At 28.4% G+C, this 57,671-nt stretch carries 41 protein-coding genes and 2 tRNA genes (1 of these 43 running past the window's edge); 25 read left to right on the forward strand and 18 right to left on the reverse strand.

The window, feature by feature from the left end; translation table 4 throughout:
- The 7 genes from T390_RS03635 to T390_RS0100365 form a co-directional block, all read right to left on the reverse strand.
- Nucleotides 1-184 (reverse strand): hypothetical protein (locus tag T390_RS03635; protein ID WP_036435908.1); only part of this gene is annotated, 184 nt, incomplete at its 3' end.
- A 162-nt stretch (nucleotides 185-346) separates the two neighbouring features.
- Complete coding sequence (locus T390_RS0100340) at nucleotides 347-1,666, reverse strand: ABC transporter ATP-binding protein (protein ID WP_027334574.1); 1,320 nt, start codon at nucleotides 1,664-1,666, stop codon at nucleotides 347-349.
- Entirely contained in the window at nucleotides 1,659-3,221 is a 1,563-nt protein-coding gene (locus tag T390_RS03640; protein WP_051590823.1) for an ABC transporter ATP-binding protein, read from the reverse strand. Before T390_RS03640 ends, T390_RS0100340 begins: the two co-directional genes overlap by 8 nt.
- 9 nt (nucleotides 3,222-3,230) lie before the next feature.
- The gene (locus T390_RS0100350) at nucleotides 3,231-4,247 is read right to left on the reverse strand and encodes an ABC transporter permease (RefSeq protein ID WP_027334575.1); all 1,017 of its coding nucleotides are present in this window, start codon (nucleotides 4,245-4,247) and stop codon (nucleotides 3,231-3,233) included.
- 3 nt (nucleotides 4,248-4,250) lie between these two features.
- Nucleotides 4,251-5,309, reverse strand: a complete 1,059-nt coding sequence (locus T390_RS0100355) for an ABC transporter permease (protein ID WP_235732212.1) — start codon at nucleotides 5,307-5,309, stop codon at nucleotides 4,251-4,253.
- A gap of 43 nt (nucleotides 5,310-5,352) precedes the next feature.
- The gene (locus tag T390_RS0100360; protein WP_027334577.1) at nucleotides 5,353-8,223 is read right to left on the reverse strand and encodes an ABC transporter substrate-binding protein; all 2,871 of its coding nucleotides are present in this window, start codon (nucleotides 8,221-8,223) and stop codon (nucleotides 5,353-5,355) included.
- Between the two features lie 11 nt (nucleotides 8,224-8,234).
- Nucleotides 8,235-18,221, reverse strand: coding sequence for a PDxFFG protein (locus tag T390_RS0100365; protein WP_027334578.1), 9,987 nt, complete (start codon nucleotides 18,219-18,221; stop codon nucleotides 8,235-8,237).
- Between the two features lie 210 nt (nucleotides 18,222-18,431).
- Here T390_RS0100365 and T390_RS0100370 point away from each other — a divergent pair, with 210 nt between their 5' ends.
- The 11 genes from T390_RS0100370 to T390_RS0100415 all read left to right on the forward strand — a co-directional run bounded on the left by T390_RS0100370 (nucleotide 18,432) and on the right by T390_RS0100415 (nucleotide 26,514).
- Nucleotides 18,432-19,664 (forward strand): class I tRNA ligase family protein, encoded by a 1,233-nt coding sequence (locus T390_RS0100370; protein ID WP_027334579.1) that lies wholly within the window; start codon nucleotides 18,432-18,434, stop codon nucleotides 19,662-19,664.
- A 44-nt stretch (nucleotides 19,665-19,708) separates the two neighbouring features.
- Nucleotides 19,709-20,407 (forward strand): 23S rRNA (guanosine(2251)-2'-O)-methyltransferase RlmB, encoded by a 699-nt coding sequence (rlmB, locus tag T390_RS0100375; protein ID WP_027334580.1) that lies wholly within the window; start codon nucleotides 19,709-19,711, stop codon nucleotides 20,405-20,407.
- Between the two features lie 19 nt (nucleotides 20,408-20,426).
- Nucleotides 20,427-20,978 (forward strand): hypothetical protein, encoded by a 552-nt coding sequence (locus T390_RS0100380; RefSeq protein WP_156930729.1) that lies wholly within the window; start codon nucleotides 20,427-20,429, stop codon nucleotides 20,976-20,978.
- A gap of 60 nt (nucleotides 20,979-21,038) precedes the next feature.
- On the forward strand, nucleotides 21,039-21,191 hold the full coding sequence (gene rpmG, locus T390_RS04020) for a 50S ribosomal protein L33 (RefSeq protein ID WP_084260943.1): 153 nt from the start codon (nucleotides 21,039-21,041) through the stop codon (nucleotides 21,189-21,191).
- Nucleotides 21,191-21,418 carry a preprotein translocase subunit SecE gene (gene secE / locus T390_RS0100385; protein WP_036435909.1) on the forward strand — a complete coding sequence of 76 codons (228 nt, stop codon included), beginning with the start codon at nucleotides 21,191-21,193 and terminating at the stop codon, nucleotides 21,416-21,418. The genes rpmG and secE overlap by 1 nt, the downstream gene beginning before the upstream one ends.
- 9 nt (nucleotides 21,419-21,427) lie before the next feature.
- Nucleotides 21,428-22,027, forward strand: a complete 600-nt coding sequence (gene nusG / locus T390_RS0100390; RefSeq protein WP_027334583.1) for a transcription termination/antitermination protein NusG — start codon at nucleotides 21,428-21,430, stop codon at nucleotides 22,025-22,027.
- A gap of 79 nt (nucleotides 22,028-22,106) precedes the next feature.
- On the forward strand, nucleotides 22,107-23,159 hold the full coding sequence (locus T390_RS0100395; RefSeq protein WP_027334584.1) for a YihY/virulence factor BrkB family protein: 1,053 nt from the start codon (nucleotides 22,107-22,109) through the stop codon (nucleotides 23,157-23,159).
- Between the two features lie 152 nt (nucleotides 23,160-23,311).
- Nucleotides 23,312-24,028, forward strand: a complete 717-nt coding sequence (gene pyrH, locus T390_RS0100400) for a UMP kinase (RefSeq protein WP_027334585.1) — start codon at nucleotides 23,312-23,314, stop codon at nucleotides 24,026-24,028.
- A complete protein-coding gene (frr, locus tag T390_RS0100405; protein WP_027334586.1) occupies nucleotides 24,028-24,579 on the forward strand; it encodes a ribosome recycling factor in 552 nt (183 codons plus the stop codon). Before pyrH ends, frr begins: the two co-directional genes overlap by 1 nt.
- A gap of 103 nt (nucleotides 24,580-24,682) precedes the next feature.
- Nucleotides 24,683-25,195 (forward strand): MAG0490 family ComEA-like DNA-binding protein, encoded by a 513-nt coding sequence (locus T390_RS0100410; RefSeq protein ID WP_027334587.1) that lies wholly within the window; start codon nucleotides 24,683-24,685, stop codon nucleotides 25,193-25,195.
- On the forward strand, nucleotides 25,120-26,514 hold the full coding sequence (locus tag T390_RS0100415) for an MAG0480 family ComEC-like protein (RefSeq protein ID WP_027334588.1): 1,395 nt from the start codon (nucleotides 25,120-25,122) through the stop codon (nucleotides 26,512-26,514). The genes T390_RS0100410 and T390_RS0100415 overlap by 76 nt, the downstream gene beginning before the upstream one ends.
- Before the next feature lie 2 nt (nucleotides 26,515-26,516).
- On the opposite strand, the gene T390_RS0100420 is transcribed toward T390_RS0100415, so the two are convergent.
- The 6 genes from T390_RS0100420 to mnmE all read right to left on the reverse strand — a co-directional run bounded on the left by T390_RS0100420 (nucleotide 26,517) and on the right by mnmE (nucleotide 30,668).
- Nucleotides 26,517-26,593: transfer RNA gene (locus T390_RS0100420), tRNA-Arg, on the reverse strand.
- 6 nt (nucleotides 26,594-26,599) lie between these two features.
- Nucleotides 26,600-26,675, reverse strand: a tRNA-Cys gene (locus T390_RS0100425).
- Between the two features lie 96 nt (nucleotides 26,676-26,771).
- Complete coding sequence (locus T390_RS0100430) at nucleotides 26,772-27,770, reverse strand: NAD(P)H-dependent glycerol-3-phosphate dehydrogenase (RefSeq protein WP_027334589.1); 999 nt, start codon at nucleotides 27,768-27,770, stop codon at nucleotides 26,772-26,774.
- Nucleotides 27,763-28,560, reverse strand: coding sequence for a 16S rRNA (adenine(1518)-N(6)/adenine(1519)-N(6))-dimethyltransferase RsmA (rsmA, locus tag T390_RS0100435; RefSeq protein WP_027334590.1), 798 nt, complete (start codon nucleotides 28,558-28,560; stop codon nucleotides 27,763-27,765). The genes T390_RS0100430 and rsmA overlap by 8 nt, the downstream gene beginning before the upstream one ends.
- Nucleotides 28,541-29,314, reverse strand: a complete 774-nt coding sequence (locus T390_RS0100440) for a TatD family hydrolase (RefSeq protein ID WP_027334591.1) — start codon at nucleotides 29,312-29,314, stop codon at nucleotides 28,541-28,543. Before T390_RS0100440 ends, rsmA begins: the two co-directional genes overlap by 20 nt.
- 10 nt (nucleotides 29,315-29,324) lie before the next feature.
- The gene (gene mnmE, locus T390_RS0100445) at nucleotides 29,325-30,668 is read right to left on the reverse strand and encodes a tRNA uridine-5-carboxymethylaminomethyl(34) synthesis GTPase MnmE (RefSeq protein ID WP_027334592.1); all 1,344 of its coding nucleotides are present in this window, start codon (nucleotides 30,666-30,668) and stop codon (nucleotides 29,325-29,327) included.
- A 249-nt stretch (nucleotides 30,669-30,917) separates the two neighbouring features.
- Between mnmE and T390_RS0100450 the strand changes: the two genes are divergently transcribed.
- Nucleotides 30,918-31,475, forward strand: coding sequence for a hypothetical protein (locus T390_RS0100450; RefSeq protein WP_051590825.1), 558 nt, complete (start codon nucleotides 30,918-30,920; stop codon nucleotides 31,473-31,475).
- Between the two features lie 7 nt (nucleotides 31,476-31,482).
- Here the strand turns inward: T390_RS0100450 and gap are convergent, their stop codons facing one another.
- Both gap and serS read right to left on the reverse strand, forming a co-directional pair.
- Entirely contained in the window at nucleotides 31,483-32,496 is a 1,014-nt protein-coding gene (gene gap / locus T390_RS0100455) for a type I glyceraldehyde-3-phosphate dehydrogenase (RefSeq protein ID WP_027334594.1), read from the reverse strand.
- Nucleotides 32,497-32,645: 149 nt separating this feature from the next.
- The gene (gene serS, locus T390_RS0100460; protein ID WP_027334595.1) at nucleotides 32,646-33,911 is read right to left on the reverse strand and encodes a serine--tRNA ligase; all 1,266 of its coding nucleotides are present in this window, start codon (nucleotides 33,909-33,911) and stop codon (nucleotides 32,646-32,648) included.
- Between the two features lie 199 nt (nucleotides 33,912-34,110).
- On the opposite strand from serS, the gene rpmH reads away from it, so the two are divergent.
- From rpmH to T390_RS0100495, 7 genes are all read left to right on the forward strand, one after another.
- Nucleotides 34,111-34,260 carry a 50S ribosomal protein L34 gene (rpmH, locus tag T390_RS0100465; RefSeq protein ID WP_027334596.1) on the forward strand — a complete coding sequence of 50 codons (150 nt, stop codon included), beginning with the start codon at nucleotides 34,111-34,113 and terminating at the stop codon, nucleotides 34,258-34,260.
- 26 nt (nucleotides 34,261-34,286) lie between these two features.
- Entirely contained in the window at nucleotides 34,287-34,607 is a 321-nt protein-coding gene (rnpA, locus tag T390_RS0100470) for a ribonuclease P protein component (protein ID WP_027334597.1), read from the forward strand.
- A 3-nt stretch (nucleotides 34,608-34,610) separates the two neighbouring features.
- Nucleotides 34,611-36,890, forward strand: a complete 2,280-nt coding sequence (gene yidC / locus T390_RS0100475; RefSeq protein ID WP_027334598.1) for a membrane protein insertase YidC — start codon at nucleotides 34,611-34,613, stop codon at nucleotides 36,888-36,890.
- Nucleotides 36,891-36,973: 83 nt separating this feature from the next.
- On the forward strand, nucleotides 36,974-37,954 hold the full coding sequence (locus T390_RS0100480) for a lipoate--protein ligase (RefSeq protein WP_027334599.1): 981 nt from the start codon (nucleotides 36,974-36,976) through the stop codon (nucleotides 37,952-37,954).
- 1 nt (nucleotide 37,955) lies between these two features.
- Nucleotides 37,956-38,759 carry an alpha/beta fold hydrolase gene (locus T390_RS03970; protein WP_051590826.1) on the forward strand — a complete coding sequence of 268 codons (804 nt, stop codon included), beginning with the start codon at nucleotides 37,956-37,958 and terminating at the stop codon, nucleotides 38,757-38,759.
- Between the two features lie 18 nt (nucleotides 38,760-38,777).
- A complete protein-coding gene (locus T390_RS03650) occupies nucleotides 38,778-39,551 on the forward strand; it encodes a PQ-loop domain-containing transporter (RefSeq protein WP_051590827.1) in 774 nt (257 codons plus the stop codon).
- Nucleotides 39,552-39,558: 7 nt separating this feature from the next.
- Nucleotides 39,559-40,539, forward strand: coding sequence for an aspartate--ammonia ligase (locus T390_RS0100495; RefSeq protein ID WP_027334600.1), 981 nt, complete (start codon nucleotides 39,559-39,561; stop codon nucleotides 40,537-40,539).
- 28 nt (nucleotides 40,540-40,567) lie between these two features.
- Here the strand turns inward: T390_RS0100495 and T390_RS0100500 are convergent, their stop codons facing one another.
- From T390_RS0100500 to dnaA, 3 genes are all read right to left on the reverse strand, one after another.
- Nucleotides 40,568-40,789 (reverse strand): RNA-binding S4 domain-containing protein, encoded by a 222-nt coding sequence (locus T390_RS0100500; protein WP_027334601.1) that lies wholly within the window; start codon nucleotides 40,787-40,789, stop codon nucleotides 40,568-40,570.
- 2 nt (nucleotides 40,790-40,791) lie between these two features.
- Nucleotides 40,792-41,901, reverse strand: a complete 1,110-nt coding sequence (gene dnaN, locus T390_RS0100505; protein ID WP_027334602.1) for a DNA polymerase III subunit beta — start codon at nucleotides 41,899-41,901, stop codon at nucleotides 40,792-40,794.
- Between the two features lie 140 nt (nucleotides 41,902-42,041).
- The gene (gene dnaA, locus T390_RS0100510; RefSeq protein ID WP_027334603.1) at nucleotides 42,042-43,430 is read right to left on the reverse strand and encodes a chromosomal replication initiator protein DnaA; all 1,389 of its coding nucleotides are present in this window, start codon (nucleotides 43,428-43,430) and stop codon (nucleotides 42,042-42,044) included.
- Between the two features lie 170 nt (nucleotides 43,431-43,600).
- Between dnaA and T390_RS0100515 the strand changes: the two genes are divergently transcribed.
- The 6 genes from T390_RS0100515 to T390_RS03655 all read left to right on the forward strand — a co-directional run.
- On the forward strand, nucleotides 43,601-45,727 hold the full coding sequence (locus T390_RS0100515; RefSeq protein ID WP_051590828.1) for an AAA family ATPase: 2,127 nt from the start codon (nucleotides 43,601-43,603) through the stop codon (nucleotides 45,725-45,727).
- Nucleotide 45,728: 1 nt separating this feature from the next.
- The gene (gene pth / locus T390_RS0100520) at nucleotides 45,729-46,286 is read left to right on the forward strand and encodes an aminoacyl-tRNA hydrolase (RefSeq protein ID WP_027334605.1); all 558 of its coding nucleotides are present in this window, start codon (nucleotides 45,729-45,731) and stop codon (nucleotides 46,284-46,286) included.
- Nucleotides 46,286-47,149, forward strand: coding sequence for a tRNA lysidine(34) synthetase TilS (gene tilS, locus T390_RS0100525; protein WP_027334606.1), 864 nt, complete (start codon nucleotides 46,286-46,288; stop codon nucleotides 47,147-47,149). The genes pth and tilS overlap by 1 nt, the downstream gene beginning before the upstream one ends.
- 56 nt (nucleotides 47,150-47,205) lie before the next feature.
- A complete protein-coding gene (gene ftsH / locus T390_RS0100530) occupies nucleotides 47,206-49,284 on the forward strand; it encodes an ATP-dependent zinc metalloprotease FtsH (protein ID WP_027334607.1) in 2,079 nt (692 codons plus the stop codon).
- 106 nt (nucleotides 49,285-49,390) lie between these two features.
- Nucleotides 49,391-57,415 carry an ABC transporter permease gene (locus T390_RS0100535; RefSeq protein WP_027334608.1) on the forward strand — a complete coding sequence of 2,675 codons (8,025 nt, stop codon included), beginning with the start codon at nucleotides 49,391-49,393 and terminating at the stop codon, nucleotides 57,413-57,415.
- A 1-nt stretch (nucleotide 57,416) separates the two neighbouring features.
- Nucleotides 57,417-57,671, forward strand: partial view of an ABC transporter ATP-binding protein gene (locus T390_RS03655; RefSeq protein WP_036435910.1) — the 5' end (the start) only. It continues 720 nt past the right edge of the window; 255 of the gene's 975 nt are visible here — the first part of the coding sequence; it begins with the start codon at nucleotides 57,417-57,419; its stop codon lies beyond the right edge, outside the window.

A 57,671-nucleotide genomic window follows, 5' to 3' on the forward strand; every position in this document is an offset into this window, starting at 1 on the left:
TTATATCTTTTATATTTGCTAAATCCGCATCCAATGATTTATTTGGATAGTCAGCGGGAAACTTATTATTTGCTCCTATATATAAATATAAACAAGCCACAATTACCCCAAAAGTCAAAACGACAAATATTAAGGAAATCATTAAGCCCAAATTTACTTTAGCAAGAATTTTACATTTATTCACAATAAACCTCCTTCTCTCATTTTATTTTTTTTTTTTTTTGTAAAGTTATTTCAAATATTTGAATAATAAATGGTAATTTTTCCATATATAAAAAACACATAGTCACAAGTAGCTAAATGTCTATGTGTTTTATTTTTTATTATAAGCCTGTTTTATAGGTTTTTAGATTTCTTCATTTTTCTTAAATTTCTGAACTTCTTCATCAGAAGCTAAGACAAAGTGCTTATTGCCTAAATCCTGTCATTTAGGTTGATTATCTAATGTATAACCATGTGATCTTGGATCATATTCACGTCCTAGTAGTGAACCTTTTTCATTTTCAATAGAAGGGACTGCATCTAGTAAGCTTTTAGTATATGGATGGAATGGATTATTTATAATTTCATCAGTAGGGCCTACTTCAAGCAATACCCCTTTATTAATAACTGCGATACGATCAGAAATATATTCTACCATTCTTAAATCGTGTGCGATAAATAATATAGTTAAGTGATATTTTTCTTTGAGAGCGTTAAAGATATTAATAACCTGTGCTTGAATAGAAACATCAAGAGCACTAATAGGTTCATCAGCAATTAGTAATTTAGGTTGTAAAATAACCGCACGACAAATTCCTAAACGTTGCTGCTGACCCCCTGAAAACTCAAGTGGGAATCTATCTAAAACAGATTCATCCAATCCAACCTGTTTAAGCATATCAATGATTAAAAGTTTTTTGCATTGTTTTTCAGTAAAACTATTAGATTCATCTCTTTCTTTTTGTCTTTTATCTAAAAAGTCTAATATACTTTCCATAAATTTAGGGTCTTTATCAACTAATTTATCAAGTTGGCTTCTAAAAGTTTTATACACAAATTCGTAGCCTTCATCAAGATTACTTTGATGATTTCTAAGAGCTTTTAATGGGCTTGTGTAAATAATTAAGTCTGAACTTTGTTTTGCTAGTCTTTCGTTTATTTCTAAAAAAGTAGCTTCATCATAAATTGTTAGGTAAATAAATCTTGAGTTTTTAATATTTGTTAAACCTTCGCCAACAACATCTTCAACGTTCTTAAATGGATTTAATGAGTTTGTTGGATCTTGGAAAATCATTTGAACTTTATTAACCATAAAGTCAATAAGCTTTTTATAATTTTTGCTTCATTTGAATACTTTGTCAAAATTTTTAGGAATAGTTCTACCTAAAATTTTAATATATCCAAAGCTATGAGGTGTTAAACCAATTATGGCTCTGCCTGTGGTTGATTTACCACTGCCAGATTCACCAACTAACCCCAAAACCTCTCCGTCATAGATGTTTAGGTTTAAATCTTTAATAGCTTTAAACTCTTTTACACCAGAACCATAAGTAATATCTAAATTTCTAATTTCAACCAAAATATCTTTATTAGGATATGCATTAAGCATTTCTTCAGTGCCGGACATAATTTCGCGAACTGCCACCTGGTTAAAATTACGCTTTTCAACATAATATTTACTCATGTTTATGCTCCTTCTTTGAATTGTTTGGCTGTTTTATAGAAGTATTAGTTTTTCTTTCTTCTAGAATTTTATTTCTTTCGTCCCATAAGTTTTGAGCTTTTATATTATGCTCATTTGCAAGTTTTTCGAACTTTTTAAATTCTTCTTCAGAAATCATCATGTTTTCCACAGAACCAACTTTAGATAAAAGTCTTTCATCATACTTACTTCATAAGTTTTGAATAATTTTAGGTGGTTCATAATGAGGCGAATTCGGATTCAATAAATTACTTTTTACAAAGTGAGTAGGTGATATTTGGTAAAAAGGAGGTTCCTCTTTAAAATCAACGCCGAGTGCATAATCATTACGGACAGTAAAGGCATCACCTTCAATATTATTTAAATTAGATGGAACAGCTCCGCGAATAACTTGTAATTTTTCTCCTTTATTAAAATCAGGCATTGACGTAATTAAACCTCAAGTATAAGGGTGTTGTGGATGTAAAAGGATTTCTTCTTTTGTTCCCGATTCAACTATTTGACCGGCATACATAATATTTATGAAGTCAGCAATGGAAGCTACAACACCTAAGTCGTGAGTAATAAAAGCAATCGCAATATTGAATTTTTCTTGCAGTTCTCTAATAATATCTAAAACAAGAGCTTGTACAGTTGGATCTAAAGCTGTAGTCGGCTCATCCATAACTAAAATTTTTGGTTTTAATGATACAATCGCTGCTATTGCTATACGTTGAATCATACCACCCGAAAGTTCGTGGGGATAAGCTTTCATAACTTGTTCAGGGTTATTAATCTTAGTTAATTGTAAATACTTGATAGCTTCTTTATAAGCTTCTTTTTTATTTTTAACAATTTTGTTAACTAACATACCTTCAATGATTTGATTTCCAACTTTCATTGTTGGATCTAAAATAGACATAGGGTTTTGGAAAACTGCTGAGACAATTCTACCTCTTAGTTTAGATTTTTCTCAGTTATAAGGTGTAAAGTTTTGAACTTCTAAGCCATATAATCTAATTTTTCCACTTTCAATTATGACATTCGATCCAGTTAGTCCATAAAGTAATGAAGTAATAACGGATTTTCCACTTCCAGATTCTCCAATTAAGGCGTGTACCTTACCTTCATAAATTTTTAGACTTGGACCACGTAAAACTAGATTCTTTTCTTTGGGGTTTGCTGGATTTTTAAAAGTTAAATAAATATCTTCAATTTCGGCTGCAATTTTAGTGTCTTGGCCAAAAACTACTTCGCTTTTGGTACCTGCAAATACATCTATTTCTTCTTCAGCTAACTTTTTATTTTTTCTAAATAAGTTTGTAAATTTTATTCATAGTGTTTTGATAAGTCTGCCTTTTTGGACTCAGTAGTCTTTGAAGTTTCTTCAAAATCCTTTTCCTTTTTCTGTTTTAATTTCCATCATATCTAAAGGAGCAGGATTATTTTTATATTCTAAAACACGCGGAAATTTTTTGCTATATCCTAATGTGTTTTTATCTACTTTTTTATCTTCTTGAATTTTTAATTCAACTGTTTTATAGTCTTTTTCTATCATTTTAGGCCTCTATCTTTGTCTTAATAAACTATCTTGAACAGCAGCTGACATAAGCTGAATTGAAGTAGTTACCAAGATTAACATAAACGATGGAATTAAAACATAACGTGGATAAACAGTAAAGATTTTTGAACCTTCTGAAATTAAATTACCAAGTGTAGCTACATTTGGAATAGATAAACCAATGAAAGCTAATGATGTTTCAGAAAGGATAATGCCGGGTATATGGAACACAATTTCAGTAATAAGTAATGGAATTAATACAGGTAAGTAGTTTGCTAAAACTTTATATGTTGGAGTACCTAGAATTTTTGAAGCACTAACTCACTCAAATGATTTAGCACGCAACACCTGAGAACGCATTTGGTTTGCTATACCAGCTCAAGAAGTGAAGGATAACGCAAATACCATAACTCAGAATGTAGGTTTTAAAATAATAGTAATAACAATAAGAATAATTATTGAAGGCACGTTTGAGATAATCTTAATAATAAAGGTCATTATCTTATCAAACACTCTAAAATGCCCCATCATAATCCCTATAATTAAACCAATAAACACTTGAATAAATGTAGCTACAAATGATAACGTAAGCGAATATCTTAACCCATATCATAATCTCGCTCAAACATCACGACCAAGAGCATCGGTTCCTAAAATATGTCCATTCGTAAAGAATGTTTCAAAACGTTCTGAGTCATTAACGGTTAAAGGATCAAATTTTGTCGTAAAAGGCATAATCATAGCCAAAATAATCAAAAGCATTAAGGTTACAAAACCAAACACTCCAGCAAATGATCTACTAAAACGGTAGAAGAATTCAACAAAAGTATTTTGTTTTTTGTGCATTCTTCCAGTTTCGCTAAACTCAAATAAATTACCAATGATCTGCCATTCTTTATGTTGCAAGGGTTGTAAAAATGGATTTGGAGCTAATTCTTTACCCATTTGATTAGTAGGGCTTTCATTTCTAAGTTTTGCTTTACGTGCTCAATTAGAGAATCAATCTTTGAATTTATTTGCCATTGATTAACCTCTCTTTCTAACCCTAGGGTCAATGATTTGATATAAAGCATCACGGCAAGTATATGAAAGTATTGTTAATAATGAGAATAATGTAACCATAAATAGAATAATGTTATAGTCCTTAGATGTAATAGCATTTAACAATAATCCACCCGAACCGGTAATAAAGAATATTTGCTCAATAAACATAGAACCAATGAAACTACCAAAAATAACAACCGGGAAGAATGTAGCTATTGGGAATAATGCAGGTTTAATTGCGTGAGTTCAAACAAAACGAGTTTTTGAAATACCTTTAAGGTAGCAGAATTTAGCGTGTTGAGAATTAAGTTCCCTATTTAGCTCAGTTCTAATATATTTAATATAAACAATAATAGAACCTAACGACAGGGCGAGACCTGGCAATATGTAAGATGACATATCAGCCTCATTAAATAAATAAGGTAATTTGACTTGTCTTCCTATTAATAAGAGCCATAAGGCAAATATTAATGATGGAATAGATGAGAAAATTGAAACTACTAATGTAGCGATATGGTCAGGCAATTTATCAGGATTCATACCAACATAAACACCTAAAGGAATACCAATTACTAAAGTAAGCATAACCGAGAAAATACCTATTAAGAAACTCTTATAGAATCTAACCCAAACGAAATCATTAATATGTTCTCCAGGGAACACAGATAATGAGGTTCCAAAGTCAAATTGAACTAAGTTTTTTAAGTAGATAAAATATCTAATAATTAATGGTTCATTAAGACCATATTTTTCTTCAGTAGCCTTTCTTGACGCTTCATCAAGCCCAGCAGTTAAACCTGTTCCACCAGGCACAGAATTAATTAGGAAGAATGTAATCGTAATAACAATAAATGCAATAATTAAAAACTCTGCCAGAATTCCTAAAGTTTTTAAGAAAACTCTTAATCAATGACTTTTAACGTTAAAAAGTTTTTCATTCCACTTGAGTTTTTTCTTATGTTTATTTTCAAAGTCAATGATTTGGTTATTATCAACTATTTTCAGTTTTGGATCTAGTTGAGTTAAATCATCAACAAACATATAACTCTGGTTTGTATCAAATTTTTGAATCATTTATTCCTTTCTATTCTTCTTTTACTTCTGTTGGAAGATTTGGTTTAGGTGGTCTTGCTGTGTCATAAGCAAACTGAAGTGAATAAGTATATAAACTATCTGTTCCATTAACTCTAGAAATTTCTCAATACGTATCAACTTCCATTAAAGGAACAACTGGGGCACCATCTCTAACTATCTTTTCTAAAGCTGCAATGATACCGAAAGCTTTTTGCTCAGTTCAACCTTCTGATAGTTCTTTTGGTGTAAATTGGTTAGTGAAAAATGATGTATATCTATCTGTAAATTGACTTGAAGTTTCTCCATTTTTTTGGAAAACTAATTCAAGCATTTTATCTCAGATTATTTTTTCAATTCTTAGTCTTTTTCTTGTAGTTTCAGCTAATCTATTATTTGAAGAATCATCAAGCAGAATTTGATTGTTTTCATCTAATTTATAGCCTAATTTTCCAAAATAATCACTGTAAACTCATGAACCTGATGGATTATTTCTAAAACCTGTTTCCTTCGCATTTTTAGTATCAATACCGTCAGGTCTGAAGAATACTTTTATATAACTATATGCATCTGTACCAAAGGCATCAAAGTTTTTATAAAGTAAGTCAAACTGTCCTTTAGTTCTAAAGTCTTCATAAACATTTTCGGGCAAGCTTTTAATTTCAATTTCAACAAAATCTCCAAATGCTTTACGCATAAAGTCTTGAAGTGCTATACCCGCATTTTGTTGTTCATCAGATGAGTTAGAAATATATCTTAATTTTACGTGTTTAACTGTAGGATGAGCTTTTTTGTAAAGCTCTAAATAACTTCTTGCAATATCTAAATGAAATGCTTTATCTGTTCTATCAACGTGCTCAAAGTTATAACTCTTTGATAAGTGGTCTAAGTGTCTATAGTTTTGAACTGGAATATCAATTTTATCATTTACCTTTGTAAACATGTAATCGTGGTCAAATGCTAACTCAATTGCATCTCCAAATGATGATGAACCTTGACCAAAGGCTGTCCAAGTAATAACAGGGTATGATGAGTTTCAACCTACAATATTAAGCATTTCATTTCTATTGATTGCATAATAAATTGCATTTCTTAGATTTTCATCATATATATAAAGACTTTCTTTATTTTGTATTTTTTCATATCTCTCTTTATCAAGATTAAACGCTAAAGCAATAGTACCAAAACCAGAAGATTTTTTCATATGTTTTCTAAATTTTAGATTAGTTCAGTATTGCAGTTGTTGAATTGCAGGTATTCTAGTAGTTGCAATGTATTGATCGCTATATAAAGCTGAATTAATATTTGGATCTGAACTGAAGAAAATCTTAATTTTATTTGACATTGTTTTATCTGATGAATAATAGTGAATATCTTTATTTAAGATTACATACCCCTGAGGCCCTAAAACAACATCACCTAAATTGAAGGCACCATTTGTTAAGAATTTGTCTTTGTTGAAGCCAAATTCGGCAATTCCACCATTTAATTCAACGAATTTTCTATTAATTGGAATTAGGTGACTTTGCAAGTCTTGTAATACGTTTGAAACCGAAGCAGGTTCACTACTTGAATATTCAACCCTAATTGAATATTCATCTAAAGCAAGCTGTCTTGTATACCTAAAAGTTTTAGCATCAAAAGTATTAACAAAATCATTATTAACTGTGTTTTCTTTATATAAGGCATTCACAGCTTTTGTGTACTCATCTTTATTATCATCAGAATATTGGATGTTTAATCTATTTTTTAGTTTTTCAGATCTTTTTAGTAAATTATTAAATTCTTTAGTGAATTTTTGTCTTCTGTCTGTAAATAAGTACTTTTTGATTTTAACAGGAACTCTTTGAGGAATATTTTCAAGTTCCTTTGGGGTATGTTTGCCATATAAATAATCATAATTTGGAAGCATAATTATAGTTTCATCTGCATTTATATCAAAATCAGGCGAGAAAGGAATACTTGATAATATTTCTTTATTTGAATAATTTCAATATAGACGACCTGAAAATAAGCCTAAATTACGAACAGCGTTTTCTAAATTAGCTAGTATTCCAGCTTCCTTAGTTTCCATTTCTTTGACTCATGAGTCTGTTTTATTAATGTTTTCAAATTTTCTACTCTTTTTAATTGCTTCAATTTGAGAAGGAAATAATTTGTATTCAGGATCAAAAAGATCGTACATTATTTTACCGTTAATATTTTTTAATTTTGGATATTGAAATGGATTTTTGTAAGCAATACCAAAAGTTTTAATGTAATCTTGCTGTGCGTCAACGACATTTTGAGCATGACTGAATTTTCTTTGCAATAAACTAGTTAATTTTTGACTACCAGTTGATAAATCAAGGATATAGTGAATTGCATCAATAATGTCATCTGCATTAACTTCATCGCCATTACTTCATTTACTGTTACCATCATTTAATAAAGCCATCATAGATTGAACTTTATTATTATTCATTACAACGCTAATAGGTTGGTATCTTGATCCATCGGCACTTAAAGTACCTGTTGCTGATCCCAACGAACCTAAATCATAGTATTGTCCGGTTCTTTCATCACTCGCTTCAATACCGTTAAAATAATCGTCTAAAGGCTTATTATTATTTTGATAAACGCCCATTTGAATTTCAGGTAAGCCTAAAATTCTTTTAATTGATTCACTTGGCCCAGTTTTCAAAGGAGATTCTACTAATGAAGGAAGAATTCTATTAACTGATGCAAATCTAATGTAATTCAATGAGTTGATAGGTTCAGAAACCAAACCTAAATCATAGTCTCTTACATTATTATTTGTTTTATTGCATGAAGCTGAAATCAAAACTGCAGAAGTTGCAAAGTTAACAGCAATAGTATTTAATAATATTTTTCTATGTTTCATTACTCTCCTTTCTATTTAACTCCGTTAAATTGATCATTTATGAAGATTGTAGGTTCATAAATTTTTTCATTATTTTCATCCAAAATATACTCATAAGCTTTATTTCTGTCTACTTTATATTGAGAAATTTTAATTGGTGCTTGCGAGAATGTTTTACCGTTTTCAGCCAATGAGTGTCAATCACCTAAATCAACTAATAATTTGTCTTTTAAGCCCGCAGAATCGCTTGAGAAGTAAATTTCATAGCTATGTCCTGGAAGCAATAAAGCATTTCTATATTTAGACATAATTGCATAATCACTTGCTCAAGCTACAAAACCAACACCTTTATGATGACCATTTTTATCTGTGAAATCATATTCTTCGTCAGCCAATGTATGGCGAACTGATTTATCTCCAGCATCATATTTTTCTTCATTTTCAATATTTTGACTCTTGTAGTAGAACATATTGCTTGTGTTTTCTTTTGTTATTCTTAATGTTTTTATTTCACCTGTAGCCTTATCTTTAAATGCTAAGAAGTTAGCTTTATCAGCCACATCTGAAGTTAAGTATCCAAACATTGAAACGGCATCTTTATCCGAATCTCTTCAAATTGATGAAATATTTCTACGACCCACACCTTGTGATTGAATGTAGTATTCTCAGTAAGCTTTCGCTCTAGTTTTTACAGTTTCACCTTTTAGGTCTTTAATTCTGATAGTTTCGTCAACTATGTCTTTCCCTTTATCATCATATAACTTGAAGTTTAGAATATCACGGTATCATCTATCTTTGAATCAACCATTGTTAATTGATTGGAAATCTCCAAAGTAGTTATTTGAATAGCTAATTGTTTCACTTAAATTTTTATCAACAGACATAGTTCTTTTCTTGTGTTTGATACCTATCGCATTTGCTTTGTATTCTTGCTCTAAGTCAAATAAGTGTTCTTGTTCTACTATTGTATTAACAATTCCGTTTCTTCCTCTTGTATCTCTTAATTTAAGAGCTTTAGAAAGTCATTTTCTTGTCGCTGTGCCATCAACAATGTATTCTAAACCAGTATTTGATTCACTAATTCCAGACAAGAACGAAGGCATATTACCAAATTCATTTCTTGAAGGTGAGTAAGTAATTTGCAAGTTATCACGGTTAATTACTTCAGCAAAACTATATGTATAGTCAGAGAAGAATTCATTATATTTACGTTCATTTTTAGTCTTAAAGTAGCTTGTTACATCGTCTGATGGAGCTGTTTTAAAGGCACCTGTGGCCAATGATGAGAATACACTAAGCAAGTCAAATTTTTGTAATTGAACAGCAACAGTAGTTTGATTTGTATAAGCTTGTATTTTGCCATCAAACACTAAAGCATCAAATAAGTTAAGCTGTTCAACATCAACACTTAAATAATCAGCAATCTTTTTGTATGTTTTATTTAAGTCATCAACTGAAATTTCTCAAGTCTTCGTGTCTGGATTAACCATCTTGAATTCTTGTTTTTTGAATTCTCCATAACCTACATTTTTATCAAATATTCAAGCAAGATTCTTATTGTTTTCAAAATCTTTCAGACTTAAGTTTGATGTAAACATCGCGAACAATGACGTACTAAATCTTGTCATTATTTCATTTGCTCACATTTGATTACTTGTATCTTCATTTGCAAGAAATTCAAATTCACTGTATTTAGAAATGAGTGATTCTTTTTCGCTATTTGGTAAATCAAGTGTATTAATTTTGTCAATAACGTTTGTTTTATAGACTTGTTTGAATTTAGTTATGTCTACTTTTGAATTAACATAATCAACATTTCAGTTGACAATATTGCTATTTTCATCAAATGTAGATTGTTTAAAGTCAACTGTAATAAAGTCTAATCATTGTTGATAATCAGAGAATTCAACTTTAGAACCTAATTCACCGTTTTCACCTTTAAATAAGCCAAATAAACCAGTTAATGGATTGTTATCAATTCTGCTTAATCTATCTGTATAGTTAATGCCTACTTTTGAAATGCTTGCATATTCAAAATCTCTAGCATTTGAACCAGCAATAGTGGAACCATTATTATTTTTCATTAATCAAACAGCATGTGAAGCAGGATTATTCGTTACAAATAAAGGTGTATAAGTTGATAATCATTTTAATGTCTTTTTAGCTTGAAAAATAGTCATATATGTAGCTGGCAGGCTGTTTTTGAAGAATAAGTCGGCAAAAGCTTCATTAATGTTTGTGTTAGGAATATATTGTTTATCTTTGCTTATGAACAATACTTGACCATTCCCACCATTCATCATATTTCCAAACGAGTTACCAGAGGTGAATAATGTTCTCATTAATTCGCCGAATCCTACTGATTTATCGGTATTTCAGACAGATGGATTACCATAAATCATAGACATTGGAATATCTTGAGGAAAGGCGCTTGATTTATCCACTGAACCATTTAAGTTGTAAGGCTTAATTTTATTTGGAACACCCACTTTATATAATCCAGTGTTTACATCGCGAACAGAAACATAATCCTTATAAATATTTTTAAAGAATGCTGACACTTCACTAGGAACTGTATTTCCAAATAGGTTTCTAATCGCCGGATAATCTAACTCAATAACTGGATCTGCACTAAGTCTTGAATTGCCACCATCTCAACCGTTTATTGTAAATCTTATAACTATTAAGGACTTAATAGCTCTATCTATCATCTGAATTTGATCATTTACATATTTAATAGCATTAGGGTCATAATTTTTATCATTCTTATCATCTAAACGAACATTTAATGGAGCGCTAATAACTGGAGAACCATCAGCATTAAACATTAATACTTTGCTAATTAAAACATAATTACCTGTTGCAGGATCTTTTATACCTTCTACAACTTTAGGCTCAAGAGTAATACCGTCTTCAGTAGTAACACTATCAAATTTAACTAAATTGCCCATTCCATCTTTTAATACACCTTCAAGCATATTTATATTAGCATCTGTAAATACATATTCGCCGTTTTCGTCTTTAATCATATATTTAACAGTTTTTGCATTCTTAAATTTACTGTCAACAGTAGGGTTTAAAGTACCTGAATAAAAGTCAATAGCATTAATAATTCATAAATCAAATGGACTTAATCATTTCTCATTTTCGCCATCTAAACCATTTTGTTTTCTTCTGGCTGCTACGGCTTCTAACATTCCGGTATAGTTTTGTAAGAATCTTCTATTCTTGTTTGATAGGGCTTTTCGTAAATCTTGACTATCTAAAGGAACACCTCAAATATCTTTATCTTCTTCAAGAGATTTAACTGCGTCTGTTTCCTTATCTTCAAAAGTAATTTGTCCATTTTCAAGTTTAGGGAATTTGAATGTAGCATATTCACCATAATCTTGAACTACATCAAACTCATCTAAAAGACGTTTTGTATCCAACTCAACGTGAGTACGGGCTTTTAGATATAACTCAACAACATCTTTACTGTAGTAGTTATTGATGTTTGGCGTTGCATTAGGTGTAAGAGCACTAACAAATATTGGATTGCTTCCTCTGTTGCTTAAATCATGAGCTCCATTTAAAGTCATATGGTGGCCATATTCGTGAGCACCAACGAATTTTAAGAAGTCCGTTGAAATACCTTTAAAGTTAGGATCAGACATTTTTAAAATAGCTCATAAACCGACACGAGAATCTTTAGAAAAACCTAAATATGGTCCATTTTCAAGTTTATATTCAATATATCCATCTTCATTTATTCTTTTTGCTATATGTGGTCCATCTAATCATTCGCCCGCAAATGGAACATTTTCAAGTAATGAATCTGTTAAGTTTTCGTACGCTTCAGCAAAAAGATCATAAGTTTTTTCTCATGCACCTGTTTCAGGATTCTTAATTTCATTTTGTTCTTTTATTATTTTTGGAACAACCATCTTTTTGTAGCCTAGTGTGGACATTAAATCATTTACAACACTTATTACTTCTTTTGAAGCGTTTGCGTCTGCATTTAATTTAATGTATTTTGATGTATAACCCTTTTTAGTAGCACTATCAGTAATTTCGTAAGCAAAATCACCTTGAGTTGTTTCTCTCATTGTGAAGATAATTATTGTACCTTCTTTCGAAACATTGCTTAAGCTTACTTTGTGAATTACAGCATCAATTTCTTCATTCGTTGCACCGGGCTTAAGGAGTCTTTTCTTAGTTAAGATGTCAATAAGTTCAATTCTAGATTTTGCAACAATTAAGTCATTTGCATTTTCAATTGCATCGCCTAATTTGTTATTTGCAATCATTATTTGTTTTCTGTTATTGATTAAGTCATTGGTTCTTACATCAACAATTAAATCTGTTGCGACCTTAACACCTTTTTCAAATAATGGCATCAGTCTCTTATCAATATCAGCATCACCTAAATTAGTATCAAGTATTGCGTTGAATTTTTCTAGATATTTTTGAACATTAACTAATTGGCCATCTAATTTTTTTTCTGATTTCTTTAAGTTTTTATATGTTGCATTGAAAAATACTCTAACATCAAAAGCATCAGTAATTTTAGATTCATCAAATAGCTCTGTTTCATTGTTGAATTTAGCAAAACTATCAACATAATTATTAATATTATTTAATAGTTCTAATTGTTTTTCTAATTTCGTTCTTTCTACTGTTGCAGAACTAAATTTATTTATTTTAGCTTGAATATTTTGCTTAATTAAGTTAAGTTCTACTCCATTATTTTCCAGGCTGTGTTTAATAAGTGGATAGAACATTCTAGCGTATTTTTCTTGCATTCTATCAGTTCTTGCTCAAGCTTGACTTTCAAGGAATGCAAATAATAATGAACCATAACCGTGTTGTTCACTCGCAACAGTTTCAAGGTAAGAATTTAAGTTCTTGAATTCTTCTTCTAATGAATTTATGTAGCTATCTTTAATATCATTTTTGACTAATTCAAAATTAAATTCTTTAATTAATTCTTCAAGTTGTTTGAATAATTCTTTTGCGTTTTCGCTCGCAAGTTTATTCGTGTCAACAGATGCAAAAACTGTATTAATTTTCTTTTCAAACTGTTTTACAATCTCATTAGCAAAGTTTGATCTTTCGGTTTGTAATGAAACATTAGCATTTATTAATTTAATGATAATACCATGAATTTTATTTTTTATGTTTTCAAAAGAAGCAAAAATATGTGTTGCGCTGTCTTTAATTTCTTCAATATTAGAAATATAGGTCGTTATTATATTTTTTCATTCGTCCGATAGAACTGTCGATGAGTTGATTTCGTCAATAGTTCTTTTTCTATCTAATGAATCTTGATTAATGCCTAAAATACCTGTAGATTTAATTTGTCTTAAGAAAATACCGAATTTATATTCTTCGGGATATGTTTGAATTAATTTTGAAAATTCTTTTTTAAGTGATTGAATTTCAGCGTAAAGACTTGAATAACTAGAAGTTTGTTCTTTTTGTTTTAATTGTGCTTTATCAACATTTAAAACATAACTTGATTGATTAATTTCACTCAATGATTGTTTAGCTTGTTCAATTAAACTATCTTTTTGTACTTCAATGTTGATTTCTTGTAACAATTCAGATGCTTTTATATCAATAAGATTAGTTTTGTTAGCTTTTGAAGTTAAAATATTTTGAATATTTGCTAAATCGTTTTCATATTGTTGAAGTTTTTCTTTTCCATCTTGCAATTCAGAAGCAACTCTCGTTAATTCAGCTTGTGATGAAGCGTTCGCATTATAACTATCTAATTTTGCTTTTTCAGCCTTTAAAACTGCTATTTTAGTAGCGTAATTAGTTTTATTATCTTTGAAGTTATTTATACGATAAATAGCATCATTATAAGCTTCAACAGCAGTATGAACAGACATTCTATAATTCAATGTAATTTCTTTATTATTCTCATCAGTTAAATTCTTAAGATTGAACAAAATACGTCTAATTGTTTTATCAACCTCTTGTGTAGGCGCGTTGGTAAAACCTGTTAACACTTGTATGAAATTGAATAAGAATCTTTGAATATCTGTCGCAGGAACTTCTTCGGCTTCAACTTTTTGTTTCAATTCTTTAAGTTGAGTTTCATAATCCCTGAATCAATTGCTAAAGAAATCTAATTGTGCAAGCGATTTTAATCAATATTGAATAAACTCAGAATTCTTTTTAACTAAATCTTCTAATTGTGCTCTTTGCAATGTACTTAAATTATTTTGCGAAAGTTGAGCTAATGCTGATGAATTAGCATTTAATAGCTCGTTAATTTGCTTATCGTAGCTTTCTTTAATTGCACTATATCAGCTTTGGAATCTTAATGTTTGACCTGAAGCATCAGTTTCAACACTTTCGCTATTAAATGCCGATAATGAATTAATAATTGGGTCAGTTAACTCAATTATTCTTTGTTTCTTTGTTTTGTTTGTAGCTTTATCAGCTTCCAAAACAGTATTTAATTCTGAAATTAAATCTTTTTTACGAACTTCAAGAATTGGTTCAAGTTCTTTAATCTTTTCATCAGAACTATTTATAGCTTGTTCTAATTGGTTGATTTCTGTATCTAATTCACTAACTTGAAGATCAGAGCTATATTTACGTTTTGCGAGAACTTCGTCAAAATTGCTAAAATTCAATAAATCAATAATTCATTTATTTGAAAGTTTATTTGCTTCAAGTTTTTTAGTTATAAATTCAGAAATGTTATTGGATAAGACTGCATTTTGGGTTTCAAAAGTTTGTAGTAAATCAAATAATTTTTCATTTATTGTAGTACTATCAATATCTAAAATTGAGATTAAATGATTTCATTTGAATTCTGCTTCTTTTTTCTTAAGATCATTTACCTCGTATGCAATTAAATCTTCTTTGTATTTATTAGCGTTTTGTACTAAATCTGTTGCAATATTTATTGCTTTTTCAACATCATACTTAAACGATGCTAATTCTAATAATTGTTCGTATGCAACAAAACGAGAAATTGAAGCATTAGCTTTTCAAACATCTGCTAGTTTTCTTGTATCAGATAATAATTTAGAATAATCATTTAAGCTTTGAACGTTACTTGAATCTAATTTGTCTGTGGCCTCTACAACGTTTGAAATTGCTTGTAATAATTTAGCGAATTCATCTTGTTTATCGGCTTGTAAATCATTTTTGATTTTTACTAAATATTGGTTAATACCTAGTTTTCTAAATTCAATGTTTGAATCGGTTACACCATTTAAAATAAGGTCAAGGTATTCTTTTACTAATGTAGCATCAGAATCTATAAAATCTTTGAATTCATCCTCATTTTGGAAAATAGGAAATTCAGAATCAAATCCTAATAGTTTAACATCTTTAGGTAACTTTGTGTTATTGATATATTTTTTAAGTAAATTGAAAATGCTTGTCGTGTTTTCCTTATCACTTGATTTTTGGTCTTCATAGCTATCAATAAAGCTTTTTAGTTGAGTTAGAATGGTGTCAAGACTTTGAATTTCTTGACTTAAATTATCATAATTTATGTTTTTGGTTTTTTCTGGATATTTAGATTGTAATTCAGCTCAAGCATCATGAATTTTTGGACTATAAGCGTAAAATTGTAGATTTTCTTTACCTAAAATATTTTCTCTATCGTTAACAAAATCACTAATTCCATAAAAATCTCTTCAGCTTAAACTTGACTTAACATTTGCATCAGCTAGAGTTTCAATTGCAATAATTTCACTAGGGATATAAGCAATATCATATTGATAAAATGTATAGTCTTTAAATTCAACGTCTTTAGTATTATCATTCGTAAATGCATTTAATGCTCTACTAATTCTATTGCTATATAGATTTAAACGTTTAAAACCCTCGTTCAATTTTTCAGCATCTTTACTAAAAACAAACTCCTCTTTTGTAGGTTCAGTGGCTTTGTAATCGTTTCTATATGTATCAAAATCATCAACTAACTGTACAAAATTAGTCAAAATAATATTGTCATTAGAGTTATCTTTGCTGTACGAAATATTTGCAAAGGCAGCTAAATCAGCTTTCGCATTATCTCACTCAATATTTGCGGTATTTAATTCTTCAATTCTAGCAGTTTTAACTTTTGTAACTTCTTTAACAATATCGGTGCCTAAAGCAGTATTTTGTAGATTTTGAACAATAGCTTTGTCAGAATCATTTAATAAAGTTTGGTGTTTAATAAATTTTTGGAATTTTCTAATTTCTTTGTTATTAAAGTTAATTTTTTGGACATCTTCAACTGAGTCTAAAGTACTAATTTCACTTTCTAATTTAGCAATTCTATCTTGGTATGTTTTAATTGAAGCAGTACGGTTTGCAATAATGTTGTTCTTGCTTTCAATAATTGCTTTAGTACTAATTAAATCGTTAATACCACTTATTGTATTTCTAAGTGGAGCTAAAAGTAATTCTGCATCATTAATTCTATTAGTTAAATCTTTAATTCTTGTATCTAATTCAGCTTGTTTATTAATATCAGTAGATGATTGTCTTTCGTCTTTTAACTTTTGCAAGTCAGCTTTCATAACATCAATTTCAGCATTATTTTTTTCTAAATCTTTTTGAGCTTTATCTAACGCCTCAATAGCTCTTGTATAATCGGCAAGTTGTGTATCTAATGCACCAATTTGCGAAGTGAAATACAAGACATCATCCGATTTGTCTTTAGTGTTTAATGCTTGAGTAACTAAATTGCCTAATTCTACTCCAGTTCAGTTATCTTTTTTAGAAATTTTTTTAATTGCTTCAATAAATTTGTCATGAATTTCTTCGTAATCATTTTTGAATTTTTCAATCGCTTTATCAATTTGAAGGTAATTTTTAAGTTGTTCAAAATGACCGTTTGTTTCGTTTTTAGTAAGTATTTCGTTAAAACTTTGGTGAATAAAATATTGCGAACCATCATCAAAAACTAAAGTTAAAATCTTATCAACTAACTTATCAGTGTTATTGGCATCATTAGCTTTTACAAGTGAGTTTATAATAGTTTTTTCTTCTAAAAGTACTGTATTTGGGTCTATGTCGGAAAAATCTGCAGACTTAGATACAACTTTTTTAAGGTTTTCTAATTTTGTTTTTAGAATTTCTCTTGCTGTTTTTTCATCATTAGCTGCTATAACTGTTAAATATGGCGATTTATGAATTAATCTATTTTTTTCCACTTCTGAAATAGCAGAACTAGAGTATAAGCTGTTTATTTTTTTTCTAATTGCATAAACTTTTTGACCTTTTAAGGTTGAAACATTATTGATATTTCTAAAGTAATTTTTGTTAATTGTATCTGCTGAAATATTTGCGAAAGAATTATATTTTGCAATATTGGCCAAAAAGTCCTGTAATTCAGGAGCAGTTAAAATATTTTTGTTAATTTTATACGTTAAAGAATCTTGCATATTTCCACGACCATCAAGCTCTGAAAACATTGGCAAGGTTCCAAAGAAAGCATCTGGGAAGAATTTGATTGTAGTATATTCTTTGTTTTTGTTTGCGTGCGATCCAAGAGTAATACTATTCCCGTGCATTTCAACACCTTTAACAATTGAGAATGACTTAAGCGTTAAAATTTCTGGTCCTCATGAAACATTAGACATAAATCACTTTGTAAAATTAAAAAATTCTAACGGGCTGACCGCTTCGATGTACTGATTGTAAAAGTTAAAAGAACCATACTTAATGTTTAAATATGGAAGGGCATGGTGTTTTTGATAATACTTGTTTAAGTATTCATCTGTTGACATAATTGTATTATCTGCAAACTTAACGGTGTCAGCTTTAGGGTTGTATTCAATTTGTTTTTTATTATTGTGAATTTCAACAAAATTAGTTTTAGGTTCCTCGTTTCTAACGTCAATAAATGACGTGATTAAATCATTGGCTTTTGTTGGATTTATTTTACCGTGTTTGTCATCTGATTTTTGAGCATATGCATACATTGAACCTAAAGCAATAGCAGTAATACTACCTAAAATACCAGCAGATATTGCGTATTTATGTCAAACGTGTTTTTTAAGATTTAATTTTCCCATATTAATCTCCTAACTTTTGTATGGTCTAGTTAAATATAATATTTAAATTATAAATTAATATTTTTTTTATACTAAAAATATATAAAAATTAAAAAATGCCTATATTATTGCGTTAAAATGCACTTTTTTAGTATAAATATATGTTTATAAATCATTAAAACTAAAGCTGAATACTTAATGAAAAAATTTTTTATTAATTATAATTTAGCTATGTTAAAAATATATTTATGCGGACCAACGGTTTACAATAGTCCTCACATCGGAAATATGAGAGCAATAATTACTTATGACATTGTTTTAAAGGCTTATAGAGCTCTTGGCAAGGAATTTTCATTTATTCACAATATTACTGATGTCGATGACAAAATTATTAATAGAGCAATTACCGAAAATAAAACCGAAAAAGAAATAAGTGAATTTTATACTGAGGAATATTTTAAATTACTAGATGCCTTTGATATAAACACTATAACTCATATTGAAAAAGTTACTGAAAATATGGAACTTATTACAAGTTATATTTCTACACTTGTTGAATCTGAAAATGCTTACCTTGATAAAGACGGGAACGTCTGATTTAATGTGTTAAACAACCAAAAAGCATATGGCATGGTTTCTAACCAAATTTTAGAAAATATGCAATTTGAAGAACAAAGTAGCGAAAAGAAATTTAGTGCTGATTTTGCCTTATGAAAGAAGACCACTGTAGGTATTAAATTTAATTCACCTTTTGGTTCGGGAAGACCAGGATGACATACTGAATGTTGTGCTTTAATTAACAAACATTTTGGTCCATACGGAGTGGATCTTCACGGTGGTGGAATGGACTTAACATTTCCACACCATGAAAATGAAAACATTCAACATTATGCACTTTATCATCAACCTTTAGCAAAAGAATGATTACGTTGTGGTCAAATTAACTTGAATGGCGAAAAAATGTCTAAATCTTTAGGAAATATAATAGCTGCAAAAGACTTTTTAAATAAATTTGGTCCTTCAATTTTGAAACTTATTTTTACAAATGCAAAACTAACTGCAAATATTAATATAACCGATGAATTAATTGATAATATGATTAAGCTAGAAATAAAATACCAAAAACTGATTTTTAAATTTTTAACTAATTTTAAACAAGATGAATTAATTGACAATGAATCTGATCAAGTTATAAAAATGCTCGAATCGATTTCAAATACAGACTTTTCAAACTTTAATTTTATATTAAATGAAGAAATTAAATTATTCAACAAAACCCATTCATTGAATAATGCCAAAAATATATTTACAATTATTAACATTATTTACCCAGAATTAACCAGAATATCAAGATATGCTGAAGGTTTAAAATTGTTTGACGAATGAAACAGTTTTATAGGCAAAAAAGATTATGAAAATGCTGATAAAATTCGTACTAAATTAATTAAATCTAATTTTTATTAACATTTTTTAAAACAAACTTTTACAACTAAATTTGGAGGACTAATATGAAAGAATTATATTTGTGTGGAAGAAATTCTGTAATTGATGCAATAAAATCAAACTTACAAATTAAAGAAATTTATACTATTTCAAAATCACACACAGACAAATTAAAGGAGTTTTCAAATTATAAAATTGTTGTAAAAGATGCTAAATTCTTTGATGATTTTTCAAATGAAAATCATCAAGGTTATATTGCAGTGCTTAAAAATTTTCCAATATATGACCTCGATACTATCAAAAGAGATTGTCCTCAAAATATTTTAATTTTAGACCATATTCAAGATCCGCATAATCTCGGTGCAATTATTAGAACGACAAACGCTGCAGGAATTAAACATTTAATTATTCCAGTAGACAGAGCCGCAGACATTACACCAACAACGCTTAAAATAAGCTCTGGTGGTTTTGTGGGCTTGAAAATTATTAAAGTTAAAAGTATAGTTGCTACAATTGAAAAACTTAAAAAATGAGGTTTTTGAATCTACGCTTCAACTTTGGCTTCTAATTCTGTTCCATATAACAAAATTGAATATAACAAGCCAACTTGTTTAATAGTTGGAAATGAAGAAACAGGTATTTCAAAATCTGTTGAAAATGCTGCGGATCAATTAATTTATATCGAGCAAAAAGGATCAGTGCAGTCACTTAACGCATCTGTTGCAACCGGCATTTTATTATTTGAATTAATTAAAAATGATTAATATAAAAGTTAAAACATTTATGAAATTATTAAAAACAGAACCAGAAAAAATAGATGAATTACTATTAACAATGGATCGTAATGATATTTATGTTTTACTTTCATCATATTTTTACAGTACTATTAGTAAAATAGTACATTTTAATATAAAAAACATATTTGGCATACCTGTTGAATGCGATGATATAAGCTGCGACTTTATCCAAAATTCATGTAGTATCGTTAAAAAATACAAATATCGTCCAGAAGCCTCATTTATAACGTTTTTAACTAAGTCAGTTAAAAATTTTTGCTACACAAAAGTAAATTATTGAAGAGCAAAGAAAAGAGCTTTCAATTCAAATTGTGTTTCTTTAGATGAATTACATTATGTAGAAGATAAAAATTCGCTTGACGAAATGAACTATAAAATAGATGAATTAGACTATTTTCAATTTAATAATTCACTAAATCAAAACGATCTTAAGATCTTAAATATATTAAAATGTGAAAATAAAAATTTTTATACAACTCATAAACTAAACGAATATAGACAAATTCTGGTAAATAAAATAAATAATTTTTATAACTAACTTGAGCCAACATATTATTAAAATATATATTAAATTAAAATAATTATTTATAATTACCATATGTTAAGGAAAAAAGTTACATTAAGTTGTGAAAACTGTCACAGCTTAAATTATTCAACTGTGAAAAGTGTGAACAGTGGGGCAGAAAGAATTTTGTTAAACAAATATTGTCCAAAGTGTAAAGCTCACTCACTACATAAGGAAGAAAAATAATGAGTAAGGATCAAAGCGTAAATTCAATTAAGAAACCTAAAAATAAAAAATACTTATTTCGTCGTTTTGTTAAAGAATTAAAAAGGGTTAGATGACCTTCAGCTAAAAAAACTTGAATCTCTTTCGCACAGGTGGTTATCTTCACAATCATTTTCACTTTGGCGGTATTTAGTTTTACTGCATTAATGTACTTTATTTACAAACAAACAGGAATTCAAACTAGATAGGACGTATATATGAGAAATTTTCGTTGATATATGATTAGCACGGTTTCAGGCAAAGAAGAACAAGTTATTGAAGCTTTAAAAAACCGTGTTGTTAGTGAGCAAATAAGTGAATTTTTTGACGAAACCGCTTGTGAAACAGGTGCATTCAAAATGTTCATAAAACCAACTTTAACAGCTAAAGAAGCTGAAAAGAAATTAAAAGGTGAACCATACAAAGTAAAATACGTAAATATGTATAATGGATATATATTTATTAAAATGGAAATGGATGACTACGCTTGATTCGTAATACGTAACACTCAATATGTTACAGGTTTAATCGGTTCATCTGGTAAAGGATCAAAACCTACCCCAGTTTCTGATGCACAAATTCAAGCTTCATTCAAAAAAGAAAAATTATTGCAAGAAGAATTTGATGCCGGAATCGAAAAAGACAAGTTTAGTATTGGTGAAATTGTTGAAATAATTGACGGCCCATTTAAAGGAACACAAGGTAAAGTTCTTGAGTGTGATGATAGAAATCAAAGAGTTCTAGTTGAAATTGAGTACTTTGGAAAAAATGTTCCTACTGATTTTGATTTTGAAAAAGTTGTAAGTAGAGAAAAATAATTAAATTAGACAGCTGCGGCTGTCTTTTTTTACAGCTATTTTATGCCTAAATTTGTTAATATTTATATATAAGGAAAATATGAAGCGAAGTAAGGATATAATTTATTCAAACTTAAATATTAAAACAATGGAAAAAAAATATAATTCCGTATTAAAAAAGTCTACATTTAGCAAAAATATTTTACCAATAACCTATAAAACTCCGTTTTTGGAAAAAATTATTAAGTTTTTTATTAAGACAATTATGTTTGCTGTAATTCCTAGATCTTCATGAAAAAATAATCCAAAAGTCAATGAATTAATTAATAGAATATATCAACGCTTTTCAAGCAGGGATTTTGCTTTTATACCAGTTTCATTTGCGTTTTATTTACTGGTTTCATTTGTCCCGATAATGATATCCGTGTTCCTACTATTGAAATTATTACCATTAGGGCTTGAATGGCTGTTTTTCAGTGCTATTTTATCAAGAATTATACCTGGCGTAGAATCTCTTGTAGCAGGTGCACAATTTGGAGGTGTTGCAACTTACGCAGTTATAATACCTTTGTTTTTGGCTTCTTTATGAGTTAGCTCCGGTGGTTTTGCCAAATTTATTTACAGCGAAAACTATATTTATAGACACGAATCAACAGGAAACTGATTTTTGAATAGGCTTAAAGGTTTTATAACTGTTTTCTGGATTTCTATTTATATTTTTGTTTCAACAACACTGTACTTATACACCTATAAATTGTTCGGTTTCGCAACATCACACGATAAAAATGCTGAAAATATTTATTTCTATATTTCATTCTCTCTTTATCTTCTAGTAGGGCTTTATATAGGTTTTTCACTACTTTTCAAAATAAGTCCTGCATTCAAACTGTCATGAACTCAAGTTGCACCAGGGGCATTAATTGCATCTGTCCCAACTATTATTTTTATCTCTATCTTCGGTTATCTAACTTCATTAATTGACTACAAAAAATTCGGTGTGTTTGGAACATTTATGTATATCGCATTGTTGGTTTCGATTGCTTCTTATTTTATGTATCTTGGTATAATCGCAAATGAAGGTTATTATAAAACATATCACTCTAGATACACAATAAACAAAAAAACCTGATTTAAGAAGTTCATAAAACACTAAAGATTAATATGCTAAAATGCCTATTTTATAGGTATTTTATTTATTTTATTTAATAAAAGTGGTCCTGATTTTGCCGATTTTAAAATTCCTAAAATTAAATATTAAATTTTAATTTATAATTAAAATAGAATTTAAGAACATAAAGAGGAAAAATGAATCATAAGAAAATTTTAATTAAACTTTCAGGTGAAGGCCTTGTCAATAAAGAGAAACATTTAGCAATCGATTACAACCTTGTTGAAGATATAGCAAGACAACTTAAAGAAATTGTCAAAAAAGGCATACAAGTAAGTGTCGTTGTTGGTGGCGGAAACTTTTGGAGAGGAGCTAGTGCTGCAAAAAACGGAATTCCAAGAAATAGAGCTGACTACATCGGAATGCTTGCAACAATTATGAATGGTCTCGCTTTAAGAAGCGGTTTTGAAAAAAACGGTTTAAAAGCCAGAGTTCAATCATCAATTAATATCGATCAGAAAGTTGCAGAAAACTATATTAATGAAAAAACAATAAAATACCTTGAAGATGGTGAAGTTGTTATATTTGTCGGTGGTACCGGTAGACCTTACTTTACAACAGATACCGCAGCAACCTTGTTCGCCTCTGAAATAGGTGCAGAAGTAATTTTAATGGGCAAAAATGGAGTGTCAGGCGTATACGATTCAGACCCTAAAGTTAATCCTAACGCAGTCAAATATGACAAAATTTCTTATGATGATATTTTAGATAAAAAATTACAAGTTATGGACTTAACAGCTACAAGCATGGCGCGTGATAACAATATAAATTTAATTATTTTCAACATCAATGAAAAAGATTCAATCTTAAGAGCTGTTGAAGGAAAAATAGAGCACACAGAGGTTACAAAATAATGGAATTTGATATTTATTTATTAGAATTTGAAGAAGAAACTGAAAAAGTTTTAAATCACTATGTTTTTGAACTTTCTAAAATTTCAACTGGTAGAGCAAACCCGCAGTTAATTAAAGGTTTAAAAGTAATGTATTATGATACTTTAACACCGCTTGAAGAATTAGCTAATATCAGTGTTCCTGAAGCTCAACAATTATTAATTAAGCCTTTTGATCAAACATGTGTAAGAGATATTATTAAAGCGATAACAAATGCAAGTTTAGGAGTTAACCCAGTTGATGAAGGCAGCCAAATAAGAATTACATTCCCACCATTAACAACTGAAAGAAAAAGAGAACTTGTAAAAGGGCTTTCTAAACACACTGAAGTCGCTAAAGTGGGGGTTAGAAACGTTCGTCAAAACATCAATAAATCAATTAAATCTGACGATGAATTATCTGAAGATGTTCAAAAAAGATATCTTGATGATATCCAAAAACTTGTAGATAAAAAAATTATTCATATTGATGATTTAGAAGCTAAAAAAGAAAAAGATATTTTAGCTGTTTAATGTTAGTTGCCTACTGGGCAACTTTTATTTTGGTAAAAAACACTTGTTTTTATCATTTTTTTACAAATTTACATATGTGATCATTTTTCAACAATATTAAGTTATGAAAAGTAAAAAGTTTTGATTTCTTGGATCTTTCATTTTAATTGGTGCTGCTGTTTCAACCTCTGCAATTGTTTTTACCAATTCGAATACCAAAATAAAAGCTTTAGAAGCTAAGGATGGTCATTTTTTCGTCAATGTTTCAGGTGCCGTGAAATACCCTGATAAATACTACTTTGATCATCCCGTTACTTTTTCAGAACTCATCAAACTTATTGAACCAAAGCAAAATTCAAATTTATCTAAGTTTAGTTTAAATACCAAATATAACTCAAACACAACATTACACATACCTTATATAAATGAGCTATCAAAAACGCAAAATTATTATATTAAATGAGAAACTTTAAGCAGCGAAAAAGAGCTAATAGATAGAGGAATTAGTCAAACTATTGCCAAAAAGATAGTTAAGTTTAGAAAGGACAATAACACAGTATCATGAAAGGAGTTAAATGAATTAAAAGGAATTGGACCAAAAACAATAGAAAAGCTCCAGCAATTTTTAATTTTATAAGTCCTCTTATTTTTACATTAGTTTTTCCTATTTTGCTTCATTTATCTGTTAATGCAGCAGAAACATTTTTTATTTGAACTGTACTCTTTTTAGTTCTTTCGTTGATATTAGTTTTTATGAATTATAAATATTCATTAATTGTTTTCATATTATGCGCATTATATTTAATCAACCTTATTTTTACAAAATTAAATACATTTATGTTTGACGGTAATTATGAAATTGAAGGGTCTGTATTAAAACAAACAGATAAATATTTTATATTATCAAACAAAAATGAAAACATACTGGTTTTTAAAAATAATTTGAGAGAGGTCAACGAAGGATGTCACATTAGAATTCAAGGATTTGTGACGCACCACTTAGAAAATATCAAACTTGATTATACTTTTATAAAATCAAATAACATAAAATATCTTGTACACCGTCCACATATATTAGAAATTAAAAAGTATTCATATAACATATTCAATAACATTGAAAATTATGGTAGTCAGTATAAATATTTTAAATTGTACTGAAAAACAGTTGTTTTCGGTATTTATGATACCGATACTACACTAATTGAAACGCTGAAAAAGCTTAATGTTATTCACCTTATAGCTATATCGGGGATACATTTTGATTTATTGTTTCTTTTTCTGTTTTTTATTTTTAAACCAATTACTAAAAAATCTAGAATGTTTGGTGGTTTAATTTTTTTATTTTTATTTTCATATTTGACCTTATTAAAAAGTTTTATGTCAGGATTACGTGCTATAACAATGCAAGCAACACGTAACATTAATAAGCAACATAACAAAACTTTTCAGCCTTTAGATGGTTGATTAATTGCTGCGTTTGTTATATTTTTATTAAATAATAATAATGTATTTTCACTCTCTTTTATACTCACATTCACATGTTCATTATTCACAATATTAATTCCAAATATATTATCTAATATACCTATAAAACAGGTTTATAAAAATATTCTTGTTGGTGTTATAATCTACATAATACTGATACCATTTATGTTGAAAATAAACAAATGATTCAACTTTTTAGGAATTTTTATTGCATTATTTTTATTACCATTATTTGAACTAATATTTATATGTTCAATATTATTGTTTTGAAATACTGAAGTTTTAAATTTATTCTATAGAGTGATCAACTATATATTAGAGTTTTTATCAAAGAATACACCAGCAATTAAAAATAATCTTGAAGTTAGTTGATCGCTAATTTTTTTAAGCTTATCCATCTGGTGTTTTGGAATTACGATAATAAATCAAATAAAAAAACCAGCAGATGCTGGAATGGTTAACTTTCGTTAATTTGGCGCGCCCAAGAGGAGTCGAACCCCTAACCTTTTGGTCCGTAGCCAAACACTCTGTCCAATTGAGCTATGGGCGCATAATTTGGAGGCACCAACCGGACTCGAACCGGTACATCGGAGTTTTGCAGACTCGTGCCTTGGCCATTTGGCTATGGTGCCATGTGAAGGCCTAATGTTTCTATTTAATTATAATACTAAAATAGATTTTAATAAATATAAAATTAGTTCACACATTAAAAATATTTTATAAATAATTTATTTGTATTCAGCTACAAAATCTATTAAATTAGAAGGGTTTTTATTTTCATATAGCACTTCAATAATACTATTTAAAAATGGAACATTAATATCTTTGTGAGAATCTAAAATGCTCTTTAAAATTTTAGCGTTATGGTACCCTTCAATGGTTTTTTTATTTTTTTCTAAGGTAGCTAAAAGTCCATTTTTTGCAACTTCATAACCAAATGAAAAGTTTCTACTTTTAGGACTTGAACAAGTTAGGAAAATATCGCCAATTCCTGCTAATTCAAAGCCTAATTGATCATTACCATTAGGATACATTTTTTTATAAATTGTATGAATCTCTTTGACGCCTATAGATAATAAAGCCGCCTGCGGATTTTGATATGGCATCATATAATTAATCATACCAATCCCTATAGCTAAAACGTTTTTAAGAGAAGCAAATAATTCACTTCCTTTTTCATCTTCATTAATGACCGCTCTAAAAGTGTCACAATTAAATAACGAAGATACTTCTTTTAAATATGAAACATTTGGACCAACAATGTTGACCATTGTTAAATAATTTCTAAACACTTCAACTGCAAATGATGGGCCTATTAAAGTACAATAATTATTTATATGTTCTCCAAATTGTTCATCAATAACATCAGAGAAGAATTTACTTGTTACTGAATCAATTCCTTTTGCGACATTTATAATATTGATTTTTTTGCTACCGATTACAGATTTAATTTTTTCCAACACAGAACATATAGCATTAGATGGTACAGCAAGAACAACATAATCAAAATCAGATAGAGCCTTTTCTAAATCGAGTGTCGCATTAACATTTAGAGGGTTATTGAACTTAATATCTTCAAAATATTTTGAATTTATACCTTTGTTTATATCTTCAATTTCTCTCGAATCGATTCCTCATAATGTCACTAAATTATTATTTTTAGATAAAACCGAAGCAAGAGCACTTGCTCAAGCACCAGTACCGATAAAAGTTATTTTCTTATTCATATCTACAACCTTCTCCATTTAAAAATTTGTATAGATTTAAAATTGTTTTTAAATCTAGCTCCTGAATTCTTGCGTTCTCGCTTAAATTTAAAATATTAAAAACTTTTAGGACTATATCTTTGCTATATGTCTGCGAAAGAGATCAAATTAATTTCTTTCTTCTTTGTAAAAAGCATAGTTTGAAAAAATCTTTTAAATTATAATAATTATCTTGTTTGTCTTGGTGAAAATTAAATGACACAATTGCCGAATCTACCTTGGGTATAGGAGTAAAATTCTTTTTACCAATAAATAATTCTTTTTTGACATCAGCCACATATTGACATGTAATACTTAATTTACTATATTCAGGACTGTTTGGTCTAGCAACTATTCTTTCAGCAACTTCATTTTGAACCATTAAAACAGCTCTTTTGAGTAAAAATCTATTGTCAATTATTTTAAAAATAATGTCACTTGTAATGTAGTAAGGAATGTTCCCAACTACTTCAAAACCGTCATAAAGAGATAAATCTTTTTGTAAAAAATCACCCTCAATCACTGTTTTACAGTCATTATCAAAAATTTGTAGATCATCCAAAACTTGGATCATGTCTTTATCTATTTCAAAAGCTATAAACTTGTTAGTTTCATTAATAATCTCTTTTGTTATTGCACCCAACCCGGGTCCAATCTCAATAATTTTCTTCCCTGCTGGATTTATTACATTAACTATTTTTTGAATAGTTTGCTTGTTATTAAGGAAATTTTGGCCAAATTTCTTTTTTGCTTTAATGTTTTCTTGATACATCTAGTTTAAATAACTCCTTAGCATTTTTTAAGATTTTATCAGCAAATTTTTCAATAGGCATGTCTTTTAATCCTGCGATAAAGTTTGCAGTATAAATCACATAATTGGGGTAGTTTTTCATTCCTCTTTTAGTTGCAGGGGTTAAATATGGCGAATCAGTTTCAGTTAAAATTCTTTCAACGGGTAATCATTTAACCACCTCAATTGTTTTTGAAGCATTTTTATAAGTTACGGTTCCGCTAAAGCTAAAATAACAACCTAAATCATAAAATTTTTTAGCTCATTCTATATCCCCGCTATATGTGTGAATCATAAATTTAACCATCGGAAATTGTTTCATAATTTCGTATAGGTCCTCATATGAATCTCTCATATGAACTACAACAGGTAAATTATGTTCTTTGGCAACTTCAATCTGAGCAATGAATGATTCCTTTTGTTTTTCTTTATTAGTTTCGGAATAGTAATAATCTAAGCCAATCTCTCCAATAGCAACAACATCATTTGTTAATTGTTGTTTTATTATGTCAGCGTCTTGCTTTCCAGTAGATTCATTTGGATGAATCCCAATTACTGGATATGTATAGTTAAAATGTTTACAAATATTCAAAACTTCTTCATTCTCTTGAGCATTGCAGCCAGTTACTAGCATCGCAGAAACACCTTTATTATAGGCTTTTTCAACAACTTGATAATTATCTTCATAATAGATTTTTAAAGGGTGCATATGGCAATCAATATATTTTATAGACATTTATCTCCTTCTATTTACCAAGACAGAAATTCTTAAACATTTCATCTAATAATAGCTCATTATCTGCTCTCCCTGTGATATCTGTTAAAAATGATCAAGCTTGTCTTAGATCAACTATTACAAGATCCGAATAATAACCCTGTTTTATAGCACTAATCGCATCATACACAGAATTTAATGCTTGCTTAATTAGCGAAAGTTGTCTTGAATTATTTAAGAATTCAATATTAGTATAATCAACATCTTTAAATATTTCAGCTAGTTTTTCTTTCAAGACCTCAACATTATTGTTTTTTGCACTAATATAGATATAGCTATTGTTTTTTTCAGTATTTGCAGCTAGATCTATTTTATTATAAACAGGTATGTATTTTTTACCTTTTGAAATAGTATTCTCTTCTATTTCTCTATCAGATTCATCGTCTTCTTGTGTCAAATCGTGAACATGAATAACAACATCTGCATCATCAATTTGCTGTAATGATTTTTTGATACCAATTTGTTCAATTAATTCATCAGTTTTTCTAATTCCTGCAGTATCAATAAATTTGAATAGAAAACCTTTATATTGGAAAGAGGCTTCCACTAAATCTCTAGTAGTTCCTGCAATATCAGTTACTATTGCCTTATCTTGTTCTAAAATTGCATTTAGTAATGAACTTTTCCCAACATTAGGTTTCCCTAAAATTGCTACTTTGACTCCTTCAAAAATCAACCTTGAATTTTCGCTTAATTCAACTGCTTTATCCAGTTTTTGGCTTAATTTAACTAATCTTGGAAGCAATTTTTCGGTGAAAGGATCTTCAAAATCATACTCAGGATAATCGATAGCTACTTCCATTTCACCAATCAAATACGAAAGTTCAGCCCTAAGTTCATTAACAAACTTAGAAGTACTGCCATCAAACTTACTAATTGCCATTTGAGTTTGTTTTATAGTGCTAGAATGAATTAAATCATTTATAGCTTCTGCTTTAATTAAATCCATTTTACCGTTTATGAAACTACGACGACTAAATTCGCCTGGTTCAGCCAGCCTTGCTCCATTAGCTAATAATAATTCCAAAATACGATTTGAAACAACAACACCTCCGTGACAATTAATTTCAACAGTGTCTTGCCCAACAAAATTATTTTTACCTATATATCACATACATAAAACTTCATCAACAAGTTGATTATTATTAAAATTATCAACTATTGTTCCAAATGTTATTGTTTGGTTTTTGCCAACTTTTCCAGTGAAAATTTTTTTTACGATTGCAATACTGTCATCCCCTGAAACTCTAATAATTGCAATTGCTTGATTAATTTTTCCGCCAGATGAAATTGCTGCTATTGTATCATTAATCATAATAATTAAATTTTACACAATAAAATTACTAAATTGTGGTTTAAACGTGTGTATATTTTTAAAATAATATTTTTAAAAATAAAAATAGAAATTTCTGAATTAAAAAATATGAATATATCAAACATCAAAATTAACAATAAAATTTTTAAATATACTGTTTTAAAATTTTTGAAATTAGTTGATGCAGTTAAATCCATATCCTTTATAAAAAAATGGAACTGCAATCGATTCGATTTGAGAATCCGGTTAATGATCACTTTAAGTTTTGTTTTACACGCTTTAGGAATACATAATTGCAAAAAAATATTTTTCAAATATAAACAAAATAAAGAAAAACTTAAATTCGATATAGAAGAAAATAAATTAACTTTTGATTTGTTGATTACCGAAATGAATAAAAACAAAAGAAATATCTTTTTAAAGAAAATAAACGCTGTTTTATTATTTATTAAATGTTGAAACGAGTCTAATTTAACTAATGATTTTGAATTTTTTAAAATTAAAAATGAAAACCACAATTTTGACGAATTATCTTATAAGTCGGCTTTGGTGGTGATATCTAAAGAAGATAGCCAAAAGAAAAGATTAGCTATTTTTGGCCTCCCTTGCGATATATATAAAATTAATTATATAAAAGCAAATAAATGTTTTTTAAATAGCTCTAAAACAGTAATGAATACAGTTTTTCTGCCGATAAGTCTAAAATATAGATCTTTTAGTCAAAATGAATTGAATAATTTTAATAAAATTGATATTTCATTTTGAAATTACAGAGCAAATAAAAAAGGCAACAGTGTTGCCTTATAAAATAATATTATTTTTGTAGTTTAACAAAGTATGTTAATGTTCTTACAAGTTGTGCTGTATATGACATTTCGTTATCATATCATGCAAATAATTTGTAAATTCTTTTACCGTCGTGTTCTTGAACTTTGGTAAGTGTTGAGTCAAAAATTGAACCGTAGTGTGAACCAATAATATCTGATGAAACAATTTCGTCTGTTTCATATTTTAATGATTGGTTTGCAGCTTTTTCAAATGCTGCATTAATTTCTTCAACTGTTGGTTCAGATTTTAATTGAACTGATAAGTCAACAAATGAACCTGTTAATGTAGGAACACGAAGTGAAAAACCATCTAATGCTCCGTTAGCTTCAGGAATAACTAAACCAATTGCTTTCGCAGCTCCTGTTGTTGAAGGAACAATGTTTTGTCCTGCAGCACGTGCACGACGTAAGTCACCTTTACGGTGTGGCCCGTCTTGTAACATTTGATCACCTGTAAATGAGTGAACAGTTGTCATAAAACCATTTTCAAGACCAAAGTTGTCAACTAGAACTTTAACAACTGGAGCTAAACAGTTTGTTGTACATGAAGCACCTGAAATAATTGTATCTTCTGGTGTTAATGTTTCGTGGTTTACATTGAAAACAATTGTTTTAACATCTTTACCTGCTGGAGCAGAAATAACAACTTTTTTAGCACCAGCTTCAATGTGTTTGTGTGCTAGATCTTTTTTAACAAAGAATCCTGTACATTCTAAAACAATATCAATTCCTAATTCACCTCATGGTAAAAGAGCAGGATCTTTTTCTGATAAAACTAAAATTTCTTGTTTATCATCAATAATAATTTTGTTTTCTTTAACTTCAACTTTATTTGGTAATGGTCCAAATGCTGTATCGTATTTTAATAAGTGTGCAAGCATTTTTGCATCTGTTAGATCGTTAACAGCAACAATTTCAACTTCTTTGTTTTTAGTTTCTAATAAGTAACGAAGAACTAAACGTCCAATACGTCCAAAACCATTAATGGCAACTTTTTTCATATTATCTCCTTGAATATTAATAAGTATTTTATAAATACTAATTAAATTATATAAATTTTTTTGATGCGAGGCTTAATAGTTTAAAAGTTATTTTAATAAACATGTGGGATCTTTTCCATATTGAAAAAAATAAAATAACTGCTAAGCAGTTATTTAATTAAATCAGTTCCCATATATGGAATCAATTTTGCAGGAACTGTAACTGATCCATCTTTATTTTGATAGTTTTCTAAAATAGCAGCAACAAGTCTATCAATCGCTAACCCTGAACCATTCATTGTATGAGCATATTGAATTTGATTGTTTTCATCTCTGTATCTAATCATAGCTCTACGAGCTTGGAAATCTCCCATATATGAAACTGAACTAATTTCCCTATATTTAAGTTCTGATGGCAACCAAACTTCTAGATCAACTGTGGTTCTAGATGAAAATCCTAAGTCTCCTGTGCATAATCTTAATTCTCTGTATGGCAGTTCAAGTTCTTCTAACACTTTTTTAGCTTGTTCAAGCATTTGATTGAATTCTACTTCTCAATCCTTTTCGCTTGTAATTTTGACTAATTCAACTTTTTTGAACTGGTGATTACGTATAATACCTTTCATATCTTTGCCACCAGAACCAGCTTCAGATCTAAAACATTCTGTAAATGAAGTTAATCTAATTGGATTTTCCAAATCAACTATTTCATTGTTGTATAAATTAGTTAGTGGAACTTCAGCAGTAGGTATCAAATACATATTATTAGCTTCTAAATAAAATAAATCTTCTTTGAATTTTGGTAACTGTCCTGTTCCAAATAAAATTTCAGGTTTAACCAAAACAGGGACAGCATATTCTATATATCCGTTAGCAGTATGTAAATCTAACATAAAGTTTTGCAATGCTCTAGTTAATTTTGCTCCGGCACCCTTATAAACTACAAATCTAGATCCAGATAACTTTACAGCACGCTCAAGATCTAAAATGTTTAAATTATTTGCAACTTCATAATGAGGTAAAACACTTGAAACTAATCCTCTACCTAAATTATCGTGAGTAGCAATGACAACATTATCCCTATCATCATTACCTCTTGGCACAAAATCCATAGGTAAATTAGGAATCCTAATTAATAAATCATTTACCAAAGCATCTGTTTCACTGGCGTTATTTTCTAAAGCCACAACTTCTTTTTTAAGAACGTCACATTCAGCTTTTAATTTATTGAATGCTTCTTTATCGTTTTTGAGGCTTGGAAATTGTTTACTCAAAGAAGAAAGAATGGCTCTTTTTTGTTGTGCTTCAAACATAATTTTTCCTCTTTTTGTAGCAATTTCTAATAATTTGTCAAACTGTGTTAGGTCAAAGTTTCTATTTTTCAGACTTTCTCTAACTTTTTCAGGATTATCGAGAATATATTTAAGATTTAGCATTATTTACCTCTTTTATAGTATTTTTAGTTATTTGTATTGAAAAATATTTTCTTTGTTTTTAAATACAAATTTGTTTACTGTTTAATCATATTACAAATATTTTACCAAAATTAAAATATTAAATTTTTTGACTGAGGTTTTGCTTATTTATATATAATTTAAAAATATATTTAAATTAATTTTTTTATAGGAGGTTTTTATGAGTTTAAGAACATACCAACCAAGCAAAAGAACAAGAGCTAAAGTTCACGGATTCCGTGCAAGAATGGCTACTGCTAACGGTAGAAAAGTTTTAGCCGCTAGAAGAGCTAAAGGTAGAGCAAGATTAACTGTTTCGGACGCAAAATAAAACAATAGACTGGTGTCTACAAAATTATGAAGAAAATATATAGACTTCAAAAGAGTTGAGAATTTGATGAAATAATCAAAAAGAAAAACCAAATTGTTAATAAATATCTTGTGCTTTATTTTGCTCCCGCTAAAGATTTCAAAGTTGGAATCACTGTTCCAAAAAAATTCTGCGGTGCATTTTGAAGAAATTATTACAAGAGACAATTAAAAACAATTATTCATTCTTTAAATATTTATGACATCAAATATCACTGTGTGTTAATTTTAAGAAAAGAATTTTTGAATGAAACATACTCTGAAAAATATGACGCCACAATGAAAATGTTTAAGAAATTAAAGAAATAAATTATGAAAGATTACAGATCAGATAATTTTAACTATTTTTCTAAAGAAGATCAAATCAAGAAGCAAAAGAAAAGTTTGTGAAAAAAGATTTGATTTTGACTAAAAATAGTTCTTTATGTTATGCTGTTTGGTTTCTCATTAACAGGGTGCATCCAAAGCTGTGTTATTAAGACGTCAAACTATACTGGTGGTGGAATAGAATTCTACACATCAAAAGATAATGTTAGTCCACACGTTACTACTTTCAAGGCAAACAATGCCTTATCTAAATCTGAAATTGAAAAATTAAAATCTGATGGAGTAGATACTACTCAGTTTAATTTTGAACAAAATAATGTTCTTGGTTTTAAAGAACATCAATCAGCAAACTTTAATTTATCTAGAAGATTATACGGAAATGTTTTAACAGATATTCAAAAGCAAACAGTTGAATATAACGGTGTCTACGGTGCATATAAAAATATTAATACTGCATTACAATTATTTGACACTAACAACCAAATTATTGGTGGTGAACAACAAGCTGTTTACAACAAAAACAATAAATATATTTTTGCAACTGTACCTGTTGAAACTGATGAAAAAACTGTAATAGGTTTTAAATATGAATCTATTTATAATCCCGGTGAATTAAAAGAATGAAGCTATATTGATCCTGGTTTTAATTTTGATTCATACTTTGTGTATGATAAAGCAGATAATAAATATAAACTTAATTTATCTGCATATGCTGACGATAAAACTAATACTGGTATTTTACTTAGTGGTAAATTTAAAGACAAAATCACCGTTGGTTCAGGCAAAACTGCTAGAGATGTTCAATTTGACAAAGAACTTTCTACATTAACTGTTGCTGATAATAATTACTACTATAATGCTGGTGTAAATAGCGATCAATATGGTCTCGGTAAATTTAGACGTGATATTTTTGAAGCGTTAGCTACTTCAACATTCTATTCAGAAAATTCATCATTCTATACTAAAGCAATTGAAGAAGCAAAAACTGAATATGGTGTTAATAATTATTCAGAACTTTCAAAATATGTTGTTGCTCAAGTAACTTCAAAAGATAAAACTAAAATGCAAACCCTAGCTTTATCACCTACAATTTATGTTGCTTTAAAGAAATATACTGAAAATATTTCTCACTATATAAATAGAACAGGCTTTGTAGCCGAAAATCAAATTAATCCAGTGAAAATTCAATTGGTAAATCAATTTGACGAAGCACTTAAAAACTACAATGACCAGCTAAATATAGTTAATAATGCACAAGTAGCCTATGATTCATTGAAAACACCTGAAAATAAAAAAGTGTTAGATGAAGCGGTGGCAAAATTAAATGGTTATAAAAAATTACTTGAAGGAGCTAACTCAAGTTTAAGTCAAAACTTGACTATAACTTCGCCAGCACCCGGCTCAATAATGACTGTAAAACAAAGCTTACTTTCGAATATGCCATTAAATAGCGAACCTCAAAGAGTAATTTATGATTGGGGAACAGCTTGAAAACTTGGTCCATTCTACGGTTTATTTGTTTGACCATTAGCATATATATCAAGTGCATTAACTACAGCAATTCCAATTTGAAGCGGGTGAGGCACAATTATAGCTATTTTAGTAATTACAATCGTACTTCGTGCTTTAATGCTAGGTGTGACATTTAAGTCAACTGTCAATCAATCAAAACAAGAAGAACTTAAATCTAAAAAAGCAAAAATTGATGCTAAATATGCTGAGTTTAAAAATAATAAACAAATGAAAGCAAGACAACAAGCAGAGATAGCTGAACTATACAAAAAAAACGGGATTAATCCACTTGATGCGTTTGCAACAATGATAATTTCGCTTCCTGTGTTCCTTGCTATTTGACGTGTTATCCAAGCATTACCAGATATGAAGTCAACCGTATGACTTGGAATGTCATTTGCCGAAACCTCATGACAACGTTTATTCTTCCATACAGAATGACCATATTTAGGACTTCTTATTGTCGTAGGTATTGTTCAAGGTATTTCACAATTCTTGCCTAAGTTACTTACTATGAAGAAGTTCAAAGAGCGTACAAATCTTGAGGAAGCAAAAGCATTGAAGAAACAAAACAAAACACAAACTATTATGTCTCTTCTATTCTTCTTCATTACGTTTATCTTTAGTGCTGGTGTTCAAATTTATTGAATTATTTCAGGTCTTTGAACAATTGGTCAAACCCTTGGAATTCATTACTTCAAAAAGACAGCCTACTATAGAAGAAAATATCTTCAAAAGGAATCAAAAATATAATTTTAAGCTAGCTAAGCTAGCTTTTTATTCTTTTTATTTTATATATAATTAAAAGGCAGAAAAAACATATTAAAAGGAACAAAATGAAAATTTTTAACATTAAAAACACTTCTCCATACGAAACATTAACTCTTGAAAACATCATTATGAATGACAAAAACATAACAGAAGATGTCTTGTTAATTTACCAACACGATAATTCAATTATTATTGGACAAAATCAAAACATGTATGAAGAAATCAACCTTGATTTCGTAAAAGATCATAATATTACTCTTGCAAGAAGAAAATCAGGCGGCGGGGCTGTTTACCACGACTTAGGTAACCTTAATTTTAGCTTCATCACTGATAAATCAGATGACAATAGCTACCAAAGATTTTTAACTCCTATTATTTCATTTTTAAATTCTTTAGGTATCCAAGCGGAATTCCACGGACGTAATGATATTCTCGCAAATGGTTGTAAAATAAGCGGAAACGCACAATATATTCAAGGCCACAGAATCGTTAGCCACGGTACTCTTCTATTTAATGTAGATATGACTTACTTAGCAAAAGCCTTAAATCCAAATAAAATTAAATATGAATCAAAAGGTATTAAATCACACAGAGCAAGAGTCGCTAATATCATTGATATACTACCAGAAAAAATGACAGTTGCAGAATTCAAACAAAAACTAATTAAATACTTTACTCAAAACTCATTCGGGCACCTTGACGAAATACCGATGAATAAATATCAACAAAAATTCGATGAACTTTCAAATAAATTTAAGTCTGATGAATGAATTTTTGACAAGTTTGCTGACTTTAACTACACAAACACTGAAAAATTTGCTGGTGGTTTAATTACCGTTAAAGGTCAAATTGTTGATGGTTATATTAAAAATATTAAATTTGAAGGTGACTTCTTGAGTAAACAAGAATTAAATGACATTGAAAAAGCCTTTTCAGGTGTTCACTATGATGATGATTCTATTATGACAGTTTTAAACAACATTAACCTAGAAGAATACTTCGGCACAATTACTAAAGAAGAATTATTCTCGCTTATTAGAGGCTAAAATGTACTCAAATATTAAAATAATGGATGAAAACATCCATTACTTTTACGAAGATAATCCGAACAACTTACCTGTTGTTTTGTTTATTCACGGCTATAATGACAGTTGTAAGACTGTCATGCCTTTAATATTTCAAAAAAATCGCAAATATGTCATATATGGCTTAGATTTACCTGGTTGTGGTTTATCAACAAACAATAAACCAATAACCTTAGAATATTATAATAATATTCTAAAAGAGTTTATTCATAGGCTTTTTGGAGACAAAAGCATAATTTTACTTACTCACTCTATGGGTAGCGTCCTTGGTTTAAATAATTACAGTTTAAATAATGTTACAAACTTGATAATGTTAGCACCTTTAAATTATGCTCTAGTGGACAATGTTCAGCAAAAGGAACAGTTACATAAATGACTTTTGCCCAATGATTCAAATGATATTTTAGATTCATATCTAAACTTAGTTTATAAGCCTACTGAAACTTTTAAAGATAGATACAAACTTATATCAAAAGATTTAGAGATTAAAATTAGTGAAAACCACAATAAATATGCTTTTTTAGTTAATAATCAAATTTTGAATATCAATTACCTCACTGAGTCTATTAAACTAATTTTTAATCAATCTAAACAGTACTACATTGTTTATACCGAAAATGATAAATATGTACTTCCTTCACAAATAAACAAAATACAATCTGAATTCCCGAGAAATCAATATATTGAGCTAAAAAATTGTGGACACGCCATTTTATACCAAAAAGCCTATGAAATTAATGAATTAATTAATTCATTAATAAAATAAAATATATAATTTTAAACTATGATGAATAAAATTTTTAACTCTTTTTACATTAATGCCAACCACCCTGTATCAGGATGATTTATTATAATTTGTGGGTTTTTAGGGGCGTGCATGACAATTATTATTGGATTACCACAAGCAATTCACTTATTTAAAACGAAGAAAGCAGGACTAGTAAAATATTATTCTTTCTGAATTTTCTTTGTTGGTATTTTAGGTTGAATAGCAATTGGGGCTTTTGATCCCTCACAGAAAATTTTTATATTAGTTATAGCTAACATACTTTGCGGAACAATCTATATTTTTGTGTTATGGCTAATTTATAGATATTCTAGTGTCGCTAATCGTAGAAATAAACAGTGAATTGTTTTAGCTATTTCTTCAGTATCAATGGCATTAATAACAATTGCAGCTATCTTCGGTCTAGCTAAACCTGAATTAAAAACTCCAAGTTTATTACAAGCAATTTTTGGGCAAATAATTCCAATTCTTACAACTTTTGCTTTCTTACCTCAAGTATTAAAATCAATAGAATCAAAAGATTTTTCTGGGATGTCATTAGGGATGGTTATTGTATTTGTAGTTGCAAACATATTTTGATGTGGCTACTGATTGTCATTCATTTTTAATAACGGAATACAACCGCAATATTTAAGTGCTATTACTTGACAAGTAATTTCATTATCGCTTTATATATTAGTCCTTGTTTTAATGCTATTAAACAAGAAGAAAACAACTGTTTTAAAGGTAAATCTGGAACAAGAACCATTTGTAGAATTAAATGGAAAATAGGAGATTAATGTACCAATCAAAATTAAATATTAAAGAAACACAGCAAGCAATTCAGGATTTAAAATTTGCTTTTACTAAACAATTAAATAAAGAACTAAACTTAACGAGGGTTTCAGCTCCTTTATTCGTTACAAGTAGTTCAAAAATAAATGATGGGTTAAATGGAGATGAGCCTGTTTCATTTTCTCCCAAACAATGAGATCAAAAAATTGAAATTGTTCATTCTCTTGCAAAATGAAAAAGAGAAGCACTTCAAAAATATAACTTTTCGGCAGGTGAAGGGTTATGAACCGATATGAACGCTATAAGAAAAGATGACGAAGTTGATTATAAACATTCATTATATGTCGATCAATGAGACTGAGAATTAATCATTGAAAAAGAGGACAGAAATATTTTATTTTTGAAGAATATAGTTAATAAAATTTATAACGCTATTAGATATGTAGAAAATAAAATTGTTTTTGCTAATCCTAAACTTAAAATAAAGCTTCCAAAAACATTATTTTTTATAAGTTCCACAGATCTTTATAATATGTACCCTGATTTAAGTCCTGAAGAAAGAGAAGATAAAATAGCAAAAGATAAAACAGCTGTATTCATCTATGAAATAGGCTTTAAACTACCAGACGGGACACCACAATCTAAAAGAGCATTTGACTATGACGATTGGAAACTTAATGGTGACTTAATCTTTTATGATGAAGTAAATGATAAATCGTTAGAAATATCCTCAATGGGCATTAGAGTTGATTCAAAATTATTACAAGATCAATTTAATTATCAAAATAAACAAGCTTCAGATCTAGGCGAATATCATATAAAAGTTTTAAATGATCAACTTCCTTTAACAATAGGTGGTGGAATTGGACAAAGTCGCTTAAGTATGTTTATTCTTGAAAAGAAACATATTGGTGAAGTTCAAGTAAGTATTTGATCTGAACAAGAACTTCAAGAAGCTTTTAATGAAGGCGTCAAATTACTTTAAAAATAAACATAAGCACACATTTGTGTGCTTATTTTTTGCTTTGTTTTACCATATATATTTCATTATTGATTCATACTACGTCATCAACATAAACTTTAGAGCTTCTGCCATTTGGTTTATTATTATTAATTAAAATTTTATTAGTTTCTAAGAAATATTTTACTTGTCCACCTGTTGAAACCAAACCTATTTTTTTGATTAATTTACCTATTTCAATGCAGTTATCTTTAATATAAATTTCTGGTCCCATAATTATCTTCTCATCGGCGTAACTATTTGTTTAGAATTTGGATTTGATTTAGATAAAACAAGAATTTTTTGTATTTTATCATCAAATAGAAAAATTATTTCGTCATCTAAAATATTTAAAGCATCTTTTAAAAAGTTATAGTTAATATCAAAGATCATTGAACCACCTTCAATATTAAATTGAGATGTTTTTACAAACGAATCTCCTATTTCATCTAAACGACTATAAATACTTAATTCATTTTTGTTAATTTTTATTTCAATTCTATTTTGTTTTTCACTTGTATTTAATCAAATTTTATTTAATAAACCATTGATTTCTTTTTTGTTTATTGTTAATTTATATTTAGTTTCGCTTAATACTTGATTAAATAATTGTTCAATATCGTGAAATGGTAAATCTGTAATTCTTGCTGTAGTAATTGTATTTTTATATTCAACCCCAAACTTAACAGAGTTATAAAATAAAGTAATTGTTTCTGGTGCATCAGTTGGAATTAATTCTTTTACATCTTTAGCGTTTACATTGAAATTAAATTCATCTAACTGCTTACCTGTATTAATACTATAGTAAGCTAATCTATAGACGTCTGTAGCTGCTAAATTTAATCTAGAACCACTTGACTTAAAGTTAATACATTTATATATTAAATTAGCTTCTGTACTTGCAGCGAATGCAACATCTTTTACTGCCTTTCTAAATTCGTTAGTATCGATTTCAAATTTTTTAATATTTAAGTTTTCATCTATTTTTATAAATGAGTTTATATCAGAAGTATTTAGGTTATATCTAGAATCTTCTTGTAATATTTCTAAATTATTGTTTAAGTCAGTTTTTAATTCAATAAAACCACTTAATTTTTTAACTATATTTTTAAGCAAATTGCATTGAACTAAAATTTCACCTGTTTGTTCAACAAAAACATCATTATCATCAACATCAATATATTTAATAATTGATGTAACTTCGTTGCAAGCTTTAAATATTATTTTTTCTTCTGATGCAGAAATTAATATACAACGCATACTAAAGAAAGAACTTGTTGGATCTGTAAATCTAGAAACTATTTCAATTACATTATCTAAAACATTTTTATTTATTCTTATTTTCATATTTCCTCACATTAATTTTTGTTTATATATATGATATATTTTGTGATTATGTTTATAAAAACGAAAAACAATTATTTTTAACATTTTTTCATCATAAAACAAACTTTTTGCTGTTTTTTATAATGTTAATAACTTATAGATTATTTGTTTTTATATAATTCATCGCTAATTTGTGAGATAGTTCTTTTTAATGAACTGTCACCTTGATCTGATTCTTTATTTATTTTATTAATAGCATTTGTTACCGTTGAATGGTCACGATTTCCAAATATTTTGCCGATTTGTTCTAATGAAACATCAATAAGAGATCTAATTAATCACATAGCTATATGTCTTGCTAATACAACATCTTTTTTTCTTGTTTTTCCTAAAATGTCTTTTTTAGAGACTTTATAGTATTTTGCTATATATTCAATAACCATATCTGGTGTAATTTTTTCTTTAACTTGCTGAATATCTTTCAATATAGAGTTTACAACCGTAAGTGTATATTTTGAATTTGTCTTGATTATGTCAGTGTTATAAAATTTTAATCTATTAACCGCACCAATTAAAGACCTAATACTGTTAGCATAATTTCTCACAATATATTGTTTAGCATCTTTCTCTCATAATTCTGGACTAAGATTATTTTTATCTATCATAAAGTTCAAAATTTTAAGTAAGTCAGCTTGAATTGGTTCTTTAATTTCAAGTTGTAATCCTATTGATAAACGAGTTATTAATCTTTGGTCGAACATATTATTTAATGAATAAATTGGCCTGTCTGAACAAACAATAGTTAGTTTTTTTGAACTTATTCTATAGTCTAATATGTTAAAAATTAAATTAATAGTTGCTTTTTTATTACCAATCCCATAGCTTTGAAAATCATCAAACAAAACAACATCCGATTCGTCAAATTCATCTCTTATTTTTTTAAGTTTGACTTGGTCGTTTTCCTGTAAGAAAACACTTATATCTCTAGAAAAAGAGTTTGCATTTATATATTTAACTTTTGAACCTTCTTCTATTAATTTATTACTGATTGCGTGCATTAAGTGTGTTTTGCCCAATCCTGACTTTCCAAAAATGAATATAGGTACATATTCTCTACCGCCTTCAATAATATAATTCGCAACTCTTATTGCTTCTTTATTGAAATCACATTCAACATAGTTTTCAAAAGTTAAATTTTTATTTATATCACTATTGAACAGTTCACTTTTTATTAAAGAAACTTCCTTCTTCTTTTTGTTTGAATTTATCGTTGTCATATCTTCAAATCCATATGTACAAGGATGTTCAAAAGTTTCTTCTAAGGCTTTATTTATGCTATTTTCGTAAACACTAGCCACTGCTGAAATACTAGTAAGTTTAACGGTTGTCCCTATAGTCACGTGTGAACCTTCAACATTAACAATTTTTAGATTGTTAAAAAATGATTTAAACATTAAAGGATCATTAATTTCGCTTACTAAAATATTTAAAAAAGTTTGTGTGTATGACTGCATTAATATTTCTTTTTCATTCTTGACGTTTATTGACATATCTAAATGATATATTTATATATTTATAATTTAATTAAATATTTAAAAAGTGTTACTTAATAACAAGTTATCCACACAGTTATAAACATATTTATTAACAATTATCTGGTTTTAATAGACGAACATATTAATTTTTATTAAAAAAATTTATTTTTTTATAATTAATAAATATGAATAATTTTTTGAATTTAAAAGGACGCTTTAGAAAAATTTTATCAGGCGGGCCCGATAAAAATTGAGCTTATGCTTTTTGTTCATTTGTTGATGAGAACAGTAAAAGTTATAGCGTTTATATGAAGAAAACTAAAATTGAGTTAGAAACATATTACAATATAGAAATAACTCCACAAACAAACCGAAATACATATATGTTAGAGTCTGTTAGTGTTTACAAGCCTGAATCAAGTTTGGAAATTAAAAACTTAATTTTAACTAATGTTTCTGGTTTAGGGGCTGTAACTATGGAAAAAATAGAAAGACACCTAGGCACAGAAATTTGAGAAACATTATTAGAAAACCCCGAACAAGTCCAAAAAGAATTAAAAAGTGCTGTTTATGATAATTTAAAAAAATTCTGTGAAACTTACAAAAATGATTCTCTTAGCTTTTTTGTAGATAATAATTTAACTCTTTTTCATTCAAAATTAATTCAAGTCTTCGGACAACAAAACTTTATTGAAATTTTCAAAAAAGAAGATCCTTACGATTTATACATAGATTATAATTTTGACTTCACAGAAGTGGACACTTTTGCTAAGTTAATTGATCCAAATATTTCTATAAATAAGCGAATTAGAGCATTTATATATAAAACTTTTAGAGAATTAATGATGAATAATAACACTTGTTTTACAACATCTGAAATTTTTAATTTAACATATAAAACTTTAAAAGAGTTTAATGTTGCTGTAACTTCTTACGATGAATTAACTATAGTTGTTCAATCAATGATAAAAAATAGAGAATTATATTATGACAATTTAACTTCAAGAATTTCATTATTGACTACTAGAAACAAAGAAAATTTTATCGCTAAAAAACTATTTGAATTATCTTCGTCCAAAGACAGAAATAATTATGATATTAAATATTCTGAATCATTTTCTGAAAATCAAAAAAAAGCCTATGAAACAGCTTTAAAAGAAAAAATAAGTATTATTTCAGGCTATCCTGGAACAGGAAAAAGTTATGTAATTTCACATATTATTAGAACTCTAATAGATGGTAAGCATTATTCTAAAGAGGAAATAGCCCTATTAGCTCCCACAGGTAGAGCCGCAACAATTTTAAGCAAAAAGTGCCCAATCGAAGCAAGAACTATTCACAGCTATTTAAAATTATCAAAAGATGATGAACTAATTGAATCTTATGAACAAAATAGCGACGCTAAAGTTGTAATTATTGACGAGTTTTCAATGGTTAATTTAAATATTTTTTATCTATTGCTTGATATTTGTAAAAAGATAGAAAAACTAGTAATTGTTGGAGACGAAAACCAGTTGCAATGTATTGGACCCGGGAACTTATTACATGATTTAATTGAATCTAAGAGGTTTAAACTAACTAAATTAAACGAAGTTTATAGAACTGAAAAATTAGATATATTTAATCATTTTGTAGACATAAATAGAAATAAGATACCTATCTTGCAAAGCGATTGTGTTTCTTTTATTGAATATAATAATTCTGAATTTTTAAAACAAATTCCATATATTTATGAAGATAAAGTTAAACAATACGGTATTGATAATGTAGTTTTATTACTTCCTGCTTATATCGGTAGCGTAGGTATTAACGCAGTTAATTCAATTTTACAGTCTTGAAATGTTGCATATAGTGGATTAAAAGATAATCTGATCTTAGAAACTAAAAATAACAAACACACCTTTTTTATAGGTGATAAAGTAATTCAACTTGTTAATGACTATGATAAAAATGTGTTTAACGGTGAAATCGGATATGTTACATCAATTAACAACGCAACTAAAGAAATCAAAGTAGACTTTGGGACAAAAGTAGTTGAATATTCAAAATCTGAGATTCTTGAAAATTTAAAGTTAGCTTATGCAATCACAATTCATAAATTCCAAGGATCTGAAGCTTCATGTGTAATTTTTGGTATTTTTAAAAAACAAGTGGAACATATGCTTACTAAAAAATTATTGTATACCGCCGTTTCGCGAGCTAAAGATGAATTAATGCTTTTAGGTTCAAGCACTTTATATATTGAAAAAATAGTTAATTCTGTATATGAAAATCCAATTTACACAAACATATCTGAATTTTTAAAGGAGTAGTATGAAATTAATAGTAGGGTTAGGGAACCCAGGTGAATCTTATAAATTTACTCGTCATAATGTAGGTTTTTTAGCAGTTGATAAAATTTGTCAAAAGAACAATATTACATTAAATAAAGAAAAATTTAACGGTGAGTTTGTTATTTGCGATGATGTAATAATTGCACGTCCATTGACGTATATGAACAATTCCGGAGACTTTGTTTATGCTTTGGCTAATTTTTATAAAATTGATTCTTCAGATATTATCGTTATTTATGACGAAAAAGACTTTAAAATAGGCCAAGCGGCTATTAAAATTGGTGGAAGTAGCGGTGGACATAATGGAATTCAAAGTATAATGAATCATTTTAAAACAAATGATTTCAAAAGATTGAGAGTTGGAATAGGAACTTCTAAAACTGTCCCATTAAGAAATTATGTTTTATCAAACTTCACTATTGATGAGTTTAAAATAATTGAACCAGTTCTTGAATTAGCTTCGGAAGCCGCTATGTCATTTGTTTTTAATGATATAAATACAGTTATGAACAATTTCAACGTTAATAGGAAGAAATAATGTATTTATTAGGTATAAGTGGTGGACCTGACTCTATGTTCTTATTAGAATATATGAGCCGAAAATATCCAAAACAAATTATTGTTGCAACAGTAAATTATAATGTGCGTGAAAATTCGGATTATGATTCTAATTTAGTAAAAGAGTATTGTAATAACAAAGATATTCCCTTTTATCTATTAGAAGTTCCTAAAAATACCTATAAAACAGGTAATTTTGAAGAATGAGCTAGGAAAATAAGATTTGACTTTTTTAGAGAAAAATACGTTGAACACAATTGCGAATCATTGGTTTTAGCACATCACAAAGACGATTTTATTGAAAGTGCAATTATGCAAAAAAGATCCGGGCGTAAAATGCTATACTACGGCATTAAAAGCCAAAATATAGTGGAAAACATGCACGTGTGAAGACCTTTTGTAGACAAATTTTATAAAAGTGAAATTCTGGAATTTTTAAGAAACAATAATATTGAATATGCACTGGATTATACTAATGATGAGCCAATTTGCACCAGAAATCAAATTCGTTTAGAATTAAAAAATAAAACTTTTTTGGAAAAAGAAACATTATTTCAAGAAATAAACAACGAGAATGATGAATTATATTTAAAGCAAGGCGAAATTGAACTGGAATTTTCTATTTGAAAACAAAACTCGTATGAACAAAAAATTTTTAATGATTTAAAATTTCAAAAAGAGCTTGTTTATAAGTTTATTCATCAAAATTATAATCATATAAATTTACGATCAAATAAAATCGAATCAATTATTAAGTTCATAACTTCCAAAAACAGAACAGCAAAATATTTGTTAAAAAACAATACCTATTTAATTAAAAAACATGGGAAATTACTCATTTAGAGACCATATTTAATATTTATTTTAATTTATAATATTAATAAATTGAAAGGAGAAACATGGATTTAAATCAAAAAAGAGCTAAAGCCATAAAAATTGTTGTTTGAACCATTATTGCATCAATTGCTTTAATTCTTCTTGCTGTATTTTTGTATAACAAATTTAAGCCCGAGCCAAGAATTTATAATGTGCAAACACTTCTTAGTAATTTTGCTGAAGCGAATAAAAGTAAAACAGACAATACATACATAAAAAACATTCATATTAATACTTACTATGGTATTGTTCAATACATTTTTGTAAATAATGGAAAAGCAACACCTGTTACGTTAAGTGTGTCTGCTAATACTATTAGAAGCTTAACAACAGAGATTCAACAAGCAGGCTGAAATACTGTAGGTTTTGACTTGGCTGGAACTAAGTTTGAATGAGGAGCATTATTTGCAGGTTCATGACAAACAAATGCAGGTACAGTTACACCAGGATTAGTTGAAGAACAGTTAAATGTAATTAATTTTGTAGAACAAAAAACATCAATTTGGTCTCAATTATTCTTTGCTATTTTACCTACATTAATACTATTTTTATTAATGTGATGATTATATCGTGGCATGATGAAAAGAAGTATGAATATGATGACTGGCGGAGAACTTGGTGAAGGAAAAAACCCTGCTCAAAAGATTAAAAGTGACAAAACTTTTAAAGATATAGCTGGAAATAAAGAAGCAATTGAAGAAATAAGTGAAATTGTTGATTATCTTAAAAATCCTAAGAAATATGAACTTGCTGGTGCAAGAATGCCACACGGTATTTTATTAGGTGGTCCTCCAGGCACTGGTAAAACATTATTAGCAAAAGCTACAGCGGGTGAAGCTAATGTTCCTTTCTACTTTATTTCAGCATCAAACTTTGTAGAAATGTATGTTGGTCTCGGAGCAAAAAGAGTTAGAACAGTTGTTGAAGAAGCTCGTAAAAATGCCCCAGCAATCATTTTTATAGATGAATTGGACGCAATAGGTAGAACTCGTGGATCAGGTATTGGTGGCGGTCATGATGAGCGTGAGCAAACATTAAACCAATTACTTGTTGAGATGGATGGTATGAAAGAGAATAATGGTTTATTATTCTTTGCTGCAACAAACCGTACTGACGTTTTAGATCCTGCATTGACTCGTCCAGGACGTTTCGATAGATCAATTACAGTTGGTCTTCCTGATGCTAAAGAACGTCAAGAAATTCTTGAATTGCATGCTAAAGGTAAAAGATTATCTCCAGAAGTATTATTATCACAAGTAGCAAAAAGAACTCCAGGATATTCTGGTGCACAACTTGAAAATGTGATTAATGAAGCTAGCTTATTAGCAGTTAGAAGAAACTCAGACATTATCGAAAGAGAAGATATTGACGAAGCTATAGATAGAGTTATGGCTGGTCCCGCTAAGAAGAATAGAGTAATTACTAAAGAAGAGTTAACAATGGTTGCTTACCATGAAGCAGGACACGCTGTAGTCGGTATAAAAATGCCAGGAGCTAATAAAGTTCAAAAAATTACAATAATTCCTCGTGGTCAAGCTGGTGGTTATAATTTAATGACACCTGAGCAAGAAAAATACAATTTAACTAGAAAAGAATTAATTGCTATTATTACAAGCTATATGGGTGGTAGAGTGGCTGAAGAAATTATTTATGGTAAAGAAAATGTTTCAACTGGTGCGTCTGATGATTTCCAAAAAGCAACTAAACTAGCTAGAAAAATGGTTACTGAATGAGGTATGTCTTCTTTAGGCCCTGTTCAATACGAACAAGATGAAGGATCGCCATTCTTAGGTAGAGACTACTTAAAATCAACACAAGTTTCTGCCCAAATCGCCCATGAAATAGACATAGAAGTTAGAAAAATAATTATGGAAGCTGAATTACAAGCAACCAAACTTATTAATGAAAATAAAGAACTACATGAGTTAATTAAATCTGCATTATTAGAAAAAGAAACTATTGTTGCCGAAGAAATTGAATACATAGCAACCAATATGAAATTACCTCCAGAGAAAGAACACAAGCCAATCGAAAAAGTTATGATTGACTTGGATTCACTTTTAGACGAAGATGATGCAGAACATATTAAACCAACCGAATAATACCTAATAACCCTCTAGGGTTATTTTGTTTTTTCATAAAATGTAGCTAAATTATTATTAATAAATATTAATATATAATTTAATATATTTATTTTAAGGAAATGATATGTGGAGATTATTTAAAGAAGTTTTCAAATCTTTAGCCAAAAATAAAGTTATGGTTATAGGTTTAGCTATATTAATTTTTCTAACTTCGGCAGTGTTTACTTTATTATCTGCTTTAAGATCAACAATCGTAACTGGGTTTAATAATTATAAGCAAGTATCTAAGATGCACGACATTGTTGTGGATTTAAACTTACCTACGCAAGGTTCAGCCTATAATCAAGGTTATTTTGTTAATGGTCAAGTAATCGGCAAAGATGGTGTAGAAAAATATACTCCGATTGAGTATTATGTTAAGAATCCAACTGATGAATATAAACCAATTTCTAAAAATATCCTTTATTTACCTTCTAACGAATATATTTCTTTAGATAATTTTAGATATCAAAACGGTCAAGAATTAATAAATAATTCATCAGAAAAATTTATTAAAAAGTCTGATTTAGAAGTGTTTTATTCAATTTATAAAGCGAACAATAATAATAGTTTAGTGGAGTTTAATTTAGGCGAAAATGAAAATGATTTAATTAATGCTTCATTTCAATTTTTGGCTAATGAGAGAAATTTTCAAATTTATGACTCGAAATTTCAAAAAATCTTATCTCCTTTAACAGTTTGAAATAACACAATTTTATCATTTGATAAACAGTATTCTGTAGGCGATTTAATGGTTGTTAAAAGTGGTATTGATGGTGCTGATTCTGTATTAGCTGAACAAGTTGTTCCGTTATTCATAAACCTAAAAACACAACAAATTACAATTGATTACAGCAAAGGAAACTTATGGATAGACCAAGGAATTGGTTATTTAATACCTGCTGAAATTTGACTAAAAGCGTTTCAATTTAGTCCTTTTGGCGATAATAAATTTGTATTTAAACAGTCGAATACTAGTGAAAATTTATCTAAATTTATAGTTTATCCTGAAGATAATTTTGTAACATTAAACGAAAATTTAAAAATAAAACAACAATGAATTTTGAGTGATTTTTACGATAAGAACCTTAAAACAGCTGAAAAAGTAAAATTAACTATACAGCCAAATAATCAAATTTTAATTAATAGAAACTTATTAGCTAGAAACAGAAGTGAAACAACATTCCAAAGGTGAAATTACCATACTACTTATATAGGTGATTCAAAGTCTATGTGATCAGGTGCATTTGCCACATTTATGAACGAGTTGCAAGATAGTGCTAATGATCCTAGCAAACCAGATCACGATAGAGCATTAAAAACTTGAAATAATTTACAAAATTTTTCATATTGAAGAAAATATAAAACTACAACAATAACAAAATACATAGACAACTTGGAAACAACATCAAATGTTTTGGTCTCAATTGATGAAAAAGATTTAAGTGTAAAACTTTTTACTTCTAAAGCTGAAAATAGAACTAATTACCCAAGTGGTGAAATTTATAATTTACCTGAAGCTGATGCATTATCGATTAAAAATATTGATTCGTACATTCAATCATTAGGGCTAACACAAGCTCAACAGTTAGAAATTTTAAACAATGCTAATATTAAAAATGATAAATACAACATAATTAAGCTAAACGCTTACGATGTTACAAAAAATATAATCATTTCAAAAGTTAAAGATTTAGTTCAAGAAGACAATATTGGCTTAAGAAAAACCATTACTGTTGATGCTATTAATGAAAAAACTAAAAAGCAAAATGTGTTTCACTTTATAAACACAGGTGATGAAAATAATATAGTTGACGGTGTTAAGTTGAATGTTGGAAAATTGTACAATGAACAAAAACAATCATCTCCGCTTAACAAATTAACTGATAATTCTAACAATTCAATTTATAATCAAAATCAAATTCCTCCTACTATAGCCTCAATGTTAATTCAATCGATAGGAAGAAATTTATATCCAAACCCTAACTACATACAACCTGTTTATGTTTTTGATAATGTTTATAAAATCAACGTTGAAAATGGTTCTGCAGAAAAAAATCAAGCTAAAATTGTTTTATTAAATCATTATTTTGTTAAAGATGGAAAACAAAAGAGTGAATCAGAATTAGAAAGCGACTATAAGTCTCTGAATCTTGGTTTAATGTTTTATGAAAACAACTATAAATTAGTATCATTAGTTGATTATAACGGTTCATTAGTTTGACAAACCAATTCCATTGCATCTAAAGAAGATTATTTTGATAAAGGAATTCTTACAAGATTTTTAGAAAAAAATAATTTAACAATTGCTACTCATTATATCAGAACAGATGGATCAGGTTGAGTTGCAAAAGACCCTCAGTTATCAAATATCAATTATGTACCACTTGAATTTTTATCTCCAAAAGCAGACTTAATTAATGAAATCTTAAAATATGGTAAAGTTGATTATTTAGCTGAATCAATTGAAAAATATATTTTAAATTCAGACTTAGTTAAAGATAGCTTTATTAGCCCTGATCAAGTAATTTATTTAGCGAATGCTTTAAAAGTAGCATTAAATAACAATAATTTTGCTAATGTATTCTCGTCAAGCAAAATAAACGCAAATATCTTATCTAAATTAATTTTTGATTTACTCTATGAATTAACACATAATGATTCTGGTGATGTTTTTGAAAGTATTTTAATAAGTATATTTGAAAGAGTAAAAGCTAAAATAGTTTCTTCAGGTACAACATTAGAATCGCAAAAAGAATATTTAGCTTCAGAAGTTAATAATATTTTTGGATTTATTAAAAGTTTAAGCAACATTGATCTTTCTAAATATGTTAGTGCTTCAGATTTAGTTAATTTATCAATAAACCCGATTGCATTTATTGATGCAATTGAAAATATTATTATTTCAATTGACTATAGAAAATTTAGTGATTTAGCCAGAAATTGATATAACAAATCAGCTGGCAAATTAGAATTTTATGAAAATGATCAGTACATTAATAGACTTTCGACAGGGAGCATAATTAATTGATTATTTCAATCAATTGACCAATCTACCCTTAAAACAGGCTTAAAACAATTAATTCAAAATATTGATTTTGATAAACAATTAGATCTATCAACACATAATGGCTTACTTGTAAAAATAATTGATGTGCTCGTTCCTTGGCTTACTAATGATTTAAATAATATATTAAATAAAATTAAAGTTAATGGCAATTATGATACCTTCAAGGAAGGTCTTACTAATATAATTCAAAATATTGATTTTAATATAATTGCATCATATATTAACCAACATATTTCCAAGGAATATATTAAATACGAAAAAAGTGTTTTTGATCTAGAAACTAATAAAAATAAAGTTTTAACCGAAAAAATATCTATTGAAGTTTTAAAACCTTCAGATGGTATGATGGCTTTAATGTATGGATTATTTTATAACCCTGGCACAAACAAAGAGTTCAAAAATAATTTAGTTAAAATGCTTAACTTATCTTCAAAAGTGATTGAAAAAACAATTACACTTAACGGTAATGAAACAACTATAATAATTCCAGCAAACGATGATGAAAAATTAGGATTATTTGATTTTCTTGATATTTTTCAAAATTCGCTTAAAACTGCTGCATCAACAGGTTTTGTTAACTTTGATATTGAACAAGACGTAAAACAGTTAGAAGAAATTGTTGCGAAGCTTGCTGGTTTTAAAGAAGACAAATTAAATTATCTTATTCTTGACGCTTACCAATTAGATTTATTAAAGAAATATAATTTAATAAATTCTAAAACTTGAACAGACCTATCAAACAGCGTTAAAGGTATTAAATTTATTATTGATCAATCTAAAGGGGCAACTAATAAATTAATTCCAGACACAGAAAAAACAGCGACCGATTATTTACTTGATCTTTATGATTTTGATGCCGGTAATACAGCTTGAAAACTTATAAAAAATGTTCTATCATCAGCATCATCAATAAATATTTCTAATGAGTATGCTTTAGGTGCACAAGCGTTTAGTTTGTATAATCCTTGAATTAATTTGGCAAACAATGGAGATTCGTTAACTAAAAATGAAACTGTTGAAATGCTTAATAATTTATTCAATCTAGCTATAGATCCTGAAGTTGAAACCATTTTGAATAAGCTAAGTACTGGTGAAAATATTCCGTTTGCTACTTCTACAGGTTTTGGATTAATTAATGGAATTAATAATCCAGAATTAATTAATATATTTGATGTAGATAGTCAAAATAATTTTATTAATAACGCTGTAAAAAATACTTTTAATACAAAAGAAAACGTTAAAAAAATAATTCTTAAGAATAAGATAGCAATCACAAAATTACTTGGCTTAATAGCCACAAGCAAAAAATATTCAAGCAATTCACAATATGAAAAAGGTATTTACTACCACGTAATACATAATTTTATAAACAATGTTATTTCTAATGACTTATTTTGAAATTCGAGAGAAATCATTGCTAGCGTAGTAAAAAGATTTAATATACCATTTTCAATTGATTTATTTGGAATCTCAGAAATAATAATTAATCCTGTTTTACGCACGGCTTTTCCACAAGTCTTAATGTCTTATGTAGTAAGTGAAAAAGATGCACTTGGAAAAGAAAATGGGAACCTAGCAAATATTATTTATAACAAGATTGGAAATTTTGAGGAAATTATTAGAGTTCACGAAACGAGTCTTAAAAACGTATTTAAAAATCTTTGAAGTAATAACGACACTTCAAAAGTTCCACTTGATTTCAGCGAGGAAAATACTCTCGTTTTAGATGGAGCGAAAATCTGAACTTTATTTACAAATAATAAAACAAATAAAAAAATCTTCGGCTTAGATATAGTTAACCTAATTAATGATGTAATAGGATCGATCGTTGAACCTAAAGAAATGAAAGATATAGTGTTTAATAATGCACAAAGTTATATTGCAAAAGTTAATTATGCTTATCTAGCACAAAACAATAAATCTATTTACGACGGTGAGCTTCCAAACGATAATATTGCAATTGAAAGTCTTATCAATAAACTTGATGATAAATATTTATTAGATGTTAACGGTATTAAATTTATTATAGTTGGCGAAGATACGACAATTGATTATATTTACCCTGTTATTGATGAAAATAATTTACAAGTTAATACATCAAATCAAGCCTTAGTTTATGTTAATGATTCAGGTTTTTCTAGAATTGTTGCTGCATATCAAGGTAATGTCGTTAAGAAAAGTTTATTAGTTAAAAACGGTTCAAAATTTTCAAATAAAAAACTGCAAAATGAAATTATAAAAATTGTTGACAGTTCCATAAGTGATAGCAATAAATTGCAAAGAGTGTTCATTTTTGACGAAATGGATCCAGTTAACCCAGAACGAGCAATTAGAATTACTACGATACAAGGCATTATCAATACTGTTTCAGTTTCAACTATTACTTTAATGACGATTTTTATTATTTTAGTTAGTGTTTCAATTATTTTCATTATTAAAAGATATATAGCAAATAAAGCTAAAGTTTTAGGGATTTTAGTTGCCCAAGGATATAGACCAGTTGAGATTGCTTTATCTATGACTGTTTTTGCAATGGTAACTGCAATTATAGGTGGAGTGCTCGGATATACAATTGGAAATAGAGCACAGCTGTACTTACAGAACATATTTTCATCTTATTGGACGCTTCCTAAGGTTGCTGTTCCATTTGACTTTACGTCCTTATTTATGACTGTTTTGGTTCCATTTATAGCAATGAGTTTGCTCATTATTGTTGTTTCATTAATTGAACTAAAACGAAAACCAAATGAATTGATAACTGAGTCGTTTTCAATTCCAACTGGAAAAGCTTATTCTAAGTTATCTAAACTTCATAAAAAGTCAAATATCAAAAACAAGTTCTCTTTTGCTCTAAGATATACTGGATTTTGAAAATTAATGTCATTTAGTGCTAGTGTGTTATTGACATCTGTTGCCACTATGTTCGGTGTTGCAAATATTAAAACATTTTCAAATACTATAAATAAAACATATCAAAACAGAAATTACAAATTTAAGATTGATTTAGAAAGTCCAACATCTGAAGGCGGATATTACAGTCTATATAGTGTTGATAATCTAAATAATCTTATTTATACGCCTATTGGTGACTTATCTGAAGGTAATAGAGAATCGGCCGACTACTTTAAGCCAGGTTATTCAAATATTATTAATGCAAATAATCTAAATGGATATCCAGAACCTAATTCTCCGCATGTATTAACTCAATTTTCCGTAAATGTTGCTGTAGATGCTGGAGTTTCTGCTGATCCTTGGTTGGTTGCTTATAATGGTATGCCAGATAGTCAAAAAACAAAAATTGATAAGTTAAGAGATCAAGTTGGCTATGAACTTGAATGAAGTCAAAACCTAAATGATGATGGTGCCTATAAAACAGATGGATTCTTACTAAAAGTTGATGCAAATGGTGTAATGTCATATGAAAATAAAGAAGGGCAAAAATCTTCATTCTTTAAATACTATAAATCACCATATGATAAACAAGGCAGTTTCAAATATGCTCTTTGAGATTCACAAAATAATGAATATGTTATGACTGCAATTAAAACAGGAACTGAAGTAAGAAACCTTTATAGACAATTTATTGTTGATGGATACAGGAAAATTAATTTTGTTGTTAAGAGCCATGAAACAGCAATTTTAAACAAAGAACCAATTGTAAATCCAATCCAAAATTGGACAGAGAATACAAATGCTTCAAATTACTGATTAGAAGATAAATCTAGGTTAGATCAACCTTGAGTTAATGATTATTTCATTAGTTTTGGCGGTGTATTATATAACCCTAAATATGACCAAACTTATACATATTTAAGTGCTACTAGATCTAGTGAAAACTTCAAAATTTATGGTTATCAAAAACCTATAAATCCTGACAAAGCATTCGTTAAATTAATTGACGAAAACGGCATAGATTTATATGACAAGCTATATAGCTATAATTCAAATAATTCTGGATATTATCCTCTTGTAATTAATGAAGTATCTAGAAAGAAATATAACTGAGAAGTAGGAACTAAAATAACATTTGATATTAACAATAGAGTTGATAGATATAAGCAAAATATTAAAGAAAAAATTTATGCTAATGACCCTGCATATTTAAGCGAGTTGAAAGAACAATTTAATAAAAATAAACATGTAATGTTTGAAGTTATTGGTATAAATCCTACATTCATAAATAATGAATTAATTACAACTAAAACTGCTGCTGACAAAATCATTGGTTTTGACGAAGCAAACTTATTTAATGGCATTATTACTCAAAAAGACGCTCCGGCACAAGTAACGGATTCTACTTCTTTATATTCAATTAGTGGTTACTGATCTGGATATGATGGATTTGATTTAAGTACTTTAGATAAAGGCACAATTGAAAAAATGTTTGATGAAATATTTGATGTTAGAACAGGTGTTTTGGCAGTACAAACTAAATTAACTCCTGATGAAATTGCTAAATTTATTGATCCGAATGTTTCTAATTATTCTGATGAATTTTATAAAGCTGCAAAATTAGCAGCTAAAGATCATATAACGAACTTTAGTAATATTTATAATAATAAATTATATGTAGCATTAGGAACCTCTATTGATTCTAAAGATATTGAAGTAGGATTCACCAAACAAATTGGTAATACGGTTGAGAAATTAAGTTTATCAGTTATTATTGTTTGTTTTGCTATATCGCTTATTATTCTTGTGATTATGGCCACAATTATGATTAGTGAAAACGAGAAAAATATAGCCATTTGATCTATTCTAGGCTATACAACTAAAGAAAAAATTAAAATGTTCTTTGGAACCTTTATTCCATTCTTATTACTGGCATTAATTGTGGCTATTCCAATTGTTATGCTTATGATTTATTCATTCAACTTCTTCTTGATTTCAACATCAGCAATTGCATTATCTTTATCATTAAGTTGATGACATATTTTAGTTACAACAATATTAATGTTTAGTATTTTTGGAATAACGTCTATTGCTGTTTGAAATAGTATCAGTAAAATGAAACCTGTAGACTTATTAAAAGGGAAATAATATGAAAGACAAAAAACCTCGTAAAAAACAAATAAATACTGAAAAAGAAATAGAGCAAATTATTCAAGAACAAGCTCATACTTTAGAACTTGACCGTAAGGTTAAAATTTCTAAGCAAAATGTTTTTGATATCCTTGACGCACAAAGCGCAAAAAAGAATATTATTGTTCCTAAACCAGTTGCAAAACTGCTCACTAAAATTAATAAAAATAAAAGAAAAAAAGATGAAAATTATAACCTAAAAAATGAAGGCGAA

Source organism: Mycoplasmopsis felifaucium ATCC 43428 (assembly GCF_000687775.1).
GTDB lineage: Bacteria > Bacillota_I > Bacilli_A > Mycoplasmatales > Metamycoplasmataceae > Mycoplasmopsis > Mycoplasmopsis felifaucium.